The sequence below is a fragment of the Peribacillus sp. YIM B13482 genome, from assembly GCF_042787975.1.
Taxonomy (GTDB): domain Bacteria; phylum Bacillota; class Bacilli; order Bacillales; family DSM-1321; genus Peribacillus; species Peribacillus simplex_A.
The window spans coordinates 114600-172270 of the sequence record NZ_JBHZPF010000001.1; the positions used below are offsets into that span (position 1 = coordinate 114600).

At 39.4% G+C, this 57671-nt stretch carries 49 protein-coding genes and 1 other RNA gene (2 of these 50 cut by a window edge); 9 read left to right on the forward strand and 41 right to left on the reverse strand.

Features of this window, described 5'->3' with window-relative positions; genetic code table 11:
• Positions 1 to 596: the 3' portion of an RraA family protein gene (locus ACFX4L_RS00615; RefSeq protein WP_377380746.1), read on the forward strand. 25 nt of this gene lie to the left of the window's left edge; only the last 596 of its 621 coding nucleotides appear in the window; the start codon falls outside the window, past its left edge; its stop codon occupies positions 594 to 596.
• A gap of 56 nt (positions 597 to 652) precedes the next feature.
• Here the strand turns inward: ACFX4L_RS00615 and ltaS are convergent, their stop codons facing one another.
• From ltaS to ACFX4L_RS00640, 5 genes are all read right to left on the reverse strand, one after another.
• The gene (gene ltaS / locus ACFX4L_RS00620; RefSeq protein ID WP_377380749.1) at positions 653 to 2620 is read right to left on the reverse strand and encodes a lipoteichoic acid synthase; all 1968 of its coding nucleotides are present in this window, start codon (positions 2618 to 2620) and stop codon (positions 653 to 655) included.
• Positions 2621 to 3799: 1179 nt separating this feature from the next.
• Entirely contained in the window at positions 3800 to 4744 is a 945-nt protein-coding gene (locus ACFX4L_RS00625; RefSeq protein ID WP_377403682.1) for a siderophore ABC transporter substrate-binding protein, read from the reverse strand.
• Positions 4745 to 4956: 212 nt separating this feature from the next.
• Positions 4957 to 5715: an iron ABC transporter ATP-binding protein gene (locus tag ACFX4L_RS00630; RefSeq protein ID WP_061465516.1), complete on the reverse strand. Its 759-nt coding sequence runs from the start codon at positions 5713 to 5715 to the stop codon at positions 4957 to 4959.
• Positions 5709 to 6656, reverse strand: a complete 948-nt coding sequence (locus tag ACFX4L_RS00635) for an iron chelate uptake ABC transporter family permease subunit (RefSeq protein WP_284469297.1) — start codon at positions 6654 to 6656, stop codon at positions 5709 to 5711. Before ACFX4L_RS00635 ends, ACFX4L_RS00630 begins: the two co-directional genes overlap by 7 nt.
• A complete protein-coding gene (locus ACFX4L_RS00640) occupies positions 6649 to 7599 on the reverse strand; it encodes an ABC transporter permease (RefSeq protein ID WP_061465518.1) in 951 nt (316 codons plus the stop codon). Before ACFX4L_RS00640 ends, ACFX4L_RS00635 begins: the two co-directional genes overlap by 8 nt.
• A 135-nt stretch (positions 7600 to 7734) precedes the next feature.
• On the opposite strand from ACFX4L_RS00640, the gene ACFX4L_RS00645 reads away from it, so the two are divergent.
• From ACFX4L_RS00645 to shc, 3 genes are all read left to right on the forward strand, one after another.
• Positions 7735 to 8193, forward strand: a complete 459-nt coding sequence (locus ACFX4L_RS00645) for a DUF1450 domain-containing protein (RefSeq protein ID WP_377403532.1) — start codon at positions 7735 to 7737, stop codon at positions 8191 to 8193.
• Positions 8194 to 8558: 365 nt separating this feature from the next.
• Positions 8559 to 10214: a M14 family metallopeptidase gene (locus ACFX4L_RS00650; RefSeq protein ID WP_377403535.1), complete on the forward strand. Its 1656-nt coding sequence runs from the start codon at positions 8559 to 8561 to the stop codon at positions 10212 to 10214.
• 174 nt (positions 10215 to 10388) lie between these two features.
• A complete protein-coding gene (shc, locus tag ACFX4L_RS00655) occupies positions 10389 to 12284 on the forward strand; it encodes a squalene--hopene cyclase (protein ID WP_377403538.1) in 1896 nt (631 codons plus the stop codon).
• Positions 12285 to 12532: 248 nt separating this feature from the next.
• Here shc and ACFX4L_RS00660 read toward each other — a convergent pair whose 3' ends face one another.
• The 4 genes from ACFX4L_RS00660 to ACFX4L_RS00675 all read right to left on the reverse strand — a co-directional run bounded on the left by ACFX4L_RS00660 (position 12533) and on the right by ACFX4L_RS00675 (position 15898).
• On the reverse strand, positions 12533 to 13021 hold the full coding sequence (locus ACFX4L_RS00660) for a tetratricopeptide repeat protein (protein ID WP_377380762.1): 489 nt from the start codon (positions 13019 to 13021) through the stop codon (positions 12533 to 12535).
• 216 nt (positions 13022 to 13237) lie between these two features.
• Complete coding sequence (locus ACFX4L_RS00665) at positions 13238 to 13786, reverse strand: PepSY domain-containing protein (RefSeq protein WP_377403541.1); 549 nt, start codon at positions 13784 to 13786, stop codon at positions 13238 to 13240.
• A gap of 64 nt (positions 13787 to 13850) precedes the next feature.
• Positions 13851 to 15206 carry a sensor histidine kinase gene (locus ACFX4L_RS00670; RefSeq protein ID WP_377380765.1) on the reverse strand — a complete coding sequence of 452 codons (1356 nt, stop codon included), beginning with the start codon at positions 15204 to 15206 and terminating at the stop codon, positions 13851 to 13853.
• The gene (locus tag ACFX4L_RS00675; RefSeq protein WP_377380768.1) at positions 15203 to 15898 is read right to left on the reverse strand and encodes a response regulator transcription factor; all 696 of its coding nucleotides are present in this window, start codon (positions 15896 to 15898) and stop codon (positions 15203 to 15205) included. Before ACFX4L_RS00675 ends, ACFX4L_RS00670 begins: the two co-directional genes overlap by 4 nt.
• A 235-nt stretch (positions 15899 to 16133) precedes the next feature.
• Here ACFX4L_RS00675 and ACFX4L_RS00680 point away from each other — a divergent pair, with 235 nt between their 5' ends.
• Complete coding sequence (locus tag ACFX4L_RS00680) at positions 16134 to 16361, forward strand: hypothetical protein (protein ID WP_377380771.1); 228 nt, start codon at positions 16134 to 16136, stop codon at positions 16359 to 16361.
• Here the strand turns inward: ACFX4L_RS00680 and msrA are convergent.
• The 13 genes from msrA to ACFX4L_RS00745 form a co-directional block, all read right to left on the reverse strand.
• Positions 16333 to 16854 (reverse strand): peptide-methionine (S)-S-oxide reductase MsrA, encoded by a 522-nt coding sequence (msrA, locus tag ACFX4L_RS00685; protein WP_125159752.1) that lies wholly within the window; start codon positions 16852 to 16854, stop codon positions 16333 to 16335. The two genes, ACFX4L_RS00680 and msrA, sit on opposite strands and share 29 nt — an antisense overlap.
• 124 nt (positions 16855 to 16978) lie before the next feature.
• The gene (locus tag ACFX4L_RS00690; RefSeq protein ID WP_061465526.1) at positions 16979 to 17587 is read right to left on the reverse strand and encodes a response regulator transcription factor; all 609 of its coding nucleotides are present in this window, start codon (positions 17585 to 17587) and stop codon (positions 16979 to 16981) included.
• Positions 17588 to 17599: 12 nt separating this feature from the next.
• Entirely contained in the window at positions 17600 to 18721 is a 1122-nt protein-coding gene (locus tag ACFX4L_RS00695) for a sensor histidine kinase (protein WP_377380775.1), read from the reverse strand.
• A 94-nt stretch (positions 18722 to 18815) separates the two neighbouring features.
• Positions 18816 to 19862, reverse strand: coding sequence for a Delta(5) desaturase DesA (gene desA / locus ACFX4L_RS00700; protein ID WP_377403544.1), 1047 nt, complete (start codon positions 19860 to 19862; stop codon positions 18816 to 18818).
• A 369-nt stretch (positions 19863 to 20231) separates the two neighbouring features.
• A complete protein-coding gene (locus ACFX4L_RS00705) occupies positions 20232 to 20936 on the reverse strand; it encodes a response regulator (protein ID WP_377380781.1) in 705 nt (234 codons plus the stop codon).
• Complete coding sequence (locus ACFX4L_RS00710) at positions 20933 to 22525, reverse strand: ATP-binding protein (RefSeq protein ID WP_377380783.1); 1593 nt, start codon at positions 22523 to 22525, stop codon at positions 20933 to 20935. Before ACFX4L_RS00710 ends, ACFX4L_RS00705 begins: the two co-directional genes overlap by 4 nt.
• Positions 22526 to 22602: 77 nt before the next feature.
• Positions 22603 to 24108, reverse strand: a complete 1506-nt coding sequence (locus tag ACFX4L_RS00715; RefSeq protein WP_375166270.1) for a tripartite tricarboxylate transporter permease — start codon at positions 24106 to 24108, stop codon at positions 22603 to 22605.
• Between the two features lie 39 nt (positions 24109 to 24147).
• Entirely contained in the window at positions 24148 to 24603 is a 456-nt protein-coding gene (locus ACFX4L_RS00720) for a tripartite tricarboxylate transporter TctB family protein (protein WP_284469289.1), read from the reverse strand.
• A 57-nt stretch (positions 24604 to 24660) separates the two neighbouring features.
• The gene (locus ACFX4L_RS00725; RefSeq protein WP_377403547.1) at positions 24661 to 25683 is read right to left on the reverse strand and encodes a Bug family tripartite tricarboxylate transporter substrate binding protein; all 1023 of its coding nucleotides are present in this window, start codon (positions 25681 to 25683) and stop codon (positions 24661 to 24663) included.
• Positions 25684 to 25842: 159 nt separating this feature from the next.
• Positions 25843 to 26769, reverse strand: coding sequence for an AEC family transporter (locus ACFX4L_RS00730; RefSeq protein ID WP_089361927.1), 927 nt, complete (start codon positions 26767 to 26769; stop codon positions 25843 to 25845).
• Positions 26770 to 26923: 154 nt separating this feature from the next.
• Positions 26924 to 27796, reverse strand: coding sequence for a LysR family transcriptional regulator (locus ACFX4L_RS00735; RefSeq protein WP_377403550.1), 873 nt, complete (start codon positions 27794 to 27796; stop codon positions 26924 to 26926).
• Between the two features lie 291 nt (positions 27797 to 28087).
• Positions 28088 to 28885 (reverse strand): formate dehydrogenase accessory sulfurtransferase FdhD, encoded by a 798-nt coding sequence (fdhD, locus tag ACFX4L_RS00740; protein WP_377403553.1) that lies wholly within the window; start codon positions 28883 to 28885, stop codon positions 28088 to 28090.
• A 55-nt stretch (positions 28886 to 28940) separates the two neighbouring features.
• On the reverse strand, positions 28941 to 29303 hold the full coding sequence (locus ACFX4L_RS00745; protein ID WP_096339376.1) for a Na-translocating system protein MpsC family protein: 363 nt from the start codon (positions 29301 to 29303) through the stop codon (positions 28941 to 28943).
• A 334-nt stretch (positions 29304 to 29637) separates the two neighbouring features.
• On the opposite strand from ACFX4L_RS00745, the gene fdhF reads away from it, so the two are divergent.
• Both fdhF and ACFX4L_RS00755 read left to right on the forward strand, forming a co-directional pair.
• Positions 29638 to 32577 carry a formate dehydrogenase subunit alpha gene (gene fdhF / locus ACFX4L_RS00750; RefSeq protein WP_377380791.1) on the forward strand — a complete coding sequence of 980 codons (2940 nt, stop codon included), beginning with the start codon at positions 29638 to 29640 and terminating at the stop codon, positions 32575 to 32577.
• Between the two features lie 18 nt (positions 32578 to 32595).
• Positions 32596 to 33072 (forward strand): helical membrane plugin domain-containing protein, encoded by a 477-nt coding sequence (locus tag ACFX4L_RS00755; protein WP_377403556.1) that lies wholly within the window; start codon positions 32596 to 32598, stop codon positions 33070 to 33072.
• A 131-nt stretch (positions 33073 to 33203) separates the two neighbouring features.
• On the opposite strand, the gene ACFX4L_RS00760 is transcribed toward ACFX4L_RS00755, so the two are convergent.
• From ACFX4L_RS00760 to secG, 13 genes are all read right to left on the reverse strand, one after another.
• Positions 33204 to 34178, reverse strand: a complete 975-nt coding sequence (locus ACFX4L_RS00760; RefSeq protein WP_377403559.1) for a nuclease-related domain-containing protein — start codon at positions 34176 to 34178, stop codon at positions 33204 to 33206.
• 344 nt (positions 34179 to 34522) lie between these two features.
• Complete coding sequence (locus ACFX4L_RS00765; protein WP_377403562.1) at positions 34523 to 36052, reverse strand: TniQ family protein; 1530 nt, start codon at positions 36050 to 36052, stop codon at positions 34523 to 34525.
• Positions 36053 to 37159, reverse strand: a complete 1107-nt coding sequence (locus ACFX4L_RS00770) for a TniB family NTP-binding protein (protein WP_377403565.1) — start codon at positions 37157 to 37159, stop codon at positions 36053 to 36055. It abuts the gene before it with no gap.
• 17 nt (positions 37160 to 37176) lie between these two features.
• Positions 37177 to 39819, reverse strand: a complete 2643-nt coding sequence (locus ACFX4L_RS00775; protein WP_377403568.1) for a Mu transposase C-terminal domain-containing protein — start codon at positions 39817 to 39819, stop codon at positions 37177 to 37179.
• Positions 39820 to 39826: 7 nt separating this feature from the next.
• A complete protein-coding gene (locus ACFX4L_RS00780) occupies positions 39827 to 41131 on the reverse strand; it encodes a TniQ family protein (protein WP_377403571.1) in 1305 nt (434 codons plus the stop codon).
• Between the two features lie 119 nt (positions 41132 to 41250).
• The gene (locus ACFX4L_RS00785; RefSeq protein ID WP_377403574.1) at positions 41251 to 42270 is read right to left on the reverse strand and encodes a hypothetical protein; all 1020 of its coding nucleotides are present in this window, start codon (positions 42268 to 42270) and stop codon (positions 41251 to 41253) included.
• Between the two features lie 13 nt (positions 42271 to 42283).
• Positions 42284 to 42841 carry a hypothetical protein gene (locus ACFX4L_RS00790; RefSeq protein WP_377403577.1) on the reverse strand — a complete coding sequence of 186 codons (558 nt, stop codon included), beginning with the start codon at positions 42839 to 42841 and terminating at the stop codon, positions 42284 to 42286.
• A gap of 15 nt (positions 42842 to 42856) precedes the next feature.
• On the reverse strand, positions 42857 to 44062 hold the full coding sequence (locus ACFX4L_RS00795; protein WP_377403580.1) for a hypothetical protein: 1206 nt from the start codon (positions 44060 to 44062) through the stop codon (positions 42857 to 42859).
• Between the two features lie 240 nt (positions 44063 to 44302).
• Positions 44303 to 44664, reverse strand: a transfer-messenger RNA (tmRNA) gene (gene ssrA, locus ACFX4L_RS00800).
• Positions 44665 to 44787: 123 nt separating this feature from the next.
• Positions 44788 to 45255 (reverse strand): SsrA-binding protein SmpB, encoded by a 468-nt coding sequence (gene smpB, locus ACFX4L_RS00805; protein WP_057912049.1) that lies wholly within the window; start codon positions 45253 to 45255, stop codon positions 44788 to 44790.
• Between the two features lie 68 nt (positions 45256 to 45323).
• Positions 45324 to 47693, reverse strand: a complete 2370-nt coding sequence (gene rnr, locus ACFX4L_RS00810) for a ribonuclease R (protein ID WP_061465543.1) — start codon at positions 47691 to 47693, stop codon at positions 45324 to 45326.
• Between the two features lie 33 nt (positions 47694 to 47726).
• Positions 47727 to 48473, reverse strand: coding sequence for an alpha/beta hydrolase (locus ACFX4L_RS00815; RefSeq protein ID WP_377403581.1), 747 nt, complete (start codon positions 48471 to 48473; stop codon positions 47727 to 47729).
• Positions 48474 to 48605: 132 nt separating this feature from the next.
• Positions 48606 to 48839, reverse strand: a complete 234-nt coding sequence (gene secG / locus ACFX4L_RS00820; protein ID WP_061465545.1) for a preprotein translocase subunit SecG — start codon at positions 48837 to 48839, stop codon at positions 48606 to 48608.
• 173 nt (positions 48840 to 49012) lie between these two features.
• On the opposite strand from secG, the gene ACFX4L_RS00825 reads away from it, so the two are divergent.
• Together ACFX4L_RS00825 and ACFX4L_RS00830 are read left to right on the forward strand one after the other, a co-directional pair.
• Positions 49013 to 49555 carry a hypothetical protein gene (locus ACFX4L_RS00825; protein ID WP_377380801.1) on the forward strand — a complete coding sequence of 181 codons (543 nt, stop codon included), beginning with the start codon at positions 49013 to 49015 and terminating at the stop codon, positions 49553 to 49555.
• A gap of 55 nt (positions 49556 to 49610) precedes the next feature.
• Entirely contained in the window at positions 49611 to 50435 is an 825-nt protein-coding gene (locus tag ACFX4L_RS00830; RefSeq protein WP_377380804.1) for a M15 family metallopeptidase, read from the forward strand.
• Between the two features lie 367 nt (positions 50436 to 50802).
• On the opposite strand, the gene eno is transcribed toward ACFX4L_RS00830, so the two are convergent.
• From eno to ACFX4L_RS00860, 6 genes are all read right to left on the reverse strand, one after another.
• The gene (eno, locus tag ACFX4L_RS00835; RefSeq protein ID WP_089361936.1) at positions 50803 to 52098 is read right to left on the reverse strand and encodes a phosphopyruvate hydratase; all 1296 of its coding nucleotides are present in this window, start codon (positions 52096 to 52098) and stop codon (positions 50803 to 50805) included.
• A 31-nt stretch (positions 52099 to 52129) separates the two neighbouring features.
• On the reverse strand, positions 52130 to 53665 hold the full coding sequence (gene gpmI / locus ACFX4L_RS00840; protein ID WP_284469280.1) for a 2,3-bisphosphoglycerate-independent phosphoglycerate mutase: 1536 nt from the start codon (positions 53663 to 53665) through the stop codon (positions 52130 to 52132).
• Positions 53658 to 54419 carry a triose-phosphate isomerase gene (gene tpiA / locus ACFX4L_RS00845; protein WP_377380809.1) on the reverse strand — a complete coding sequence of 254 codons (762 nt, stop codon included), beginning with the start codon at positions 54417 to 54419 and terminating at the stop codon, positions 53658 to 53660. Before tpiA ends, gpmI begins: the two co-directional genes overlap by 8 nt.
• 45 nt (positions 54420 to 54464) lie before the next feature.
• Positions 54465 to 55649, reverse strand: coding sequence for a phosphoglycerate kinase (locus ACFX4L_RS00850; protein WP_284469279.1), 1185 nt, complete (start codon positions 55647 to 55649; stop codon positions 54465 to 54467).
• A gap of 248 nt (positions 55650 to 55897) precedes the next feature.
• Positions 55898 to 56905 carry a type I glyceraldehyde-3-phosphate dehydrogenase gene (gap, locus tag ACFX4L_RS00855; protein WP_061465552.1) on the reverse strand — a complete coding sequence of 336 codons (1008 nt, stop codon included), beginning with the start codon at positions 56903 to 56905 and terminating at the stop codon, positions 55898 to 55900.
• Between the two features lie 32 nt (positions 56906 to 56937).
• Positions 56938 to 57671 carry the 3' portion of a sugar-binding transcriptional regulator gene (locus ACFX4L_RS00860; protein WP_377403584.1) on the reverse strand. It continues 301 nt past the right edge of the window, so only the last 734 of its 1035 coding nucleotides appear in the window; the start codon falls outside the window, past its right edge — the gene reads right to left on this strand; it ends in the stop codon at positions 56938 to 56940.

The window sequence follows — 57671 nt, forward strand, 5'->3', positions numbered from 1 at the left end:
GGAATTTGCCCACCACGGCCATTTCAGATGCAATGGAAGGATTGAACAATCTGGAATCAGCGATTAAACCCTTAAAAGAAGAGTTTCATTTTGCCGGACGTGCTTTAACCGTACAGATGCCCGTCGGTGATAATTCAGCCGTCTTGAAAGTAATCGGCGAAGCAAGACCTGGAGATATAATAGTCGTTGACAGCAAAGGTGATACATACCGTGCAATAGCAGGTGACTTTGTTGTCGGCATGATGCAGACCATGGAAATTGGCGGTCTCGTAGTCGATGGAGTCATTCGTGATCTTGAAGCAATTAAAAAAATGAATTTCCCTGTTTTCAGTAAAGGGACAACGGTTGCCTCAAGTGGTAAGGCTGGTGCAGGGCAAACCAATATCCCCATTTCCTGTGGAGGTGTCACAGTGTTTCCAGGTGACATCATCATAGGGGACATAGATGGAGTCGTTGTCGTGCCACAATCCATGGGTGAAGAAATCCTGATCAAAGCAAAGGATAAAATCATGAAAGATAAACTGCGTTCAGAAAAACACGCGGGAAAGCCTGAAGAAATAAGAAAGTATATTGCCATGATGACCAATAAAGCATGATCTAACGCATATAAAAAAACAGGCAGGAAGCAATGGCTTCCTGCCTGTTTTTCAGCTTATTTATCGGAATCGGGTTCCTTTGAACCTTCTTCATTATATGTGTAATCATAATCAGCAGGGTTAATTGGCTTAAAACCCTTTGGAGTATAGAAACGGAGTAAGTCACCGTTTACCACTTGGTCGGATAAATTGAGCATCTTTTCAACTCTCTTTTTATAATTGAGGATGTCATCATTTTCCTTGACCATTTCTCCTGTTTTCGTATCGAAGTATTTTCCTTTAATGGAAGTAACATCTGGTGTTACAAAATCACCATTCCTGAAAGGTACAACTTCACTATGATCTTTAGACAATAAGTCAGAACCGAATTGTACATAATCTTTAGATTCAATTCCTAACAAATGCAATAAAGTCGGGAGAAGGTCAATCTGTCCTCCGTATTGGTGCATTTCCCCGCCTTTAACACCTGGAACATGAATCAATAATGGTACACGTTGCAATTGGGCGTTCTCAAATGCGCCAACATCCTTGCCAAGCACTTTTGACATAGCTTCCGTATGGTTTTCCGAAATACCATAGTGATCACCGTACATAACGATTACTGAGTTATCATACAGACCGGATTTCTTCAGATAAACGAAAAACTCCCTAAGCGCTTCGTCTGCATAGCGTGCAGTTTGGAAGTAATCATCAACGGAAGCATCACCTGTCGTTTGCTTACCGATTGTTGCCTTGTCCTGGTCCATGGCATATGGGAAATGATTAGATACCGTTATGAATTTTGTATAGAAAGGCTGTTTAAGCGTTTCTAACATTGGAATCGATTCTTTAAAGAAAGGTTTATCCATCAAACCATAACTTAGCACTTCTTCTTTATTCTCCATATTATAATGGCTTGCATCGAAAAATTGATTGAACCCAAGAGCCTTATACATCTGGTCTCGGTTCCAGAAAGATTTGTAATTACCATGGAAAACAGCAGATGTGTATCCTTTTTCTCCTAAAATCGCAGGTGCCGCTTGATACGTATTTTGGGCTCGGTTTGTGAATGCTGCCCCCTGTGGTAAACCGAACAGGGAATTTTCAAGCATGAATTCAGCATCTGCCGTTTTACCTTGGCCTACTTGATGGAAGAAGTTATCAAAGTACATGAAATCTGACTTCTCATGTGCAAGTGAGTTTAGAAATGGAGTTACTTCTTCCCCGTTCAACTTATAATCAATCATGAAATTCTGCATGGATTCCAAATGCAGGTATATGACATTTTTACCTTTTGCTGCACCAAAATACTTAGGGTTCGGTTCAGCGCTTGTTGCCTTCGTATAATTGACCACTTCCGCGATATCCGTGCTATTTGCAGTTGCACGCTGAGCGTACGTTTTAGTATTCTGAACGGCATCATATACCGTATAGTTGAACATACCCAAATATTTGACAATATAATTCCGGTCGAATGTTCTTGACAATAATTGCGGACGATCCTTTTCAGCAAGTCCTAAATTAATAGCAAAAATTGCAAGCCCTGCAAGATAAATCATTCCAACCGTACGGCGTTTGACTTTGAAGTTTTCCACTTTAAAGTCTTTGAATCTATACAACACAATCAAAAGTACCGTATCAAGGAAATAAAATACATCATGGGATTTAAATAATGCTAATGTACTCGGTCCCAAGTCACCTGCATTTTGCACTTGTGTCAAAGTTGACATAGTGATGAAATCTGTAAATGAACGGTAGTAAACAATATTGAAGAATAACCATAAGGACATCAATAAGTTCAATCCGATGATCCATTTAAACGATTTTTTGCCTTTCGCCAATAGTGCCAAGCCAAAGAATAAAATGGCTGAACTAATCGGGTTTATGAACAGTAGGAACTGTTGCAGGCCATTTTCAAGCCCTAAGTTAAATTCAACTCGGTATCCAATATACGTTTTTATCCAAAACAAGACTACCGCAATAAAGAAAAAGCCTAGTATGTTATCTGCAAATAAATGCCGGCTTTTTTTAAGAAAATTATTCATGCTCTCACCTCTATTAATCTAGTGGTTTATTTATATAAATTTTTACATACTTACAAAAGACGGAAAATCGGAAACCTTATGATAGCATTCTTTCAATCAGATAGTCAAGACTGTGCAAACCACCTTTTGTCACATCAATAACCCTTATGATCCAGAACACTTCTTTAGCTTATGAACAACTTTTGAAAAAGTAACAGAGTTTCGACCGTCTTGATTTTCTATAACAAATATATAGGAATTCCATGTCTTAATCCAATAAATATCACCGTAACTTTTTTGGGTTACTGTGGATCACCGTCACTATTTAATTTAACTTCCTTCAGGCTTTTATCATTATAAACGACTCTTTATAAAAACACCAGCACATTACAAAATATGTAAAGATGTAAAATCTTCAATTATTGAATGCTATTAGATATTTAGAGGATTTCTTTCCCGATAATTCGACATCTGAAATTTGATTGCCGATTACATTGATGCATCGCTCCCCCGCACTTTCTATTTATCTGTAAGAACCAAAAGCCTGCTTAAGTTCACCCGTTCATTTACTGCATCCTCTCAAGTTAAAATCCCATAAAATAACAAAAGGTTTTGTGGCCTGTTTCGTAAACTCATTTCGCGTTATATCGACATCATTCCCGTCTTGACTTCAGTTGATCTACTTTTATTGAATTAATTTCTCCTGATAGTAAATGACACCAAATTTGCCTATATTACTTGAAGTAATTAGTATGATGGGGATTCAAATATTCTTAGTTTTCATGAATGTTCATGTTTTAGTTTTTAAGATTATTTACCAAAGTTCACTTAAATTACAATTTAAAACCAGACCGGAACCAGAAACTGCATCAAGCATCAATGCAGTTGACATTATAATAGGAAGAAACTATTTTTTTTTACGTTGTTATTTGTTTGGCTGAGGAGTTATTTTCTTTCGGTAGCCGCCCATATAAGCCCTAACAGCTACAACAGGGTCTAATATGAACCTTGTCCTATTTATTTTCCCTTTATTGGGTGTGAAGACCTTACAAGCTGTTGTAACCGGCATTATTGGTTTCCTTTAAGTGATTTCTTTTCTTCCCTTTGTTATTATATATACTTTCATTCAGCTTTATTATAAAAAATAAAAAAAATCCTGTCCTCAATCGAGGGCAGGATTTGCTTTTAAACTATATTTAATTACTTAAGCCCTTTAGAAACTTCTTTAACCATTTCATCAACAGATTCTAAACCGCCGCCAGATAAGTACCAGTAGTTAGGATCAAGATAAATGATGTTTCCTTCTTTAAAAGCCTTTGTATTTTTTACAATGTCATTTTCAACAGTTTCTTTTGCTGCAGCTCCATCACCGGCAACCGCATCTCTATCTACAACGAATAGATAGTCTGGATTCTTTTCAGCAATGTATTCGAAAGAAATACTTTGACCATGTGTAGATACCTCCAATTTATCATCTACAGCAGGTACTCCGAATACATCATGGATAATTCCAAATCTCGAATTCGGTCCGTAAGCACTTACTTTTCCACCGCTAGCAAGAACGATTAAACCAGTTTTATCCTTCGGAGCTTTTTCTTTCAAAGCATTAATGTTTTCTTCAACACGTGCTAATTCTTTAGCTGCTTCGTCTTTTTTATCGAAGATTTTACCCAAAAGTGTTACATTTTCTTTAAAGGATTCCATATAATTTGCAGTATCTACACCTACATAAACAGTAGGGGCAATTTTACTTAATTCTTTATATGCTTCAGTTTGACGGCCAGAAATCAGGATTAAGTCAGGAGCCATCTCGTTGATTTTTTCGAAGTCAGGTTCTTTTAAACCGCCGGCATTTTCAGTTGTACCTTCATATTTAGAAAGGTATTTTGGAAGGCCATCATGAGGAACAGCTGCTACTTTCACACCCAATTTATCAAGAGTATCAAGAGCACCCATATCGAATACAACAACTTTTTTAGGGTTTGTTTTTACTTTCGTTTCGCCTAGTTGGTGCTTAACCGTAAATTCTTCGCTTTTAGCACTTCCTTTTTTCGTACCTGATTCTTCTTTTTCCTTAACTGATCCGCAAGCTACAGCCATTACAGCCAGCATTGCAACTAAAAGCAGTAAAGATAATTTCTTAATCATTATGGTCACCTCGAAAAGTTTTTTTTATTTAAAATTACAGATTGAATCCTCACCTTCACAGAATTCACCTGCATCGCTTTCCCTGGATATAAACAGGAGGCGGCTAAAAACCTTGGTCGCCCGCCAACTTTTAACAGCCTAATGAGCGTATGAAGTGAATCTGAGACGGCTACGAATACTGAAGTAATTTAAAACCAAATGGCATTTTCTTACGTGAAGTACACACAGATCTTATTGTCATTGATATTTTGGATTTCAATATCCATATCATAGATTTCCTTTAATACTTCGGAGTTGATCACTTGTTCGGTAGGTCCATTATGAACAACCTTGCCATCCTTCAATGCGACAATATAGTCGGAATAACAGGATGCAAAATTAATGTCATGAATGACGATTATGACCGTTTTCCCTAATTCATCGGCCAATCTCCTCAATACCTTCATGATTTGGACGGAATGCTTCATATCAAGATTGTTCAGAGGCTCATCAAGAAGTACATACTCCGTATTCTGAGCAATAACCATGGCAATGAATGCCCGCTGCTGTTGCCCGCCGCTAAGCTGGTCAAGAAATTTATCCTGCATTTCGCCAAGTTCCATATATTCAATCGCTTCATCGACATACTTCCAATCCTCTTTAGTCAGTTTACCTTGTGAATAAGGAAAACGGCCAAAGGCGACGAGTTCACGAATCGTTAAACGTATATTGATGTGGTTAGCCTGCTTTAAGATGGCAATCTTTTTAGCAAGTTCATTGCTATTGAATTTCCCCATATCCTTCCCCTCGATCAGGACTTCTCCTGAATCCCGGGTAATGAGCCGGCTGATCATTGAAAGGACTGTACTTTTCCCCGCTCCATTAGGACCGATGAAAGATGTGATTTTCCCTTTCGTTATTTCAATGGAAACATCCTCTACAACCGTTTTACTATTATATTTTTTGAATAAATTTTTCACTTCTACCATGATTTATTCTCCTTTAATAGAAGATAGATGAAATAGACACCGCCGACAAAGTTGATAATGACACTCAAGGTGGTAGAGAACGTAAAGATCCTCTCTACAATGAATTGGCCGCCGACCAAGGCAATCACACTGATCAGCATTGCACCCGGGATGATATGTTTATGCTGATAGGACTTAATGAATTGATAAGCCACATTTGCAACAAGTAATCCGAGGAACGTGATTGGACCGATCAGGGCAGTTGAAATGGAAATTAAAATCGTGACGACGATTAAAACCCGTTTCGTGACAAAATCGTAATCCACACCCAAGTTTATGGCTTGGTCCCTCCCTAGTGACATGACATCTAAATACTTCAAAAATCTCATAAAATATATCATTACCGCTATCATGAGGATAATCGCTAATGTTAACAGGTCAGTGTTGACATTATTGAAACTGGCAAACATTTTATTTTGTATCATTTGAAATTCATTCGGGTCAATCAATACCTGCATAAATGAAGACATGCTGCCGAATAAGGTCCCGAATATGATACCGATCAGCAATAGAAAGTAAATATTTCGGTTTTTCTTGAACATGAACTTGAACAGCAGGCTGGAAAAAATAAGCATGGCCGTAAGTGTAACCAGGAAATTGAGATTTTTATTCATGATCATGATATGCGTTGAACCGAAGAGGAAAATCACTCCAGTTTGGATCAGCATATACATAGAGTCCAGTCCCAAAATGCTTGGTGTCAGGATTTTATTATTCGTAACCGTTTGGAAAATCACTGTTGAAAAGGCTATCGCACAACCTACCACGATGATGGCAATGATTTTTATGACCCTTCTCGGCAGTGCGTAATCCCAATTCGGGCCAAGGTCCCAAAATATGTAACCTGCCGTTAAAGCTGCTGCCAGAACAGCTAATATAATGATCTTACTTTTATTATTCATATGCCTTTCTCCTCATTATCAGATAGATAAATACGGCGCTTCCTATCACACCAACCACGAGTCCAATCGGAATTTCAAATGGATATATGATGATCCTGCCCAGAATATCGCAGATCAATAGGAATACTGCCCCTAGCAACGCTGTATGAGAAAGACTCTTTTTCAAATTATCACCAAGGTAAAGGGATACAATATTTGGTACGATCAATCCTATGAAAGGAATCGTTCCCACCGTTAACAGGACAACAGTGGAGGATAATGCCACGATGATCAGCCCAAAATTGACTATAAGTTTATAATTTAGCCCTAGATTAATAGCAAACTCCTCACCCATCCCTGCCACAGTGAATTTATTGGCAAAGAAGTATGCGAGAATGACTAAAGGGATACTTACATATATTAGTTCGTACCTTCCCGACATGATCATCGAGAAATCACCATTCATCCATGTGTTGAGGCTTTGAATCAAATCATACTTATAAGCAAAGAATGTCGAGATGGAACCGACGATATTACCAAACATCAAACCAACCAATGGAATGAAAATCGTATCCTTATATTTCACTTGATCAAGAATTTTCATGAACAAGAATGTACCTGCCAAAGCGAATATGAAAGCGAATGCCATTTTCTCAATAAGTGCTGCCGATGGAAAAATGATAATGGCAAGAAGAAGTCCAAGCCTTGCAGAATCCATGGTACCGGCAGTCGTAGGGGATACAAATTTATTGCGGCTCAATTGCTGCATGATCAGACCGCTTATACTCATCACCACGCCGGCAATGATTATGGTCATCATTCTGGGGAAACGGCTTTGCAGCATGATTTGCACTTTATCATCACTTAGATCCAATAAATCCAGGGGGGTAATATCTTTTACACCAATGAATAATGAGGTAAATGATAAAACGATTAACGACATGACTAAATATCTTATCTTCATCTACATTTCCTACTCTTCCTATCTCAGTAAATACAGCGATAATATTTTTAATTAAAAATATATGAATAAAGACTATTGTACAATCCCCTATTGAAATGGGGTTCATGAGACAATAGTTACAGGGTTCTCACATTCATGATAATGAGATTCATTATCATTATCATTCATTATTTATTCTACCATTTCTTTGACATGTGTCAACAAATACAAGGGAATTACTTTGATAAACTCCGGATAATGGAAGAACCACTCATGCATTTCGCTACAGGAAGTGATAAAATCATAATAACAAATATTTACTCTTCTAATGAAAGAAGCGATGTGATGAAAAACTTCCTATCTAAAGTGTTCACAAAAAAAGGGAAAATCCAGATTGAATTTTGCCAAAATAATCTTGACCGCTTCCTTGATGAACAAACGGTTGCTGATTATGGTAAATTCTTAGCGAATCCAAGGATTCAATATAAGGAATATGAATGTTTAAGTGAGTGTAAACTTTGTAAGCAAACCCCATATGCGAAAGTAAACGGCCAGATAATGAACGCCAAGGATTCACGGAATCTTTTAAATCAGTTATATGATGAATTGAAATGATACGGGCCAAGCAAAATTGCTTGAACCGTATTTTATTATGGAAATTTCAACTATCTACCTCTAAGTATACAGAATCCAGGGGATGAATAACTATGAAAAGTAATTACTAACTTTTTTTCTGCCACCATTCCCCTTAGAAAGATAAGCCCTTGGGAAGGTTGTTATGCATCAGAGTCATTCCCTTATGTAATCGAAAAACATCCACACTCTTTTTTTGACAGAGAGAGTTTTACTGGGCTGCAAGCCATGGAATGCCTTTATTGATCTAGTAGATACTTCCTGTTTTTCTCTAGTTCCTACGGTTATACTGTATATAAAGCTGAATATATGATAATTTATGGAAAAAGATATATAGGAGGACGTCCGTGAAAAAAATCATTCCTACCATCGTTTCATTCGTAACCCTAGGTCTTGTCACTGGATTGCCTAGCCAGAACCCCATCGCAATGACAGAAGAATTCACCCCTTATTATGGAAATGGTCCAAGCTATATTCAACCTGATAACCTCTCCTACCTTTTCCCTGAACCTAATGTTTCTTTCAAGACCCCTGCCTTTATACAAGGCAAGATCGCTTTTACGAGCCAAGAAGAAATGATTGGTCATATCAAGTCCCTCTCCCATAAAAACAAGAACATCCAAGTCAAGACGATAGGTAAATCAATAGAAGGACGCGACATCCCAATGCTTCTTTTCAGCAAGGATTCAAAAAAACTCAATAAGGATTCCCGTAAACCATTGATTTGGATACAAGGTCAGATCCATGGCAATGAACCCGCTTCAGGTGAATCAACATTAGTCATTGCACAATGGCTTGCCGAAGGAAAACTTGGTGACGTCCTCGATAAAGTGAACATTGCCATCGTTCCACGCGTAAATCCAGATGGCTCCTATTACTTCAAACGATTTACCGCAAATGACATGGATGCGAATAGGGACTATTTAAAAGTGGAGTATCCTGAAGTACAGACTATTCATCAAACCATCAATGATTATGGGCCTGAAGTCATTCTTGATGTACATGAATATACAGTGAACCCCGCTCCCCTTAAAAAGCTAGGCGCAAATGGATCCATCGCTTCCTATGATCTGCTCATTTCATCAGCAAAGAATTTAAATATTCCGGAACAGCTTCGAAAAGCATCCGATGAACTGCTTTTACCTAATGTTTTCAAAGCATTGGAAAAAGAAAAGCTTTCCTATCATGATTACTATACACTCGATACTTCTGATACTGGAATTCTTACCGCTACTGAAGGAAGCACAGAAGCCCGCATCGGTCGCAACGCTCTCGGATTGAAAAATACAATGACCTATTTAATTGAAACAAGGGGTATCAATATCGGCCGTACTGACTTCAAACGTCGTGTTTATGCACAAGCTTCAGCTCAGGCTGCCTTCATTAAAACGACGGCTGATCAGGCCAATGAAGTAAAAAAGGTGGTCAAGCAGGCGGAAAATGAAGTGGTGAAAAAAGGGAGAAAAGTAAATGATAATGACAAAATTGTCATCACCAGCCAAAATAAATTAATGAAAAATCAAAGGTTAACAGTGGTCGATATAGCGAAAGCCAAAAAGGTCGATACCACCATCGATTGGCTGGATTCTACCGCTGCCTACCCTACGCTGGTTAGAGATCGTCCGACAGCCTATATCCTTCAATCCGAATATAAAGATATTGCCAAGAAACTTCAGCTATTGGGAGTAGAAGTCAAAAAATTAAAAAGACCTATGAAAGTAGCTGTTGAAAACTATAGGGTCAAGGATCTAAAAGTTTCCGCTGAACTGGAAAGCGGACATTCCACAAGGGAAGTCACGACCACCGTTACTTCAAAAACTCGGGTTTTCCCAAAAGGAAGCTATGTATTTAACATGGACCAACCTGACGCTAACTTCATTTCCCTGGCCCTCGAACCAGAAGGCATAGACAGCTACGTGACATTCAATTTCATTCCCGCTGTTAAGGGCGGAGAATTACCTATTTACCGCTACATGAAACAATCAGCATTACCAGTTAAATAATGCATTTCGATTACTTTCTAAAACGCTTTAGCAGCTTTCGTTGCTGAAGCGTTTTATTTTTGAACTCCTATTTAATTCACTTTTAAGCCTATTGGCGGACTTTATTTTTTGAATGTGTTGAGAGTTTTTGAATATATATATAAACGGACGATGTGTTTAAGAGGGGGAACGACTTTGAACCAGCATGTGCAATTGGAAATGAACCGCCTTATTCATCGCTTAAAACAAGACCAATCAGCAGATGGATCTTGGAATTATCCCTTTGACACTGGGATAACAGCTGATACCTATATGATTATTTTACTTAAAGTTTTAGAAATAGAAGATGCCTCTTTAATAGAGGCATTAGTAAAAAGGATTGAAAGCAGACAAACGGAAAACGGCTCTTGGAGACTTTTCCATGATGAAAAAGACGGTAATCTTTCAGTCACTATTGAAGCTTATTATGGTCTCCTTTATAGTGGACTGCGAAAAAAACAAGATCCTCATATGAGGAAAGCCAAACAATTCATTCTTTCCAAGGGTGGAATTAAACAGGCCAAAATGTTAACTAAAATGATGCTCACCATCACTGGACAATATAAATGGCCACTCCTATTCCCGATCCCGCTCGAAGCTATATTACTGCCGCCAACCTTCTTCTTCAGCATTTATGACCTATCCATATATGGCCGTGTCACCATGGTCCCTTTGCTTTTACTAGGACATAAAAGGTTCCAGATCATGTCCCCAAACACACCTAGTTTAAAAGATTTATATCAAACAAGGGAGGAACGGTCTGAAGAGCATGTGTGGAAGGAATATCGAACCGACGAATACCGCTCCTTCTTTTCCAAACTTCAAACAGGTGTCAAAACTTTAATTGGTTATCCAGATTATCTTCATTCCTTGGCCCTAGAAACCACAAAACGATTTATGCTCGACCGGCTAGAACCCGACGGAACGTTGTATAATTATTTTGGGCCTACCTTTTTCATGATTTTTGCCCTACTTTCAACCGGCTACTCGAAAAAAGATCCTGTAATCCTAAAAGCTGTTTCCGGTTTGAAGGGAATGTCCTGTTCCGTTGATGGTCACACACATATCCAACTTACAACAGCACATGTTTGGAATACATCCTTAATCAGTTATGCCCTGCAAGAAGCCGGACTGCCATCAAAAGATGAAACTGTAAAGTCCGCCAATCAGTATTTACTGTCACGCCAGCATTATATGTATGGAGATTGGTTAATTCATAATCCTGAAGCGGTCCCAGGTGGCTGGGGTTTCTCTGATTTGAATACAATGAATCCAGATGTAGATGATACGACGGCATCATTACGGGCGCTTGCAGGTCAAATGCAAACAAGACCTGATAATCTGGACAGCTGGCAGCGTGGTGTCGCCTTCACAATTTCCATGCAAAATGACGATGGAGGATTTCCCGCATTTGAACGAGAAAGCGATCCTAAATGGGTACATCTCATTCCTTTCGAAGGATCAAATTACCTCTTGACTGACCCGTCGACAGCTGATTTAACAGGCAGGACGCTTGAATTTCTAGGGAACTATACAAATTTGAAGAAACCTGGGAAAGTCAGCAAAAAGGCCGTAGATTGGCTCTTGAAAGATCAGGAGCAGGATGGCTCCTGGTACGGACGCTGGGGAATATGTTACCTATATGGCACATGGTCGGCACTGACTGGCATGAAGGCCGTAGGGCATTCCTCTGAACATCCTGCCATCAAAAAGGCCATCTCCTGGTTAAAGAAAATCCAAAATAAAGATGGTGGCTGGGGTGAATCTTGTTATAGTGACATCAAGCAGCATTATATGCCTCTCGGGACCAGCACCCTGACACATACGGCTTGGGCTGTGGATGCGTTGATTGCAACATCTGACAAACCCACACCTGAAATTGAAAAGGGCATCACCTATCTCACCCGCGGAGCTCAAAAAGAAGACTGGACCAATGACTATCCTGCAGGCCAGCTCATGGCAAGCGTTTTGTATACCCATTATCACAGCTATCGCTATATTTACCCGCTACTTGCCTTAAGTCACTACAGAAACAAATTCATGGATGCTTAATCGCTTTTTCAGTGATTTTTATCATATAAAGGTGAATATGTGGATTACCTGTGGAAAAGGGGTGAATAACAACGAAAAGTTATCCACAATCCGAGGTTATCCACATTATTTTGCCTGTAAAATGACTAAAAACAAGTCATCGATAAACATTTCCCTTCATTTTTGTTGAATTTTGTTGATTAATTCATTTCGAATATGTATTAATGACTTGTTTATGCACGCTTTGTGGATAGTTTGGGGATGAATGATTACGATTCCAAGAAAACTTTATCCAGTTTATCACTATAGAATTCTATGGCCTTTGCATAAGATTGTATTTCTCGATCCTTAGAGGTTTCCGCAATTATTTTCAATAAGGATTCCATCGCTAGATCATGTCGGCCCAAATTATAAAATGACATGGCCCTGAATACCAATAAAGCCCTATCCTCAGGAAACTTTGCCAGCCCCGCTTCCAATGTCCGTTTTGATTTTTCATATTCCCCAATGGTGCGATATGTGCTCCCCAGCCCTAGGTAGGCTCCTTTTGCGTCCTCATCCGGCAAACCTAGTTTGAGGGCAGCTTCATAATGGCGCACCGCCTTTACCTCTAGTCCAAGAATATCCAAACTCCAGGCACACTGATACTGTATGACTGCATCCTCTGGATTTTGCTTTGCCAAATCCATCAATAATTGATTGGATTTTTTGAATTCTTTCTTGCCCCTTAATATCAGTGCCCTTTCTAAACTCTCCATCGCCATTCCTCCATTGAATAAAATTCCTTATTGCCCCTATTCGCGAGTCCCCCATTTAATACCTTCTTAGATCGGCTGAGAAAGAGTAATTCAGAATTTACATGTAGGAAAATGGGAGTCTGGATCGGCCTCACTTTTCAATCGGATATGCCATTGTGAATAAAAAAGGATCTGCCACTTGGCAAATCCTTCACACATTTCAGTTCTAGATATTGATTAATCATCCAACTGGTTTTTCAATACTTTCCCCGTAGTGGCATCTATCACTACATCATATTCCTTTTGTCCCTGGTTTATCTCCAACTCGTACACAAGTATGCCATTCTCTGAATCAAGCTCTGCATCCGTCACTTGACCCTCCACCTCTTTCAAGGCAATCTTTTCAGCTTGATCCATGCTGATTTTTGCAATTTCCACTGCTTGTTGTGTGCTCATATCCTCATCGTCTTCGTCTTCCATCTCCCGAGAAAGAATCTCTCCTTTTTCAGCATCGACCTCTACATCTTGATAGACTTCATTCGTTTTAACGGTCATCTCATAGGTCATCGGCTGGTCCCAATCCTTTTCAAATTGAGTAACCTTACCGCCCAGTTTTTCTGAAATCATTTTGATAGCCTCATCCTCAGATAACGCACTCTTATTGACTGCATATACCGCAGTTCCAGCGGCACCGCCGAAAAGCAATACAGAAGCTATGGAAACCGTCAAGATTACCTTTTTCTTTTGAATGATACCTTCTTTTATCGTAGCCCACTGCTTTTTCATGAATAATTCCTCCTTTGAGTTGTTACCTTAATAATAAACATCATTCATGAAACGAACATGAGCGCTAGATTAGAATTTGATGAGAAAGAGTAATAGTCACCAACGTCCCCTCTCCCACTTCGCTTTGAATTTCCAGTTTACCGCCGAATGACTCGACAAGTGTTCGAGCGATGGAAAGCCCGAGTCCATTGCCTCCCGTTTTCCTTGCCCTTGATGAATCCACGCGATAAAAACGTTCAAATACATGCGGTAGATGTTCTGGTGATATCCCTGCCCCTTGATCTTTAACACCAATGAAAATTTCATTAGCCCTCTGTTTTATCAGGATTTGTATATCCGATTCACTATATTTCATGGCATTGTCCAATAGGATGACAAGCACCTGTTCAAGCTTGCTGGAAATGGCCATTGCATATATTTCCTTAAACTCGGATTGTATCTTTATTTCACGGTTTGCCGTCCTTCTAAATGTTTGGGCAATCTGTTCACAAAACGAAATAAGTTCGACTTTTCCTTCAATATCCTTTGAAGGTTCACTTTGGGAAGCGGACTGAAGTAGATGTTCCGTCAGCTGTTTCATCCGGATGGCTTCATGATGGATTGCCTCCACCGCCTCCTCCAGAATCGCCTCATCCTTCATTCCCCAGCGTTTCAATAGTGAAGAGTAGCTTTCTATGACCGTAATCGGTGTTTTCAATTCATGTGAAGCATCTGAAAGGAATTGCTGCTGTCGGTTATAATTCCGCTCAAGCCTTTCTATCATCCTGTTGAATGACACCCCCATTACCTGTAGCTCGTCCTTTGATTGATCCGAAAGCGGTATCCTTTTGAATTCTCCACTTTTCTCAATATCCATCATTGTCCCGCTCATGATCGATATGGGTTTGAGGATTAGATTGGCCAGCCATTTACCGGCAAAAATGGATAGAAGAATGACAAAAAGGGATGCACCACCTAATACGAGGGCAAGAGTCGATAAATTTTCAAGGAGGGTATCCTGCGGCTGTGTCACCTCGATCATTCCTAGCTTCTTCCCTTCTTCGGGATATGCGTAACGGTAGGTCAACACGTAATCCCCATCAGCTTTGCTAAAATCAAATCCTTTCTCATTAATGGATTTAACCGCTAGCCCCTCAAGGTCCTCTTCATCCGTAAACGATTTTATCAACCTTCCATCTGTGTCAAATATCCGCACCATTCCATCATCAGGGGTATACGGCTCCATTAAATCGGGATCACCGGAAATCAAATCTTTCGTCAGGATATTTTCTTCAATTAATGAAGCTTTATCTTCGAGCAGATCCCTTTCCCTCTCAAGAGATATCAAAAGAAAGGCGATTAAAACGATGATACTCAACAATATAAGCATGACGCTTAAAAAAAGACTGGAGTACGATTGGATTTTCGTCCGAATCTTCATACCGGCTCCTTCAAGCTATACCCTACCCCGCGGTAAGTATGTATGAGCTGCAAATCAAAGGGGTAATCTATTTTTTTTCGTAAATAACGGATATACACATCAACCACATTCGTATCCCCTGCAAAGTCATATCCCCATACATGTGTAAGTATTTGCTCCCTTGAGAGTACTTGATTTTTATTTTGCAATAGATATACCAGCAAATCGAACTCGCGGGAAGTCAGCTCGATCCTGTTGCCTTGCCTGAGAAGGTCCCTTGTACCAAGGCTCAATTGCAGATCATGGACCTTAAGTTCATCCTCTTTCCCTTCTGATTGGCTCTCACGTACATTTGTACGAAAACAAGCACGGATCCGGGCCAGCAGCTCTTCTATCTCAAACGGTTTCGTTACATAATCATTCGCACCATGGTCCAGGCCATTCACCTTGTCTGGTACAGCATCCCTTGCGGTTAGAAGAATGACTGGTGTAGATCCATTCTTTTTCCGGTAACGTCTAAGTACTTCTATGCCATTCAACTCGGGTAGCATCACATCCAATAAGATTAAATCCCACTCTTCGGATTCTGCCCTTTGCAGACCTGTCTTTCCGGTAAAAGCCGATTCAGTTAGATAACCCTCATGATTAAGTTCCAGCTGGAGGATCCTCGCGATTTTTTCTTCATCTTCTATTATTAAAATCCTTTTATTCATGATTACCACCACCCACCTCTTAGTGTACTGAATAAAAATGAAAATATCATGAGAAATTGAAGACCCTGCATAAAAATCCCATGAAATAATTACTTTAAAATTTTTGTGCATTTAAAAGGTCAAAAAAAAGAATCGGATGTAAAAAGTCCAAGAGGGTCTTTACAGACACCATACACAGATTCCTCACAATCATTAAAAATTTCCCCATAGCTAAATAATAAAAGCCTAAGTATCAATGGCTAACCATAATAAAAAGACTATGGAATATTTCCATAGTCACAGTTTGTCGACAAAATGGGGTTCGGAACGGCCTCATCCCGAAAAACTGGCTTGCCGAGACCACGCTGCCGCTTGCGGCGAGGAAGCTTGGCAGACAGTCGGCGGAAAGAGAGCCGATACCTGTAATCAACTGGATCGTTTAATAATGATCCAGTTCATTCACCGTTCCAATGCTGGTCAATGAATTCATCGCGTCCTGATTTCGCACGGTCCGCTTTATAATCATCTTTGTTTTTTTTATGAAAGCCTTGATGGTATTCTTCGGCAGGATAAAAGGTTTGGGCAGGAAGGATTTCCGTTACGATGGGTTTCTGGAATTTCCCGCTGGCTGCAACCTTTTCTTTCGCTTCAATGGCCAGCTTCTCTTGAGCTTCGTCATGATAAAAGATGGCCGTTCGATACTGGCTTCCCCTGTCATGGAATTGACCGCCATCGTCGGTTGGATCGATTTGCTGCCAATATAGTTCAAGCAGTCTTTCATAAGGAAATAACAGGGGATCGAAAGTGATCTCGACGACTTCATAATGTCCCGTAGTTCCCGTCTTCACTTCCTCGTAAGTAGGGTTTTCAACATGTCCCCCTGTATAACCGGATACGATTCCCCCAATCCCGGGTTGTTCTTCAAATGGTGTCACCATGCACCAAAAACAGCCTCCTGCAAATGTAGCTTTTTGCATAATGGTCAACACCTTCCTGTACATATGTAATAAAAACTAATATACCATATCCTAATCTTAACACTGTGTCTTTTGATTTACGAAGCCTCCAAGCCAATCGCTCCAAAAGGGATGTACCCTTTGATCAATCTTTTGACCAGCCCTTTTCCTTGAATCTTACAATAGCTTCAACGCGATTGCTTACATCCAATTTATCAAGAATGACCGAAATATAATTACGGACCGTTCCATTGGTCAGATAAAGCTGGCTGGCAATTTCCTTTGTATTCTTACCATCTGCAATTAATTGGAGCACTTGGCACTCTCTTTCAGTCAAAGGGTTTTCTTCTTCAAAAGCCATATCCACCAGCTCAGGAGCATATATGCGCCGACCGTCCATGATGACACGGATCGAGTTCGCCAGTTCCTCACTTGGACTATCCTTCAGCAGATATCCACCTACCTCGGCCTTTCTGGCTCTTTCAAAATAACCAGGGCGTGCAAACGTGGTTAAAATGATGACTTTGCATTGGTGGCCCTGATCCTTGATCTCTTCCGCTACATCAAGCCCGGTTTTAACTGGCATTTCAATATCCGTAATGCAGATATCTGGCTTTAAGCGATTAACGAGATTCATTGCTTCTTCCCCATTGCTCGCTTTTCCGACAACTTCCATATCCTCTTCCAGATCAAGGATAGAACCTAGAGCGCCAAGCAGCATCCTTTGGTCTTCAGCAATTACGATTCTAATCAATGTTAATCCCACCTATCCATTATTTTTTATAGCATTCGGAACCCTTATATAAAGTGCAGTTCCATCTATTGATTTAATATCCAGGCTGCCATTAACGAATTCAAGCCTTTCTTTCATTCCTTGAAGTCCATTGCCTTTAAAAAATTCTGATTTATGTGAAAGTCCCACTCCATTATCTTGGACTTTCATCGTCACTCCTGTCTGTAATTCTTCGATGACGATATTACATGAGTCGGCACAGCTATGTTTGACGATATTTGTCACAGCTTCTTTCAAGCACATGCTTAAAACCGTTTCAACAAACAATGGAGTATCTTGCAATTCCGTTGTGCCTTCCAAATTGAAGTCTATCTCTGCCGCTTTCAATATTTGCTTGACCCGGATGATTTCATCGCATAGCTTGGCCCCACGCATTTCCGACACCATTTCCCGTACTTCCTTGAGTGCCGTCCTCGCCGTTTGACGGATATCCTTGATTTCCTTCTTAGCCGACTCCGGTTTTAAATCAATCAATTTCCCTGCAAGGTCACTTTTCAAGCCAATCAAAGAAAGTTTTTGTCCAAGTGTATCATGTAGATCACGGGCAATCCGCTGGCGTTCTTCCATTTTGCCAAGCTCGGAAATTCTTTTATGTGCATCTTCCAATTGTTCTTCCAGCCTATCACGTTTATTCCGATTATAAGTGTTGAATGGGAGAAGGATCACGCCCACTACACAAATGAGCATAAAGGGAAATTGTGAAAAGAAGGTAGGGTCTTTCATGATGAATCCAATATTGACAGATACGATGGTGGCTAATAGCTGGATCGAATATAATACGAAAAAGCCAACCTTATTTTGAACATTCCCAATAAAGAATGCTAAAAAGAGTGAAAAGTAAATGTAGCTGAAAAATATGGTCATGGATATGGATATGACTATTTGTATAGCCGTCCATACGTATACGGGCCATCCCTTCGAAACGAATGAGAGACCATATGATATGAAAAACAAAATGATCATGACGATTCCAAAGACAGTCTCCAACATCGATGAAGATTTGAAAATGAAGTAAAAAGGAAGGATACAAAAAATGATCCAGACATAAGGGCTCAGCCCTGTGTTCTTAGGAAAGATATGATACCAACTTTGCATAGCGCCGCCTCTATTTCTTTTTCTCCTAGTATATACTAAGGTGTTTAATCAAAAAACCATCCAATGGAAATTGAATGGTTTTTTGATTAACTATTTATTTCTCTTGAAGACTTGGACGTTTATTATTGATTTCCAACTTTGATTTTTTCTCATTTAGACGATCCTTAATCTCTTTAAAACTTACAAACGTCTTGTTTTCCCCATCATAAAGGCGGAATCGAAGTGATTTTAAACTTGAACTAAGGGTGATTGTCGTTGCCTGCTGCAAAGGCAGGGTGGAATCATGGACTTTTTCCAGATTATAGTTCGGCACTCTTGGACTAAGATGATGCACGTGGTGAAAACCGATATTACCAGTTACCCATTGTAAAACCTTCGGAAGTTTATAATAAGAACTTCCATCAATGGCAGCCTTCACATAATCCCATTCCGATTCCTCTTCGAAATAAGAATCTTCGAACTGATGCTGCACATAAAACAGCCAGATGCCCAGGGATCCAGTTACAAAAAGAAGCGGTACCTGAATCATCAGGAATGCCTGCCATCCGATAGCCAAGCATAACAAACCATAAATCACCACGATTGCGGCATTTGTCAAATACGTATTCATGCGTTCCTTCTTTTTTGCGCCTTTTTTATTCAGACGATTCGAAACAAGGAATAGATAGAATGGACCTAATCCAAACATGACGATTGGATTTCTATATAAACGGTAAGCCAGACGTCCCCAGAATGAAGCAGCTACATATTCATCAACGGTCATGATCCAGATATCTCCTGTACCGCGTTTGTTTAAATTACTGCTTGTTGCATGATGTATGGAATGACTATGCTTCCATTGCTCATACGGAAATAATGTGACGATTCCGCTGATTGTACCCAGGATGTTATTCGCTTTTCTGCTTTTGAAGAACGATTGATGACAGCAATCATGGAAAATGATGAAAATCCTGACTACGAATCCTGCAGCCAAAACGGCCAATGCAAGGGTCAGCCAATATGAGATGGTTAAGCTTTGATAAGCTAAAAACCATAACAGGAAAAATGGCGGAAATGTATTTATAAGCTGCTTCACACTTGATTTAGTATTGGATTTTTCAAAAGGGGCAACATCTTTTCTTAATTGTTTTTGATTACTCATGATTTCCTCCTCATAAATATTATATAGAAACATGGAGTGTTTAAATGGATTGGTTCAGCTTACATATTTCGAATACCATAATTATGCCTTGTTGGTGTTTAACATCTTACTCTCTATTTAAGTATAGGAATAATCATTGATCTTCTATAGTCATAAACGTCAATTGGCTGGCATTACAAATGTCATATACTTGTCTACTTCATCACTTTTCACACGTATTTTTTCCTTAATTATCATTTTCACCCTTAAAAAAATGATAAATTCACTCAAAGTCCCATCAATCATTCCACACATAAATCCTGATTCCAAATAAATAAGCAGTAAAATATTCGATCAAAAAAAAGATCCGCCATCTGGCGAATCCATTTATTACTTTATTGCATAAACCCGTTCAGGCCGGCCTACCGTGCCATATGTTAGATCGGCTTCGATTTTTTCCTCAGTCATCAAGTGTTCAAGATAGCGCCTTGCCGTTGTCCTGCTCACCCCGATTTCCTTTGCCACTATTTCGGCAGTTAACCCCAGGGAGGCTTTCCCCAAAACAACCATCACCTTCTCCAAAGTCATCCTATCGATTCCTTTTGGCAGTGAAGTCTGGGCCCTACCCTTGTCATTCATTTCCTTTCGCAATAGCTTATCCACCTGTTGCTGCGTCACGGGAAAATTGCCCTTTTCCAATTCAGACAATTTAATGTAATACTCTTTATATCTGCGTAAGGACTGCTTGAAACGCTCAAATGCGACAGGCTTGATAATATAATCAAATATGCCAATCTTGATGGCCTCCTGGACCTTTTCGATCTCTTTTGCCGCCGTTATCATAATGACATCCATTTGTTTGCTTTGCTGCTTAATATCTTTCAAGATATCGAGCCCATTCATATCCGGAAAATACATATCGAGCAATAATAAATCCGGCTGCATGATTTCAATGAAGCTTTTAGCCTCAACATAACTTGACGCGATCCCGATTGCTTTAAACCCCTCAATCTTTTCGATGAATAGCCTCTGTATCTCGGCAATCCGTAAGTCATCTTCTACGATTAAAACTTCTATATCGCGAATGGCTTTCATTTAATCACCCCTCTGTTTTTTGGTATGGCTATAGTAAAGATCGTATATTCCCCTTCTCTCGTCGAAAAAGTGATATATCCCCCTAATCCATCAATCGCTTCCTGAACAAGGCCCAAACCTATACCTGAATTGGTTTGATGGCTTTTCGTCGTAAAACCGTCCTGGAAAATACGTTCTGTAACTTCTGAATTCATTCCTTTACCATTATCTTCAACTTCAATGATCAACTCTTTACCCAGATCCGTCACGAACAACGATACCCTTTTTTCCTCCCTTTGATTTTCGCGTACAGCTTCGAAGGCATTATTGATAAGGTTGCCGATGATCGTCACTAATAAATCCCGATCTATTTCGGGCGGAATATCTTTAAAACTGCTTTCTCTATCAATAGTAAAATCAATTTTCAGCTCGCTGGCTAAACTTACTTTCCCTAAAATGAACCCGGCAATAATCGGATCAGGCACTTCCTTCATCAGAAAGTGAATGAAGCCTTGAGTGACATCCACTTCCTTCGATATGAAATCAATCGCTTCTTTATAGGATCCCAGTTGGATCAGGCCTAATAGAGTATAGAGCCGATTAGAATATTCATGTGTCTGGGCCCTGAGCCCTTCTGCATACGCCTTTACATGTGATAGCTCTTGAAGGAGATTGGATAGTTCCGACTTATTCCGCAAACTTGCTACAGCACCGATGACTTCACCCTGTCCATTCAAAATGGGAATCCGGCTTGCCAAAAAAATTTCACCGTCAATCATGAATTCCTGGTCATACTCGGCCTGTGCCGTGCTGACCACATCCAGCAAATGTGTATGCCTGATGACTTCTTCAATTTTTTCCCCGCGAAGCATGACGTCTTTAGGGATATCCAGGATTTTATGTGCCGTTTCATTGACGACGGTGATTTTCCCATGAACATCAATGGCGATGATGCCTTCATGAATCGTTTCCAAAATGGCATGCTTTTCTTGAAACATCCAGGCAATCTCTTTCGGCTCAAGACCCAATATCGCCTTTTTTATATTTAATGAAATGAAAAAGGCTATTAATAAACCGCCGATTAAGATAAAAGAGATGGTCCATACTATCTTTCGTTGTATTCTGGACACTTCTTTTTCAATATCATCCTGAAGGTAGCCAACAGAGACTACACCAATGACTTTTCCATTTGCCATTATCGGGGATTTCCCCCTTATGGAAGGACCCAATGTCCCAGTCGACTCCGTGATGATGGATTTCCCATTCCAAACCTCGCCGTTATCCCCCCCTACCATTTTCTTCCCGATCAAGTTTGGATCCGGATGGGACAGCCGTGTTTCATTCTCATCTCCTATTACTATGAATTCCGCATCGATCTGCCTGCGAATCTTTTCCGCGATGGGCTGAATGATTACAGAAGGATTTTCCGTCCGAAAAGCTTGTTTAATCTCAGGCAGCAAAGAAATGGTCTGGGCAACCGACAATGCTTTTTCCCCTGTTTCCTGTTTCAGGTTATTTTCTAAGATATTTATAAAAATAACTTCAAAGATTCCCCCCATTAAGATGATTAACGTACAGATGCCCAGCATCAACTTGGTGTGTAAACGCATTCAATCACCTCTTCATACATCATATAAAAAAAAACCCCTTTAAAAAAGGGGTTTTCATAACATTCAGAAAATATCAGTTAACCTTCAATATTAATGACAACATCCTTCCCCCTCTTCTTAAGTAAAACCGGAATGAGCAGCCATAACGCCGTTACAATCAGGAAGGTTAGGGAAAGCGGCCGAGTGAAAAACAAACTGTAATCCCCATCGGATATCGTCAAGGCCCTGCGCATATTATTTTCTATCATCGGTCCTAAGACCAGCCCTAATACCAATGGGGCGATAGGATAATCATTTTTACTTAAGAAATATCCCAAGACCCCGCATCCTAATAATAGCAATAAATCATAAGTCGATACTTGTACCGCATAAACGCCAAAAATGGAAATTGCGATAATGATCGGAATCAAATATTTCTTTGGCGTTTCAATGATTTTTGCAAAAACCTTAACGAGCGGGAGATTAAGGATGAGGAGCATCAGATTCCCAATGAACATACTTGCGATAAGTCCCCAAGCCACCTGAGGATGATCTTCGAATAATAATGGACCAGGCTGGACATTGTACATCATGAGTGCACCCATTAAAATGGCCGTTGTACCAGAACCTGGAATTCCCAGCGTCAATAATGGAATCATCGCTCCCCCAGACGCGGCGTTATTGGCCGTTTCAGGTCCAGCCACTCCAGCAATCGCCCCCGTGCCAAATTTCTCGGGTTTTTTTGAAATCCGTTTTTCCATAAGGTATGAGAAGAAAGAAGCAAGAGTGGCCCCTGCACCCGGCAGGATTCCTACAAAGAAACCCAAGAGCGATCCACGGGCAATGGGACCCGCAGATTCCTTGAACTCTTCTCTGGAAGGAATCAAATTACTAATCTTCGCGATTTCCCCGTCATCCTCTTCTTTTTCTAAGATCGTCTTGAACACTTCTCCAAGGGCGAATAAACCTACTGCAATTGTCAGGAATTCAATCCCCTGATATAACCAGGGAACATCGAAAGTAAAACGAGCTATTCCTGATACATTATCAATGCCTATCGTCCCAATCAGCAAGCCGCAAACAGTCATAATTAACGCCTTTGTTACGGATTTTCCCGCGAGACCACTGACAGCCGCCAAACCTAGAATCATGAGCGAAAAATACTCAGCCGGACCGAATTTAATGGCAATCGTCGATAATGGCTGAGCTAAGGCAATCATGGCAATAAGTGTGACTATCCCTCCAACAAAGGAACCGATGGCCGAAATGGATAACGCACTCCCGGCTCTGCCCTTCTTCGCCATTTGGTAGCCATCCAATGTGGTGACGACAGAGGAAGATTCGCCCGGTGTATTCAATAGGATGGAGGTCGTCGACCCTCCATACATCGCTCCATAATAAACACCTGCAAGTAAAATGATGGCACTTGTCGCCGCCTGCTCTGGTGGAAGTCCACCTGTAATCGAGGCGGTTACCGGAATTAAAAGAGCCACACCGCTCATCGGTCCGATCCCAGGCAAAACGCCGACAGCGGTTCCGATCAATACCCCGACAAATGCAAAAAGTATGTTATACCAAATAAGTGCCGTTTCAAATCCCTGCATTAAATAAACAAAAGTGTCCACTTCCCATCCTCCTTTCTTTTATGAAAACCAGATTGGCCAACCCGGCAATGTTCCCTTTAAAACGTTCACGAATAAAAAATAGACGATTCCGGAAAATCCTGCGGAAATGATGAGCGATGTCACCCACTTATTCTGTTCCATCGTTTGAAAGCAAACAAATAAAAAGAGAAAGGTCGTAATGACATATCCTATCGTTTCCAGTGTCAAAATATAAATCAAGGTTGAAATAAAAATAATGATAAAGGGCTTATACTCCAGCTTTTCCTTACTCGACTCTTGTCTCCTGCTACGATACGCCTCATAGAACAGGCGAATGCTTAAAGCGGCAAGGACCAATCCCAATACAAAAGGGAAAATGTCCGGTCCTACCGAACTTCCATAAGAAGAACTGGATAGCTTCCTGCTACCTATCATAAACAGCACTCCGACAGCCAGAAAAGCTACGGATGCAAAGCGATCGAATTTCACGTCCATCCTTATCCCTCCATTTCAGAAAATAAGAAGAAGGTGAAAGCACCTCCTTCTTCTCCATTATTTTTCCATGCCTAAAGCTTCTAATAATTTCTGCACCTGTTTCTCCTGCTCTTCTAAAAACTTACTGAATTCTTCACTATTTTTATATTCTTGTTCCCATCCTTGAACTTCCACTTCCTTTTTCCATTCAGAGGTTTCAACTAACTTTGCAATGGATCCGTCCCAAAAGGTTTTCGCTTCCTCAGACATATTCTGAGGTCCAAAAACGCCTCTCCAAATCGTGAATTCCGCATCGACACCCTGTTCCTTTGCCGTCGGTATGTCTTTAAGATCTCCACCTAAGCGTTCAGTCGAGGTTACGGCCAACACTCTAATCTTTCCTGCTTTTAAAAATTCCCTGACACTGGATGCATCCGTTCCGATCACATCCACATTTCCACCAAGCAACGCCGTAATCGCTTCCCCGCCACCGTCGTACGAGACGTATTTAAGTTCAGTTGGATTCAAGCCATATTCATAGGCTGGAAGAATGGAAATCAAATGATCCATGGATCCCGGAGCCGATCCCCCCGCAAAGGTTAACTTACGAGGATCTTTCTTCACCACTTCCAGCATTGATTTCAAATCCTTGAATTCAGAATCCGCCTTTACCACTATCGCTCCATAATCTTTTGTCAGCTGCGCCAATGGAGTCGTATTTTTATATCCATAAGGACTGTTTCCCTCTTTTTTAAGGTTATTGATGATGACAGGCGGTGAATTTACGAAAAGCATGTCATTATTATCTGCTTGCTGTGTCGCATAATCCGCCATGAAGACAGCACCCCCGCCACCAGGTTTGTTTTCGACGGTTAATGGCTGGTTCACCAGTTTTGTCTCCCCCAAGACCTTTGTAAATGAACGGGCCGTCAAATCCCATCCCCCACCTGCACCCGAAGGAGCAACGATCGTAATGGCCTTTTTCGGATAACCTGTACTTTCTTTCTTCTCTCCTGATGTATCCGAACTGCTGCATGCACCTAAACTTAAAGCTAGAGAACCTGCCAATATGACCGCATAAATCTTTTTACGAGAAAACATATGAATCCTCCTTTTGAAAGCGTTTTCTTAATTCTACAAAATTATCTTCCTTTTCTTTAATTATTCACCTAAAATACATAAATTTCATAATCTCCATATTGTTCATAAAGTTTTATGGGTGGACATGTGGAAAAAGACTGCCCATTGCGAGCAGCCCTGCTAGAATAGTATTTTTGATAGATATACGACCATTGTTACCGTTATACTGCTGAATAAAGTCGACATCAAGACCGCCTGTGCCGCATATTCCGGATGGTTGTCATATTCCAAAGCGAATAATGCGCTGTTTCTAGATGTTGGAAATGAACTTGCGATAAATAACCCCTGAGCGACAGTCCCTTCCAAGCCCAGCATGAGAATGATCAGGAATGCGATGGATGGCGAGAGTATTAAACGTCCAATCAAGCTAAGGATAAGCGGCAGAGGGAAATGAGTCATTTTCAAGTAGGCACTCTGTGCACCCAATGTAATCAAGGCTATGGCTATGAAAGCACTCGCGATATTATTAATCGGGGTCCATAGGAACAGAGGAATTTCAAAAGAAGTGGCCTGTAATAGTAGACCGAGTAAAAGAGCATAAATGACGGGGTTCTTCAGGAACTCGCGAATGGCACCCTTGGCACTTTTTGTATGGACGGAAACGGAATTCATCAATCCATAGGTATAGGTCAACAGGTTTTGAAAAATGATCACGATGACTTGGATCGACAGGCCAAGAGGATTTGCATGAAAAACCATCTGACTGACGGGTAACCCGAAATTGGCTGAGTTATTCAAGACCACACTATTTTTAAACGTGGCAGAGAGACTTTGATCGAACCTGGCAAGTTTAGCAATCACTGAGCTCACGATGATGAGGCTTACTGCTTGAAGAGCAAGGAAGCTGAATATCTGTACAATCATACCCCCGCCCATATTGCTTTGATATATATTGACAAAGCTAATGGCCGGCATGAGCAGGAAGTTATTCAATTTAGACAGTGTATTCAGATCCAGCTTGAATTTACGATGCATAATGGCCCCCGCCCCTATAAGGAAAAAGACCGGCACAATGACATTCAATACGATTAGAAACAGGACACTCACTTGACTTCCTCTCCATTCCTTAGGCTAATTCCTGTTGATTTACATCTCCCATCTATCATAATGCCGGGAAAGCCATAATTAAAATACCAATAAATTATCGTTAACCATTCAAAAACGGAATGGCAAAAAAGCACAGAGGTTTCTGCGCTTCTATTTAAATATCACTCATGAAATCGACATCTTTGACAAATTCGACAAACGCTTTGACCAGTTTTAATTCCAGCGACTTTTCATGATATAACATCCATGTATTCCTGATAAGTGGATTTCCTTGCTTATCCTTAAGGTCCATTTGATGGAGGCTTTGGTCTTTCTCCAATAAAACACTAGGAAGGATCCCATATCCCAGTCCATTCCTGACCATTTCTTTGCATGTATCCCCTTTATCCACTTCCATACCCACCAAAGGAGGTCCTGAAAAATTGTCCCTCCACCAATTTTCGATCATTGTTTTTAAAAGGGCATCGGTCCTATAATCGATCCTCGGCAATAGGGGCAGGTCCCGAACTTCGATTTTTTCCTTAGAAGCAATACAAATCGTTTCCTCAAAAAGATGATGCCTTGATCCTGACCATTGATAGTCCCCCCGTACAATCCCGACATGCACTTCTTCCTTGTAAATGAGATTCAGTACTTCTTTACTCCAACCAGTAGTCACATGGAAATCCACTTTAGGATATCGTTCACGAAATAATCTCAACAGGCCAGGCAATTTATGCAGCGTAATATAGTTGGAAACACCCAGCCGTAATGTTCCACTGATCTCCTGACCCATATTGAATGCTGTCTCTTTTATCTGCCGGAGCCTGATCAGCATCTCATCTGCACAGATGGCCAAATATTCACCTTGAGGGGTGAACTGCACTCCCCTAGTTCCCCGCTCCACAATCTTCAGATTGAATTCCTTCTCTATTTGTTGAATCCGTTTCGTTAAAGAAGGTTGCGAGATATATAAACTTTGCGCCGTTTTAGTAATATTCCTATGTTCATGCAACACCTTTAAAATATGCCAATCCCTTTCGTTCATAACCCTTCCTCCGATACGCTTTTCCTTGAATGTTTTATTAAAAATGTACCATAAATGGCCTTTTGGAGATATCATTTAACAAGGCTGTTTTCACATACTTTGTTGCTATTTACCAGGTAGTGAGTTGTGGTTGATTTCCCCTCCAGATGCTCGCTTTCCGCTCCAATCAACCTTAAATAGTTTCGTTTTAAAAACAACAATCTTTACGAAAAGAGCCTTTATCAAAGACAAAAAAAGCCCAAGCCATGCCGGCAAGGACTTTCCCGTAAGCATCTTTCAAGCGGAAGATGCTCAGTCATTCAATTGAATTCTTTCAGGGCATGTATAGATATTCAATGAATCATTACGAATGAACCCGACCGTCGTGAGTCCCAACCCTTCAGCCAACTCCAAAGCCAATTCAGTTGGAGCGGACTTCGAGAGTATCAGTTCACAGCCGATTTTCGCCACCTTCAAGAGAATTTCCGATGATATCCGGCCGCTGAACACGATAGCCTTCCCTCCCATCGAAATACCATTTTTCAAGCAATGGCCATATATTTTGTCCAAGGCATTATGCCGTCCGATGTCCATCCTGCTTAATACGAGGCCATCGACATCGCACAAAGCAGCATTGTGGACCCCGCCTGTATTCTGGAAGGTGACAGCAGAATTTTGTAAATCCTTCATCAAACGGAAGCAGTCATCAGGAGTCAGCCTCACCGAAACATCATCCATTTTCTTGGCAGTCAATGCATCATTCACAAAGACGAAACCTTGTCTGCTCATTCCGCAGCATGATGTAATATACCGCTTATTTTGAAATTCCTGGAAGTAGGGATTCACTTTATCTGTCTTCACATGAACAAAGCCTTCTTTTTCCTGGACCCAGATTTCTTTTATCTCATCATATTTTTTGATGATGCCTTCCGAAGCCAAATAACCAATCACCATATCCTCGATGTATTCAGGTGTACAAACCATCGTGACGAATTCCTGGCCATTTATTTTGACAGTAACGGGATGCTCCGTTACGATCGTATCTTCCGTCCGCTCGATTTTGCCTTTGGTTATCCGGATGATGTCCCTCTTGCTTTCAATCGCCTTCATGTTCCCACTCCTTTTACTATCCAGGAGCCAATTGACCAATATGTAAGGAACATGGTCAATGCCCGTTGAGTTTGTCCGCTATATGCTTATCAAATACGAATACGGAAATCGCTATGTTCTCTTTAATTTTGATGTCTGAAAACAAATGGACCAGTTTAGCTCCAACCAGTTCTTCCATTCCATCTGGAGGACTCTCCGAATACACATCCTGAACCATTTTGGTTCGTGCTGAATGGACCATGTCCCTTCCTTCCTCCGATCTTGATATGAACATTTCCGTAGGAGTCAAATTCCCATATAACGTAGAAACGGCCATATTTTCCACGAAAACCGTGTGTATCCGTTCTGGTCCTTTACCGAATAGTTCCTTGCGCAGCTTACGAATCATATCATTGAATTCATGGATAACTTTTGACACCGTTACGTCACTCCAATTTAAGAAAATTAAGTTCTCAATTTTCTTATCATAAATCAACGCGAAGAAAAACGAAAGGAATTTGGGAATGATACCCTCCTTCCAGGATTGTTTCTTTTTATAATTAAAGGTATAATATCAATGATGAAAGTTGGGAGCATAATAGTGTACTGTTGTGTCCCTATCTTTTTTAAAATTATCCAATATGGTATGGATTGGTATATTGGCAAGCTTTGCTATTAAACTATTCCACCATGACCTACACCACTGTTTTAGAGCCGAAGGTGTAATCATGGTGGTTTTTTGCGTCTTTTTGGCTATAAAAGGGGGAAATATAATGAGCGATTCAAACATTTCCATCAAAATCAATGGGAAGGATTATACCGCTAATGAAGGAACGACAATACTGGAGGTCATCAATCAAAATGAGATAGCTCATCCACAGATTTGTTATGTTCCCGAAGTGGCTCCGATCCAAACATGCGACACATGCATCGTCGAGGTCAATGGGAAACTCGTCAGATCATGTTCGACAAAAGCAATGAGAGGCATGGATATAGCCTTGGACTCAAGCAAGGCAAAAGAAGCCCAAACCGAGGCCATGGACCGGATCCTGGAAAACCATTCTTTATACTGTACTGTATGTGATAATAATAACGGAAATTGCAAACTACATAACACAGCAGAATTAATGGAAATTGAACACCAAAAATATCCTTACACACCGAAAGTGGAATTGGGTGCCGTCGATATGTCCCATCCATTTTACCGTTATGATGCCAATCAATGCATCGCATGCGGGCAATGTGTCGAAGTTTGCCAAAACCTTCAGGTCAATGAGACGCTCTCCATCGACTGGGAAGCAGAACGCCCTCGGGTAATTTGGGATGAAGGAACGGAAATCAATAACTCATCTTGTGTAGGTTGCGGACAGTGTGTAACCATTTGTCCATGTAATGCATTAATGGAAAAATCGATGCTGGGTGAGGCGGGTTTCATGTCTGGTTTAAAAAGCGATATGCTTGAACCAATGATTGACCTTGTCAAAGAAGTGGAACCTGGATACAGCGGGATTTTTGCCATTTCGGAGATTGAAGCGGCAATGCGTGATACACGGACGAAGAAGACAAAAACAGTCTGTACGTTCTGTGGGGTAGGATGCACTTTCGAAGTCTGGACAAAAGGCCGTAAAATCCTTAAAGTCCAACCTACTCATGAAGCACCCGTCAATGCGATATCCACATGTGTCAAAGGGAAATTCGGCTGGGACTTCGTAAACTCGGAAGAACGTTTGACAAAGCCCCTGATTCGGAAAAACGGAAGATTCGTTGAATCAAGCTGGGATGAAGCACTTGATTTGGTTGCATCCAGACTGGGTTCGATCAAACAGCAATACGGCGAAAATTCTGTAGGCTTCATTTCCTCATCCAAGATCACGAATGAAGAAAACTATGTCATTCAAAAACTGGCACGGCAAATGTTCGAAACGAACAATGTCGACAATTGCTCTCGTTACTGTCAATCCCCAGCAACTGACGGACTGTTCCGTACAGTCGGCATGGGCGGTGATGCTGGTACGATTAAAGATATCGCCGCAGCAGGTCTTGTCATCATCGTTGGGGCTAACCCGGCAGAAGGCCATCCCGTACTGGCGACACGCGTTAAACGGGCACACAAGCTTCACGGACAAAAACTGATCGTAGCTGACATCCGCAAAAATGAAATGGCCGAGCGTTCCGACATCCATATCAGTCCAAAACAAGGAACAGACCAGGTTTGGTTGATGGCGGTTACAAAATATATGATCGATCAAGGCTGGCATGATCAAGAATTCATCAATGAAAATGTTAACTTCTTCGACGATTATAAAGAAGTACTTGAAAAATATACCCTGGAATACGCAGAAACACACACAGGTATTTTAAAAGAAACATTGATCCAAATAGCCGAGACAATTCGCGATGCAGACGGAACATGCATTCTCTGGGGAATGGGTGTTACACAAAACACTGGTGCTTCCGACACTTCGGCTGCAATTTCCAACCTGCTATTAGCTACAGGCAACTACCGTCGCCCAGGAGCGGGAGCTTATCCGCTTCGCGGCCATAACAATGTACAGGGCGCTTGCGATATGGGCACTCTTCCAACATGGCTTCCAGGATATCAGCATGTTACCGATGACGTGGCACGTGCTAAATTCGAAAAAGCTTATGGAGTGAAAATTGATGGCAAACCAGGCATGAACAATATTGAAATGCTTAAAGCGATAGAAAAAGGCGATATGAAGGCCATGTATCTTGTAGGTGAAGATATGGCACTTGTCGATGCGGATGCAAACCATGTTGATAAAGTGTTATCCGGGTTGGATTTCTTTGTTGTCCAGGATATTTTCCTTTCAAGGACAGCCCAATATGCTGACGTGGTATTACCCGGAGCTCCATCTCTTGAAAAAGACGGAACGTTCACCAATACAGAGCGCCGTGTACAGCGTTTATATAAAGCCCTTCCCACTATGGGAGATTCTAAAGCGGACTGGGAGATCACTCAAGAGATCGCCAACCGCTTAGGAGCGAATTGGAACTACACCCATCCTAGTGAAATCTATGATGAAATGGCCAGCCTGTCACCGATATTCAGCCAAGCGAATTACGATGTGCTGGAAGGCTGGAACAGCTTCCTATGGGGAAGCCATGATGGATCAAACACGCCGCTTCTTTATGTGGATGGCTTCAACTTCCCTGATAAGAAAGCACGCTTTGCACTGGCTGACTGGGTAGAACCTCATAAATTCCCAGCAGAATATGACCTTCATATCAATAATGGACGCATCCTGGAGCATTTCCATGAAGGAAATATGACGAACAAATCCAATGGAATCCAATCAAAGGTACCTGATATTTTCGTTGAGGTTTCACCAGAACTTGCAAAAGAACGTAAAGTCAGTGATGGCGGACTCGTTCGCTTAGTGTCACCATTCGGGGCCGTTAAATTAAAAGTCCTGATCACAGACCGAGTAAAAAATAATGAGCTATTTTTACCGATGAACTCAGTCGATAAAGATTCAGCCATTAACTTCCTGACTGGTCCTATCTATGATCAACGCACAAGCACACCCGCTTACAAACAAACGATGGTCCGCATGGAAGTATTAAATGCAAGCGGAGACATCCCATTACCGGGCACCAATCCGCGAAATAAAAAACGTCACCCTCAAAATGGTGTCGAGGTTGAACGTAAGTGGGCCCGTCCAGGCTATGTTCACTTAACGGATAAATAAACAAGGAGGGCGATGATCATGGCAGCTCCAATTACGGAAATCCATAATCCCATTACTGAGGAAGAAAAAAAGCTACAAAAATTAGAAGAACTGAAAACGCTGATCACCGATAATGAAGATGCGTTAATCAATATGTTTAAAATTGTCAATGAACTGAATGACTCGGGCGTATTCGAAGCTGCGACTTCCATGCTTCAAGGAAAAGAACAAATTGCGAAAATCGCTCTTCAACAAATCACAAGGCAACCTGTCACTAACCTGATCAATACCCTTATGGGGGCAACAGGAGCCTTGATGAACGCCGATGCCGCACAATCCACGAAACTGCTGAACAGTACACTTTCAGGAATTGATGAAGGAAACAAATTCCTTCAGACCGAAAAGAAAATCGGCGTGATAGATTTAATGAAAACGTTGAATGATCCAGACATAAACCGGGCAATTGGTTTTGGCGTCCACTTCCTAAAGGGAATGGGCAAGGAATTGAAGGAATAAGATCGGAACAAAGACTTAAGAGAAGTTCATGCTTCTTTTGAGTCTTTTTTTATCATGTTTTACGATATGAATAATGCAAAATCAAGTATAGTTTAGACAATTAGCCTCCTGAGGGCCTGATCACCTAGATATCACTCATCAAAAAAAAGGCTGTACACCTTCCCCTTATTCGCACCACGGCTTGTCAGATTCAATGATTGCAAAATCCGTGTTGCACTGGATGAAGAGGAAATATTTAAAAAGTCCCTCAACTGCCGATTCGTTATCGTCGAGCCTACTAGATAAAAATAATCTCGTAAAGCCGGAATATGTGCTTTTTTACTGGATAATTGGCATTGAGGGCAAATCCACATGCCATGCCTTCTAAATACCTGATTGCCCTTGCAACTCTCACATATCACTCCTTTTATAAGGTCCTTTTCGGTAAGGGTGTATCGTTCCAGAATGGCAAAGTCCGCATCGATATGGTGTTTATTCATTACGCGAACTGCTTTTTTCAAATCTTTTTCACTAAAACAGGAGTCTGTTATGGAATGGTCCATTTGATCAATTTTAGCGGGAAGTGCATCGCGATGGATAACTTTATAGTGGAGTTTATGGTTTCCAGGAGCTGTACGGATGATTGTTTGGGGATTACTGATGACAATTAATGAAAGGATGGGAAGTGAGGGAAAACCATTTTTCAAGAACCAATTGGTTAACTGTGATTCTTGACGGCTGACTTGTATGATGGGATCTGGAAATGCCGTCTCTTTGCCTTCTATCGTTCGAATGAGCTGGTTGAAATGCGGATCAAAATAGATTGCCCCTGAAATGTTCTTCACTTCAATAATAAGCGCATATTTCTTGGAGATTAATAAGGTATCAAGTTGAAAAAATCGGGATTGATCCTGCAGCCTTAAATCGTGGAAGATGTAATAGCTTTTCGGTTCAAGAAAGCCTAATGAAAAATCAATGGAACATTCTCCTTTATGGCCCGCTTCCCTTTTTTTGAGATCGTTCATTATTATAGGGAGTTTAGGGTGATTCGGAGGAAGCCTGTACGCTAATGCACGTAATTTGCGGATGGCAAGAGGAACTTTTCGCTTTTTTACAATCAATTTCATCACTCCAATCTTGGTTTCTCCCAAAGGATTCTATAGAAGTAGGAAATATTCCTTTAAATGATAGCGATTGTACAAATTATCTGCGAAATCGGGAATATATCTTCGAAAATGGAGATATATCTGCGAAAACTCCTGATTTATCTGCGAATTATACGATTTATCGATTTTTCGACAAAAACAACTAAAAAGAAGACTGTCAGTTAAAAGATAATATGTCCTGATAATTAACCATAACTTGTCCAAAATATGCTAGAATTTTATACAATATAATCTTTTTAAACACAAAATTATAAACCATTAACTGTCTCAAACATTAAAAATTAACCATATAGTGTCTCCTATTATTAATATCCTAAGTCCTTTAGTGTTCTTTTTCTACTCTCTCTATAATACTTAGTTCTAAATAGGGATTTATTTGAATGGTAGTCCGTGATGATTAACTCATTTGGATATAGCCCTTGTTTATGTAATTTATACATAATTTCTTTTAGTTCTTCATCTTGATTTTTCTTATTTTCCTTATTCTTTTTGTAAAGAAATTCTTTGTATGTATGTTTAATCTCTTCGCATAAATCCGGCATATATTTTTTACCTGTAGGTTCTGTTGTTCCGAATTTCCCCATCATCTTCTTTAAACTTATTGGTTCTTGGTTAGGATCATCTAAGATTAAGCGTATCTTAGATGTTAAATTTAAATAGTATTGTTTTTTTTCCTGATCTTTAAAATCTCTGTACCTATGAATTATTTGATTATATAAATCAGGATAATGCTGTCTCATTTTTCGTTGGTCAAATTTATGTGCTACTGCTAATGAATGCATGTTAATTGATAAATCACCTACTTCTAAATGATTAATCATACACATTTTCATTTTCAGTTTCTCATCCTCGCTAATAAAATTTCTTTTTAAATTATTCGATTCCAACTCTTTTAAATATCTCACGACATTATTATCAAACTCAGGTTTTAATAACTCGTGTAGCGGCATTTCTAAATATCTGCTTATTTCTGTCCAAAACCTCATATTGGGTCTCTTTGTCCCAATAAAAAATTCATTGAGCATTTCTTTCTTTATAGATAAAACTCTAGACAGGTGAGTTAATGAGAGGGAAGGATTAATTTCTTTTATTTTGACAAAAAAATTTCTGACAAATAGAAAAGTTGGTATAACAGAGGGATTATTGTTTTTTAATAAATCTGAGTAACCAGCAAGAAGTTTTTCTTCATCTCTAGGAATAATCCTTAGCCATCTTCTATGTTGTAAATCAACATTATTCCCTAAAAACAAATTACAAAATGGACAATAACCTATTTTCATCCTAGTTCTTATATGTGGTATTTCTTTTTTGCATTTTAAACAAGCTTTTTGAAGGGGAACTAAGTGCTTTAAACAGTAATTAATATCTTTTAATTGCCAGATAAGAGGTTCATAAAATTCTTCCATCCGTTCATTCATTTCATTAAAACACTCTGAACACCACTTTTTCATATTATTTATTAATGCCACTCTAACAATTGGCTTCCAATTTAGGAAGGTCAATTGTATAAGATCATTTCGGTGGGTCAGAATCTCTAAAGCAGAAACTACATTATTTGCTGTTTTGCCTATTCCTAAAAAAAGATGCGCCTTTACTATAGAGTGACGATTTTTTAATACTGAATACTCCGGTAGTGAGGGTATAACTAATTGAAAGAGTAACGTCGTGACATCAACATTATGCTCATAAGCTAACCTACATATATAACTACTTATACTCTCAACAAAAGGTGTTCCTTTACCTATTGGTTCTAATCCATATAAAGTGCTTCTTTCGGAGTATGATTCTTTTTCTTTAAGTTCATTTAATATATCTAAATTGTTTTCATTGGCCATTCAATCTCTCCCAACTTTATCCCGAGTCGGATTTCTTATTCCTACTCTTCTTTTTTTAGAATCCTTTTTAGTTGGTGATGAAGATACTGATAAGCCTAATTTCCCTCTTACTGAATTCACAGTTTCCTCCTTATCAATAAATAGGGCTTCACCAATTTCAATTTCATCAAGTAACTTTGATATTTTATTTATTGAAAGGGCTGTACTCCGCATATGATCAATCGTGAATTCATCGCTATCTTCCTCAAGAGCAACTTTTAGTGATCGAACCAACCAATCCTTTAATATACCTACACAACCTAATGTTCTTTCATATAAAAATTCATGTTGACCAATTATTTCTTCTGATAATACATTAATCGGTATTTTCCCTAGAAGACCTTGTATAATACCGATATAATTTCTAAAATCATCATTAATATTACAATCATATCTTGGAAATTGTATATCCATTGTTCTTCTTGCAAGCTGTCCATTTAGATTTACGAAATCCTTTAATTCATAGGTACCTACTAATAATTGAGGTATTTTAGTTAGATTAGATAATGATTTTAAAGTATCCAATTGATCCGTATATCTCTTTCCAGAGGCCATCTTAGTAAAATGTTGTGCTTCATCAATAATTAATACTTTCGGCTCTCTATAATAGAATGCATTCTCAACAGATCTCCGTAACTCTGGTGCTGTTCTTGGATTGTGATTTGTAAATACCTTTTTTCTCCCCTCCTTTTCTACATTTGTCTCATACAAAATCTTTTTATGGATTAAAGGCTCGTTTGTCGCCTCTAAAATGCGTATATAAAAATCTTTCCAATTAAACAAACCACTATCCGGGGAAACAAGTTCAACTTTAACTAAGGGTAACTTTGATTTATTTTCTTCCAATTCAACAATATTTGCCTTTATTATTTCCTTACAAAGTTCCTCAATTAATGTTGACTTACCAACACCCGATGGACCCATAAGTATAATAATTTCATTACCTCCCGGTAGTTCAATTAATGCTTTTAGTTGCTTAAGTAATTGATTCATCTTAGGATGTAATATTCTGATTTTCCTGAATGATTCAAGTTTTTTTTCTATGGGTATCCCTTTATTTTTTGCCAATTTTAACACCACCTACATCATGATTCTTCATATATAACGAATTTAGGAAGGCTACTAATGTCAATTTCATTTGGTATCAAGGTATTTGATTCAATATCTCCATCTTGAACTTTAGTATCTTTTTTAATTCTCTGATTTTCCTCATCCTTCAATGATTGTTTTATAACCTTTTCATTTTCTTCTATACTATTCATAAACGATACTATATCTCTAATGGTAACTCTTTTTTTATTTTTGTTCTTATACCTTATTTCTTCAGTTATCACTTGTAATTCTTTATGTGACTTTCCTTTTAATAAATAGTGAAAATCCGAAAGACATTTTATCCATCTTTTATTAACAAAAGCATATAGTACACCAACATCAAACGGATCATATTTCAGGTCAACCTTCTGTCTCTCATATGCACGAAGGTCATTATGCCAATAGTTTATATTATTAAATACTACACCCTTGCCTATTTGTATCAATCCTCTTCCGCTAGGAGTCGGAGGTAATGTAGCCAATATAAAACTTTCATCATAATTAATAAAACTTAACTCTCTACTCCCACCAAGCTGCATACCATACTCAAATTGTTCCTTTGGCGTTGTCCCCAATCTTGAATGCGGCTGTGATTGATAATAGTCAATCCATTTATAGAACATTTCGTCTAACCTTGGTAATGTCCAAATAGCATTATTTTTTGGATTTACGCTCTTCGTTACTTTCCTAACCTCTTTAGTTAACTGTGTGTTTCCTTGAAGATTGTGAATAAATTTTGTATTTGTTGTTCCAAACAAGCGCTCAATTACAGAACCAAACCTTGGTTGAGCAGGAGGCCTAGTCTTTTTGACTATCTCAAATTGAGCGCATAATGAATCAAAATAGATACTATGAAATTCTTTCCCTCCATCAACCACTATAGTTCGAGGTAGCTGATTATATTTCCTTACACATTCTCTTAACACCATCATATTTGACCGAGAACTTGGTGGATCAAATGTAAGATAATGTGCAAGAATTACTCGAGAATACGCATCAATTAACAATGTTAAATATGGTCTATGTGTGTATTTTTTATTTACATTACTAAAAACCAATTCAATGTCTAGTTCAGTATGATCAATGTGAGCTATCTCAAATGGCAAATCACCATGTTTCGGAGTATGTTGCTCAAGGTGCCAATGTTGCAACTGATACGCAGCTCTTCTACCTTTTCTTTCTTTCTCTTTTATAAAACTCGATTCTTTATCAATATACTTAATGAAAGTAACATAACTAGGACATGATAATTCTTGCTTTCTACATTCATCTTCTAAAAGTTCATAAGCAGCCTTCATGTTAATTTGTTTTTTTGTAAGATAATACTTAGAGATAACCTCCCTAATCACTTTCACTACCCTCGTATCAATCTTGACCTTTCGATTACCCCGATTTTTCGTTTTAGGTATCAAACCTAAAAAACCATTACCATAAAGTTTTTTTGCTTCCTCATAAGCTTTTTTCCACCGGCTTATTGTCTTGGTACTATATCCTTGATTATTACAATCAACATTATTAATTATTTCATATCGTTTATGCGCCTCTTCTATATCTAATCGTGAAGCACCTTCCAAAATTATCCTTTTATATTCGCTCTCCTTATTATCGATGGCTAATTTGTCCATATTCATAAGCTTGATAACCTTTTGTTCGAGAAGAACTCTCAAATTTTGCTCTGAAAGAGTAACTAGCCTATCTTTCTCATCAACTGCAGTAATACTTGATCTTCCAAAATTAAGGATTGTATATTTCTGATTATCCCATAAAAATTTACTACCTTGAGTCAACCCTGTTGGCCTACTGGTAGTATGGGAAATTTGCAATGTAGCCTCAGAAAAAACTTCATTATGTATATCAGCCATATCTTTATCAGCAAAAATCTGCACCTTATCATGTTCAATTAAGGCATACCTTCTGATATTGGCATATAAAATGTCTTCTGCTATCATGATGTATATATCTTCTGTATTAAATAAGCTATTGCACTCTAATAATTCCTTTAAGGTGATACCAAAATGCTGAGATACAGTTACTTTAGCAGCTTTTATTTTTTCTTCTGTCAATCCTTCTAAGTATGAATTTTTTATATATTCTTCTACTAATTTGATATTTCTCTGAAAGGTCCAGTTGGTTTCTTTGGAACTTCTAAGAAAGTATCTCAATCCAAACTTCTCTGCAAACCTTTCCCCCGGCGGGCATCTCCAATTACCAACCTCATCTTTCATAAACCTATTCGGTGATTTTAAAGATAGTTTCAATAAATCTTCTTCCGTTTTCCACTCTTCCCAACCTGCTTCATCCTCTTTTATTACAAAAAAATCAGGAGTTGAATTTACGCTAATTTTCCTTCCGGATTCCGATAAGTACTCCATATAAACCGGTTTTGGTTGGTCATAGTATTCTATCACCGATGAGTTATACTCCATTTCATAGATAGCAGGTAATTCAACAGTATGACTTTCAAATTGAATAGTTACACCCATTTTCCTACTTGGATAAGTACCTGAAACATTTCCACGGCCACTTTGTACTTTTCTGTAGGGTTCTGAAAGCCTTATCTCATTTATTAACTCTTTTGTATGCATCGGTATATCATTTTTAATAAACCAATCTTCTAATTCTATTTCAGTCATCATTTAGGCTTCATTCCTTCCCTAATAGAGACCCATGATTTAAACATAGTTCGAAATAGTAATCCTTAATGGTTCTGTTCATAAAAATACATGGCATCTGTAATTCTTGCTCAATTTTTTTTCTAGTAGGTATCTGTCCATTTTCAGTTTCTTTTATAAATTGCTCTTTTATAAGTAAACTAATATTGTTCATGCGTTCTTTTTCTTTATTCTTTATAATTCTCCTATTATTAGCCGAAATCCTTTTGCAATAATCAGAAAAATTAGTATAAAGGTACTTAGTACTGCAGCTTTGTTCCCTAGCGATATCTCTTATCGATACTACTACTTCTTTGTTTTCTTCTATTTCTTTAAAAAATAAAGTGATTTTTTCTTTACTAAAATTTTTCTTCTCTCTATTCATAATTTTTCTTTGATTTGTATTTTTATCATACTTATAAGTTAGGTTGTTAAAATCAACTTGAGTATAGAGTTCTAAAGAACTAACATCTAATTTATAAGCAATATGCACAACCTTATTAAAAGGTGGATTCACTTTACCGTTACACCACTCCCACATTGTCGTTTTAGCAATTTTTAGATACCTGGAAAAATCCTCAATTTTTCCGTTAAATTTATTTTCAACTATCCCTAATAAGTTTCGTTGCAAAGCATTATCATTCAATCTCAAGTTACTGGCATATAAAAAAAAATTTTCTATGTCCTTTGATATATAAGTATTTTTCTCTAATGGCTTTTTATAGCTTTTAGTGGAATCAAAATGTTTTTCACAACAGTAAGGGCAAATCCCAACCCGACTTTTCCTATGTAAATGCGGAATTTTTTTTGTACAGTTGTTGCAATTTTCTTGCAAAGGTATGTTATGAATCGTACATGTAGTATAAGCCGCAATACACCAAATAACGGGATAATAAAGTCCCTTTTCCAAACATCTAGGACACCATGCAATCTCTTTTTTCAATAAATTTCTAGTCCCAATAATATCTGAATACCTATTCAATGTGGTGTCTTCCAAATTATCCTGCCCCGTTAGAATTTTTAAGCAATTAATCATATTTATTGAGTTATTACCAAAGCCATTTAAAGAATGAGCACCATCATAAAAGCGATTTCCACCTCTATCTGAACTGTATAATAGATAGTCTTTTTCTAATATTGGTGCGACCTCATAAGCTATTAAATCGACAGTCTTAATCAAATGTACCTCTGCCAACCTTATTAAATAACTGGTTAAAGATTCAATAAATATGGAGCCTCTTCCTTTTGGATCAATGCCATATAATTTTGTCCTGTTTGAAAATTTGATATTCCCCAAACCCTTCAGTATTGTTTTCCTTTTAGTTTTGACTTAAAAATATATATTTAAAACTTAGTTGACTCTAAAAGGAAAACACCGTTCAATTTGAACGGTGTTTAAAAGGAGATGTTTATTAGTTACTTTTTTTGGACTAATTTATATTTATTTGGTCTCTCTTCTGAAAAGATATGCATCCATTTATTCGAAGAAAGAATGTCAATTATTTGAATATCTGGCGTAGTTTTAAACTTTTTATTTATTTTTATAACCAGCTCATTATCTGAGTTAATTGAAAAATCCATTGTAAAGGAAGCTACTAATTCTTTTTTATCCATTTTATACACATATAAGTATTGATGAGTACTTTCTCGGATTAAATCAAATAACCCTTCAAAATTATTTTCGTTTTTATTTAAAGGTTTAATCATATATTCATTATATTTTTCAGCTGAATTATTAGTTATCTTTATTATTTGTTTTATATTATTCGCACTAACAAATTCTAAAATATAAGAAATCTTAGAAATAGGAATTTCTTGTTTCAATGAAATTCCACAGGCACCTGAGTAGCTTAATTTTATATTTATAGTTGGCTGTATATATTCTTTGATAATGTTTTCGATAGACACTCTAGTTATAGAATTAAAGTATTTAATTATGTCAGAAAACTTTAATCTACTCTTGTTATCCACTTTTAAAATTGAATTTTTATTAAATTTAATTAAAATAATTGGTAAAACAAAAAAAGCAGTGGAAATACCAAAAGTTGAAAAACTAATTATTATTATGTCCCCCAAACTTCCATCTGGTTGGTCAATAATATATCCAATTCCTGAAGCTGTCCATAATAAACCTGATAAGTACGATATCAAAAAAAAGAAGAATAAGGTTAATTTATAAACGGCTTGATTTGATAGTAAATAAATAATTTCATTTATCTTTTGATTTATTATTTGACGATCATGATTTACATCAGATATATATACTTCAATTTCCTTAGTTAAATCGCTTATTTTTTGAATTAATCTTTCATTAAATTGGCTAAAAATAATTGTAGTTAGAGCCAATAAAGCGGCTATAATAGCAGAAGTCCAAGTCAAAAAGTTTACAGAGTTTATTGACATGTTTTCAAAAAAAGAATAAATATTTTTTCTCATTTTAATAAATATTTCAAATTGGTCCATATTCATTTAAAATTTGTAAAGAAGTACTTATAATCACTTCAATTAACTCCTTATTATTTGTGAACGGAAACGTAATTAAACCGTTATTATACATTTTTATTAAATATGGATCGTTATTAAATATTAAAGTCCCAATAATACCAGATACACTATCCGTTTGAATAAAAGAAAAATTCTTAACCTCTGAAAAATCCATTATTTCCTCAGTTATTGGGATTTTAAGGATATCAAAACTAATTTTTTTTTCTTTTACCATCGTAGTAATAATTTTTTTAAAAAATTTGGTATGCTGCACACTTGATGTAAATAGAAAAAACAGGTTAGATTTTCTAATGAAATTTATAACATTCATCTTTCCATATTCAAAAGAATTAGTGTAATGTATTTCTCCCATATCATTTTTATCATTATAAAAATTTATAGAGTAAAATTTCCGAGAATAGTTACTCGAACCGTTATTTTCAAAAAAGGAAAAATTTTTAAGATTTTTTTCCACATCTATATTATTAATTCGTACTATGATCGTACTATTGGAAAAGAACATAAAAATTCTCCTTTTTTAATCTATATTAAAAATTAATGATGCTGGGTATTTATCCATAAAGTATTTTTCAACTTCAATCTTTTCATTTTTATCAGTTATTATTTCCAACATTTTTTTTCTAATATCTGACACCGTGTAATGGAGTGATTCTGGCTTTGGTAATTCCTTATGAATAATTTTTTCTCCTCTTTCAATTGTTTGTTCATCATATATAAGATCCCACAAGCTACTTTGTAATTTAATACATATTTCTCTTCTTCTACTTTCTCGAATTTCATCGTCATCAAATATAAAAGCAATCTTCCCTTGAAGATCAATAGTGAAATTTGTACTAAAGTATTCTTGTTTTTCATTATTCCTACTTATCTTATCTAAGGACAGTTTAAGGTTATGTACTTCATCACCATCATGTATTCTTTGTAGAATTTCCATAGACTGTAACAAATCTGTACCCTTCATTTTAATCCCTTGAACATTTTTAGCATCTAAATTAGTAAAACTTATTGCATCTAACGTAATATCATAACCCATCTCTGGAATTTTCTCATACAGTAAATTTATAATTAACAACGTTGTTGGCGAGAACTCCGTATGATTTCTATTCTTGATAGTCAATGCTCTTTTTAAAATATAAATAGGTGAAATTGAAAACCCCTTTGAACCCAAAAACTCAACAATATTGTTATGACTTTTGTAACTTGAAGACTTTGATGAAATGAACTTTTTATTTTTCAAATCAAAGGTAATAATTATTAAACCTGAATCCTTTCTATACGGTTCCCCACTAGCTATATCATCCCCCATTTCCTTGTATTCTAGAATGCATTCTATAACTTCATTAAACCTGTCATATTTGATTTTTTCTGTTAATTTATATTCAAAATCTCCATAACTAATTGTTTTTTTGAATGTTGTATCAATCAACTTAAAGAAATCTGAATGAACTTTATTTGTTTTAAGGTCATATACATAATTAGGATTCTGTGTTGAATAAGAATATTCCAGCATGTTATAAATCTCATTCAGAATTTCTTCAGCTTCATCCTCTTTAGATATTACGTACTTAACTATATATTTATAACACTCTGTTTCATCTGCAAATGAAACTTGTTCCTTTAATGTCTTTTGAAAATACTCACTAATAGTCTGTAAACGCTTTTTCTTAGTAAGATTACTTTTCATTTTATTATTATAGTAATTCGTAAAACGATTTATATCCATTAAAAATTGCCTCCGTTATAAGTCACTTATTGTATAACCTATTTTATCAAATAAATACCAATAGTAGTATTTATTTCTTCCGAAGTATTCAGTAAATTTACTATTTTTACCAATACAGAGGATTTTTATAAATAGATTTAACCATAAAATGTCCAAATAACAAATAAAGCATAAACTGTCCTTATGGACAATTTATGCTTAAACTTACAAAGACAAATAAAAAACCACCAATATATGTATTGGTGGAGACGGTGGGAGTCGAACCCACGTCCAGACATAACGGCACTTAAGCTTCTACGAGTGTAGTCGATATATTCGCATTTCGCGAACTCATTAGCCTATCGACAGGCGGCAGAGCAGCTAGTCTGATTGGTCTCTTCCTTCATCCTCAGACGGTGGATTCCGGCGTATCCCACTTAGAGTGAGTCCCTTACCCTACCACGTGGGCCATGGAGGGAGGAACAGCTATCGACTGTTATTAAGCAGCGAAAGCTAGGTTGTTGTTTTGTTTGCCAGTTATAGGCGTTGACGTTTTAACGAGGCCGATCCCCTCGACTCGCAACTTAAGCTCGAACTATCCCTGTCGAATCCGTAACGTCCCCATGATAGAAATGGAGCGTACGAGAGAAGAATAGTCAGCAAGTTGGCTGATATTCAATTGTCATCGGTACAGGATTAATTATAACAGATTGGTTCAAAAAAGCAATTGTAAGGTCTTGGCAGTTCTACATCTTCTGCCGATCACGGAAAGCACGTTCAATATCGCGTTTCGCTTCCTTCTTCTTCAGGTCATCACGCTTGTCATATTGCTTCTTCCCTTTTCCAAGTCCGATTAAAACTTTGGCAAAGCCATTCTTTAAATACATTTTCAACGGGACGATGGTGTAACCTGTTTCCTTTGTTTCACCGATCAGTTTACTGATTTCTTTCTTATGCAAAAGAAGCTTTCGTGTCCGCAACGGGTCATGGTTAAACTGGTTTCCCTGCTCATATGGACTGACATGCATATTATGAAGATAGATTTCACCATTTTCTATTTTAGCAAAGGCATCCTTCAAATTCACTCGGGCCGCACGGATTGCCTTGATTTCCGTCCCTTTCAAAACGATACCTGCTTCAAACGTTTGTTCAATAAAGAAATCATGATAAGCTTTTTTATTTTGTGCTAGTTGTTTACCTGAGCCTTTTGGCATCTAACTCTCCCCTTTTTTACATCCAATCGCGGCGAGAGGATGAAATGATCATCCCCCCGCCTCAATCTTTATCTCTTTTTTGGTTTTCTCTTGCGCTTGGCAGCTGGCGCATTTTCAAAGAACTTTTTCTTCTTTTTCGGTTTTCTCTCAGAGGAAGGCGAATCTCCATTACGGCTGCCTCCGCGGCCGCCGCCTTTACCTTCGTTACGTCCCCCATTGCCACCGCGGCCCCGTTTGCGTTCACCTGAATTGGCTTTGAATATTTTCTTCTCGCCAGATGGACGCGGGCGGCTTACCTTCATGCCGATAATTTCAAAATCGATGGCGCGTTCCTCTTTATTGACGTTGGAAACACGTACGTCGATCTCATCGCCAATCCGGAACACATTACCGGTACGCTCCCCGATCATTGCAAGCTGACGCTCATCGAAGCGGTAATAATCATCCGTCATAAAGCTGACATGGACAAGTCCTTCAATGGTGTTCGGCAACTCGACGAACATCCCGAAATTCGTAACCGAACCAATGATACCGGTATATTCTTCGCCGATTTTATCAAGCATATATTCTGCTTTCTTCAAATCATCCGTTTCCCGTTCAGCATCGACTGAGCGACGTTCACGTTTCGATGTATGATCGGCAATTTCAGGTAAAATGGCATTCCATTTCTCCTTCGTAGCTTCATCGAGTTTACCTTCCACCAAGTAGGTCCTGATCAACCTGTGCACGATCAAATCCGGGTAACGGCGAATCGGTGATGTGAAATGTGTATAAAACTCAGCTGATAAACCAAAGTGACCTAAGCTCTCGGGGTCATATTTGGCTTGTTGCATGGAACGAAGCATGACTGTGGATATGACCGTTTCTTCCGGTTTACCTGCAACCGCCTCAATGATTTCCTGTAACGCTTTAGGATGAACGTCATTGGCCGACCCCCGTACAATATATCCGAAGTTCGTAATGAATTCAAAGAAACGCTGCAGTTTTTCCGGCTTGGGATCTTCATGAATACGGTAAATGAACGGAACGTCAAGACGGTTGAAATGCTCAGCAACGGTTTCGTTGGCCGCAAGCATGAACTCTTCAATCAGCTTTTCCGCAACCGACCTTTCACGTAAAACCACATCAGTCGGATGTCCCTCTTCATCAACGATAACTCTCGCTTCATTGAAATCAAAGTCGATTGCACCGCGGTTCATCCGATTTTTACGAAGGATGGCCGCCAACTTCTCCATGTCCTGGAACATCGGAACCAAAGCTTCATAGCGTTCGAGTTGTTCTTCATCCTTATCCACAAGGATTTTGTTCACATTGCCATATGTCATACGTTCAGTCGTCTTAATGACACTTTCGAAAATCTCATGGTTGACAACTTCACCATTTGGTGTGATTTCCATTTCACAAGAAAGTGTAAAACGGTCGACTTGTGGGTTCAAGGAACAAATGCCATTCGATAAACGATGCGGGATCATCGGGATGACCCTATCAACCAAATAAACGCTCGTCCCTCTTTCTAAGGCTTCCTTATCAATTGGCGAACCTTCCGTCACATAATGGCTGACATCAGCAATATGGACACCAAGCTTATAATTGCCATTTTCAAGTTTAGAAACAGTGACGGCATCATCCAGGTCCTTGGCATCCGCTCCATCAATCGTGACCAAAACATCATTCCGCAAATCCCTGCGACTGCCAATTTCACTTTCTTGAATGGTATCCGAAACGGCATTGGCTTGCTCCATGACGTCATCCGGGAACTCCATCGGCAAACCATATTTATGGATCACTGAAAGAATATCTACACCAGGGTCATTCTTATGCCCAAGAATTTCAATGACTTCGCCTTCTGCACTTACACGTCCTTCAGGATAAGAAGTCAGCTTGACGACAACCTTATGTCCCTCTACCGCTCCATGGGAAGCATGCTGTGGAATGAAGATATCGTTTGCAATCTTTTTATCATCAGGGATGACGAAACCAAAACTTTTACTTTCCGAGTATGTACCGACCACTTGTGTAATGCCGCGTTCAAGTATTCTGATGACCGTGCCTTCTTGTCTTGAGCCGGATGTTTCCGAAGATACTCGTACCATGACGACATCTCCATGCATCGCTGTACCCGTTTCATTTGGCGGAATGAAAATATCATCCATACCTGGGTTATCTTCAGGTGTCACAAAAGCGAATCCCTTTGCATGGCCCGTTAATTTACCGCGGAACAAATTCATTTTTTGCGGCAGGCCGTAACGATTGCTTCTCGTTCTGACCACCAATCCCTTTTCTTCCATCTTAACTAAAGCCTTAACGAAATTCTTGAAATCTGCCGAGTCTTCGATTTTCAAAGCCTCTTCCAGTTCTTGTACGGTTAACGGCTTATATGCTTCATCCGTCATGTACGTCAGCAGCTTATTAATATGTTCTTGAATGTTATCTTCCATGAAAACCCTCCTATTCAGGGTATGATAATTTTGTTATTCGGACCAATCCAGACTTTCTAAAAATTCAAATACATCTTCATGCAATTGGTTTCGTTCTTTATCAAGAGTTATGACATGACCGGATTCTTCATACCACTTGATTTGTTTGACAGGTGATTCAATGGCATCAATAATAATATCGGCACTTTTGGGATTGATAACATCATCATGCCGGCCCTGCACGACAAATGTCGGCGCGTAAATAAGGTCGACGTGCTCTCGTACATCCGTTATCAATTCCTGAAGGGCTTTCAATGTATTCATGGGCTTATCGGCAAGAAGGTCCATTTCAAGCTCTATTTGCTCTTGAGTTTTCCCTTCGTACTTCTTAAATTCTCTAGCGTACTCCAATACTCCTTTATACATCATTTCTTCACTTTTGATATACATAGGCGCACACATTGTTACGATACCCTTTATAGGTACAGTGTAACCTAATTTCAGAGAAAATACGCCTCCTAATGAGAGTCCGGCAACAGCAATTTCTTCATGGCCTTCGCTTTTAAGAAAATCGTAGGCCATCATGACATCTTTCCACCAATCTGTTGGCCCCGTTTTCACTAACTCCTCTGGCGGAACGCCATGTCCTTTATAATGCGGGGCATGGCAGGTGTATCCCTGTTTCTCCAAGTAACGGCCAAGTATCCGCACATCTGCGGAATTCCCCGTAAATCCATGTAAAAGTAAAACAGCTCTTTTTCCGCCTTTAAAAGTAAAGGGCTGCTGCAGCTTGATTTTCATGATTTTAAACTCCTTTATCGGTAAATAGAATTCCCTATCCTATAATTAAGTACTAAAATCACTATATCTATTCATGCGACTATTGTGCAAAGAAAAAAGCCTAGCTATTTAGCTAGACTCATTTTTGATCCATTACACATCAAAGAATGCAACAAGTAAAGTTAAAGCAAAGAATAAAATGGCCAATACTACCGTTGCCCGATGTAAAACTAGGTCCAAACCGCGTGCCTTTTGCTTTCCGAATAGCTGCTCGGCACCGCCGGCAATCGCACCTGATAAACCTGCACTTTTACCTGATTGAAGCAATACCGTCACAATGAGGGCGATACTGACAATCACTAAAAGCGTTATGAGAAATGCATGCATGCAATTACACCTCCTGAAGAACCAATAAACAATTACTTTAACTTTACCACACCCACTAAATATCCACAATCTTTGTTATACTATAATGGTAAGAATTCCTAAATCCATGGTCGTTTATTTTCTTTTTGAAACAAAGTTTGAGATAATTTGCATAAAGAGAAAGAGGTGTCACCATGTTTAAGTCCATACTTCGGATTCTTGATCTCCTGACCATCCTATTCTCGGCGTTTGCCGGTTATTCTTTATGGACAGGCGGAAGCAATCTTATAAGTGTCCTATTAATCATCCTATCACCGCTTCTATTGCTGCTGGCAAAGTATCACGGAAATCGATACTTATTATTTGCTGCATATATCACGACAACCGTTTATTTTACTGCTATTATTTATAATGGACTTTCCAATAGCAGTATCGACTTTTTCCAATCAAGCTTCCATGTCCTCCTGATCGGGGCAGCAGCCGTCTTGCTGAGCATCATAGCAGCATTGATCGGGTTTGGGACCAATACCCTTACGATCCTTTGGTTATCGCTGCACGGCCTTGTCACATTCGAGACAATCAGGATGTCATCTGGTTTCCTTTCGCACTTTTGGTCTGATCCCGTCGTGCAAACCGCAATCCGTAATGATTATCCTTTTTTGTTGATGGTGGTCTGGATTGGCTTATTTCTTGATAAATATCAAAGTGAATTAACAAGGGATTACTTATCACGATAATCTTTCAAAACTATTTCTATTGGAAATCTTATATTAAAAGCAAGGGGCCTTTCATATGTTAAAACCTATATTTGCAGCAACCGCTCTATCATCTTTCATTCTGATGGCTGGCTGTTCATTCGACCTGACCAGCGATGATAAAAAAGAGCCAAAAGAAGAACAACCGAGCTCCCAGGATAAGGAGACAGAAACTGATAAGAATAATGATTCAAATGAATCGGCCCAACGCCAGGTGGAAGTTGATGAAACGGTTAAACCCGCACAGGCTGGCCTTCAGACATTAGCCAACCCGGAAAGCATACCTGTACTTGTCAATAAACAATACAGCCTGCCGGAAGATTACAAACCTGAGGACCTTATCTACCCAAAAGTGGATTTCATCTTTCAAGATAAAATTGAAAAAAGAATGATGCGCAAAGAAGCGGGAAAGGCTCTTGAAAAATTGTTCCAGGCTGCCGAAAAAGAAAACATGCACTTTGCCGGTGTTTCCGCATACCGTTCACATCAAACACAAATCGCGGTCTTTAATAACTATGTGGCTAAGGACGGGGAAGAAAAAGCTAGGACCTACAGTGCAATGCCTGGGACAAGCGAGCATGAAACGGGTCTCGCGATTGATGTTACGACCCACGACGGCGCATGTGCTGCCCAAGACTGCTTCGGTGACACGAATGAAGCGACCTGGCTTGCCGAGCATGCCCATGAATACGGATTTATCATCCGCTATCCAGAAGGCAAGGAAAACATCACAGGCTATAAATACGAACCATGGCACATCCGCTATGTTGGTGTCGAAGCCGCAACTGAAATTTTCGAAACGAAGAGTACATTGGAAGAATACTATAATGCCGTGCCAGTGAAAGCTGTATCGAATAAATAAGAAAAGGTGCCCATATGCGGCACCTTTTTTTGTCTTGGATTTTATTAATCAAACGTTTGATTAAATGGGCTTGAATCCAGCTGGAATCATGCCTAAGCTGTAACAAGCCCATCTTAATGAAGCATTGACTTTAAGGTTTGATAACCGTTCGAAATGAACCGGAGGCGACTGTACTTTCATAGTCACTTTCGCTGACTTCATAAGGTTTTGGTAACAAATAGGACTGTCCCATATTGAATGCACACTCCCCCCCATAAACATAAAAAAACCTCCTATTCAAATGCGGATTGCCACATTGAATAGGAGGTTAAAAGAAATTATTATAATGAATCCATCCGCTTCTCGTCAGAAGCGGAATTCAAGATAATTACTTCTTCAAGTTATAGAAAGATTTCAAGCCGCCATATACAGCCAAGTCACCAAGCTGGTCTTCGATGCGAAGAAGTTGGTTGTATTTAGCGATACGGTCTGTACGGGACATGGAACCCGTTTTGATTTGGCCTGCGTTTGTTGCAACGGCGATGTCAGCGATTGTTGCATCTTCCGTTTCACCTGAACGGTGGGAAACGACTGCAGTGTAGCCTGCGCGCTTCGCCATTTCGATTGCATCAAACGTTTCAGTAAGTGTACCAATTTGGTTCACTTTGATTAGGATCGAGTTACCGATGCCTTTTTCGATGCCTTCAGCCAATTTTTTCGTGTTCGTTACGAATAAATCGTCACCCACTAATTGAACTTTAGAACCAATGCGTTCAGTTAGAAGTTTGTGGCCATCCCAGTCATTTTCATCCAAGCCGTCTTCGATGGAAAGAATCGGGAACTCATTCACTAGCTCTTCATAGAAAGCAACCATTTCTTCGGATGTAACGCCATTGCGGCCTTCGCCTGCAAGATCATATTTGCCTGTTTCTTTGTTATAGAATTCAGATGAAGCTACGTCCATACCAAGGTAGATATCTTCGCCTGCTTTATAGCCTGCTTTTTCAATTGCCTCGATGATGACTTGTAGCGCTTCACGGTTTGATCCAAGGTTTGGAGCAAAGCCGCCTTCATCGCCAACAGCCGTATTCAAGCCTTTAGCAGAAAGGACTGATTTCAATGCATGAAATACTTCAGCACCCATACGAACGGCTTCTTTGAAGCTAGGGGCACCTACAGGAAGGATCATGAATTCCTGGAAGTCAACATTGTTATCGGCATGTGATCCGCCGTTAATGATGTTCATCATTGGAGTCGGAAGTTGTTTCGCATTGAATCCTCCAAGATAACGATACAATGGTAAACCTGAAAATTCAGCAGCGGCATGGGCAGCAGCCATTGATACACCAAGAATTGCATTAGCTCCCAAGTTTCCTTTGTTTTCAGTACCATCCAATTCAATCATAGTAAGGTCAAGGCCTGCTTGGTTCGTTACATCCAAACCAATGACAGCGTCAGCAATGATTTCATTTACATTATCAACTGCTTTTTGTACCCCTTTACCCAGGTAACGAGATTTATCTCCGTCACGAAGCTCAACCGCTTCGTGTTCTCCTGTGGAAGCACCTGATGGTACGATTGCACGTCCGAAATATCCGGACTCTGTTTGGATTTCTACTTCTACTGTTGGATTACCACGGGAATCAAGCACTTCGCGTGCATATACATGTTCGATGTACGGCATTATAAATCTCTCCTTTTCCAATTCACAATTTTTATTTAGATAATAGGGATTTCCCTGTCATTTCAACAGGTTTTTCGACTCCAAGCAAATCAAGCATCGTTGGAGCTAAATCACCTAGGATACCACCTGTTCTTAATGTTACCTGATTTTTAGTGATAATGACAGGCACGGGATTCGTTGTATGGGCTGTCATGGGGTCGCCTTCAAGCGTTACGACTTCATCAGCATTGCCATGATCAGCTGTAATGATTGCTGTACCGCCTTTTGAGACGATTAAATCGACGATCCTGCCTAGGCATTCATCCACGGTTTCAATCGCTTTAATGGTAGGCTCAAGCATCCCTGAATGACCAACCATGTCCGGGTTGGCGAAATTCAGAAGGATCGCATCGAAACGGTCAGCCTCAATTTGTTCCACTAATGCATCCGTCACTTCATAAGCACTCATTTCCGGTTGTAAATCATATGTAGCGACTTTCGGAGAATTAATTAAAATCCTCTCTTCACCAGGAAACTTCTCTTCACGTCCGCCGCTCATGAAAAACGTCACATGCGGGTATTTTTCAGTTTCAGCGATACGAAGCTGGGTAAGCTGGTTTTGGGAAAGTACTTCCCCTAATGTATTATCAAGATTTGTCGGCTTAAAAGCAACATATCCGTCAACTGTTTCTGAAAAATGTGTCAAGCATACAAAATGGAGGTGCAACGGATGTCCAGGACCGCGGTCAAATGAGCGAAAGTCCTCATTCGTGAACGTATTGGAAATCTGGATCGCCCGGTCTGGACGGAAGTTATAAAAGATAACGGCATCATCATCTTTAATCGTTGCCACCGGTTTACCGTCTTCCGCCGTTATGACTGAAGGTATCACGAACTCGTCAAAAATGCCATGTTCGTAGGAGTCCTCGACACATTCCATAGCTGAAGAGTAAGCAGGTCCATCACCATACACCATCGAACGGTAGGATTTCTCCACACGTTCCCACCGTTTATCACGGTCCATCGAATAATATCTTCCGGAAATGGTCGCAAACTGACCGACACCGATTTCCTTCATTTTCGCTTCCGCTTCCTTAATATAACCTTGCGCCGTTTTCGGTCCGACATCACGTCCATCTAAAAATGCATGTACATATACATTTTTAACTCCTTCTTTTGCGGCCAATTTCAGCAGGGCATACATATGTTCAATATGACTGTGTACGCCGCCATCTGAAAGAAGGCCGAAAAGGTGAAGGTCCGTGCCTTTTTTCTTGGTATGGCTCATGGCATCGACCAAAGTTGGATTTTCTGCAAACTCACCTTCACGGATTGCCAGGTTCACACGGGTAAGACTTTGATAAACGATCCGTCCTGCCCCAATATTCAAATGCCCCACTTCGGAGTTCCCCATTTGACCGGCAGGCAAACCGACAGCTTCCCCGCTTGCAGTTAAATGGGAATGCGGATACTGTTCCCAATAACGGTCAAAGTTCGGTTTTTTCGCATGAAAAACAGCATTTCCTTTTTCTTCACCACGGCAGCCAAAACCGTCTAAGATGATAAGTGCCACAGGCGACTTACTCATAGTGACCAGCCTCCAGCAATTGTAAAAAGGAATCGGTTTTCAAGCTTGCCCCGCCTACCAACGCACCGTCAATATCAGGCTGTGCCATGTACTCTTTAATATTCTCAGGTTTTACACTGCCACCGTACTGAATGCGGATGGCTGCAGCCGCTTCATTTGAAAACTTGTCAGCCACAACTGAGCGAATATGTGCACAAACTTCATTTGCATCTTGAGCAGAAGACGATTTCCCTGTTCCAATCGCCCAAATAGGCTCATAGGCAATGACGGTTTGTTTTAATTGATCTTCAGATAATCCCGCCAAGCCATTTTCAATCTGGCTTCCAACGAAATCATTCGTTTCGCCCGCTTCCCTTTGCTCAAGTGTTTCACCGCAACAAACGATAGGGGTTAACTGATGGGCAAAAGCGGCATGCGCTTTTTTATTAACGCCTTCATCCGTTTCGTTGAACATTTCCCGGCGTTCGGAATGGCCAAGAATTACATAGGTTACACCCAGATCAGCTAAAGCGATTGGACTGATTTCTCCTGTGAAAGCACCACTTTCTTCAAAGTGCATGTTCTGCGCCCCAATTTTCACATCGGTTCCTTTTGCTGTTTTAACCAGTTGATCCAGAAACAAAGCTGGAGCACATACAACCGTATCGATTAAATCTTGCTTCGGAATCAGATTGTTCACTTCTTCTAAAAAGGCAGTCGCTTCAGATAGTGTTTTATTCATTTTCCAGTTTCCTGCAATAATCGGTTTACGCATTGGTTTCTCATCCCTTCTAAAGTTGAAATATGTAACGGTTAACGCTTATTTATCGTTCAAGGCCACAACGCCAGGCAATTCTTTGCCTTCCATGAACTCAAGAGATGCACCGCCGCCAGTTGAAATATGGGACATCTTTTCAGCCAATCCAAACTTTTCAGCAGCTGCAGCAGAATCCCCTCCGCCTACAATACTGTACGTATCTTTTGCTTCCGCCAATGCTTCAGCAACCGTTCTCGTTCCATTCGCAAACTTATCGAACTCGAATACACCCATCGGTCCATTCCATATGACAAGCTTGGAACCTTTAATTACATCCGCAAATAATTCACTAGTTTTTGGACCGATATCCAAAGCCATTTTATCATTTGGAATAGCATCGATATCAACATTCTCTGATTCTGCATCAGGTGAGAATTCAGCTGCTACAACTGCATCAATAGGCAAATGCAATTTTACGCCTTTTTCCTTTGCACTTTCGATGAAAGATTTGGCCAATTCTATTTTGTCTTCTTCCAATAAAGAATTACCGATTTCGTGACCTTGTGCTTTAATAAATGTATAACCTAGTCCACCACCAATAATCAAGTGATCGACATTTTCCAAAAGGTTTTCGATAACGCCTATCTTATCCTTTACTTTTGCTCCGCCAATTATAGCTGTGAAAGGGCGTTCTGGGTTGGATAGGGCTTTTCCCAGCACAGAAAGTTCCTTTTCCATCAGTAATCCGGCAACAGCTGGAAGATGGTGTGCTATCCCTTCAGTTGACGCATGTGCACGGTGTGCAGCTCCGAATGCATCATTTACATAAACATCCGCCAGTGCAGCAAATGACTTCGCCAATTCTTGATCGTTCTTCTCTTCCCCCGGGTAGAAACGAACGTTCTCCAACAGCAAGATCTCACCATTTCCCATGTTATCAATGATTGATTGAACGGACTCACCATAAGCTTCTTGAGCATTTTGCACATCTTTGCCACTAAGTTCACTTAGTCTTTCCGCAACAGGAGCTAAACGTAATTCTTCAACGACTTGTCCTTTAGGACGGCCAAGGTGGCTGGCTAAAATGACTTTAGCGCCTTGTTCCGTCAGATAGGAAATCGTCGGCAGTGCAGCTTTGATTCTCGTATCATCCGAAATCTTTCCGCCCTGCATCGGCACGTTGAAATCAACACGGCAAAATACGCGTTTCCCCTTTAACTCAATATCTCTAATCGACTTTTTATTCATAATCCAAGAACCTCCTTAGATATTGTTTTCATATTTTTGATTCTTTTAATCAAAAAGGGAGAGGGTAAATATCCCAACTCCCCTTTTCTCTTTTTCATTATAGTCGGTTTAAAGGAAATTATCCAAAAACAAGAAATGTAAACGCTTGACTGATTAATGACTAACTTATAATATCATCTTCTGCCAAGTTTTTTTAGAGGTGTGATAAAAAAAACCTCACTTTGGTGAGGTTTTTTTTATTATTCTAATTACAATCCTTTTTTAGCCAAATAGTTGATTAAATCAACAACACGGCTAGAATATCCTGTTTCATTATCATACCAAGATAATACTTTAACCATGTTTCCTTCCATTACCATTGTGGAAAGGGCATCAATTGTAGATGATGCTGGGTTACCGTTATAGTCACCTGATACTAGCGGAAGTTCGCTGTACTCAAGAATTCCTTTAAGTTCGCCTTCTGAAGCCTTTTTAAATGCTGCATTCACTTCTTCAGCCGTTACGTCTTTTTCAAGCTCTGCAACAAGGTCGACAACAGATACGTTTGGAGTAGGTACACGCATTGCCATACCATTCAATTTCCCTTTAAGTTCAGGAAGGACAAGTGCAACAGCTTTTGCTGCCCCAGTAGTTGTAGGAATGATATTCTCAGCCGCTGCCCGAGCACGGCGATAATCTTTATGAGGCAAATCAAGGATTTGCTGATCATTTGTATATGAGTGAACAGTCGTCATCATACCGCGTTTAATTCCGAATTGTTCTTGAAGCACTTTAGCAAATGGTGCTAAGCAGTTCGTTGTACAAGAAGCATTAGAGATTACATGGTGGTTTGCTGCATCATATTTTTCTTCGTTTACACCCATGACGATTGTGATGTCTTCATCTGATGCAGGAGCCGAAATGATTACTTTTTTCGCGCCAGCTTCTAAATGTTTTGCAGCATCCGCACGTTTTGTGAAACGTCCTGTAGATTCAACTACTACTTCTACTCCCAGTTCACCCCATGCTAATTGTGCAGGATCACGTTCAGCCAATACTTTGACTTTATGCCCATCAACAACAAGGTAATCCCCATCAACCGTTACTTTTTCATTAAGAGATCCATGAATTGAATCATATTGAAGAAGGTGCGCTAACATATTAGCATCCGTTAAGTCGTTAATAGCAACAATCTCTACCTCAGGATTACTCAATGCTGCACGAAATACATTACGTCCAATACGTCCAAAACCATTAATTCCAACTTTTACTGCCATGAAAAATTCCTCCTTTTAAGTTCACAAATATATTAAGGGGTGTAATTCCCCTGAATTAACTCTTGGGCTGCCGCTTCATCCGTTATCAAAACGGTCGATGAAGGTGCGCCTTTCATGTAAGAACGGATAGCCTTAGCTTTAGTTTTTCCACCTGCCACAGTTATCACTCGCTTTTCAGGGCTAAGATCATCTAACTGGATTCCGACTGTCAAAACCTTATGAACAACTTTTCCGTTTTCATCGTAGTAATAACCGAATGCTTCTCCTACAGCATTTCCATCTAACAGCTTCTTTAACATTTCTGGCGAAGAATTTCTTCTCTCTGCCATCGCCATGGCATCACCAATTCCATGAATGATCATATCGGCAGATTTGATTTGGGAAATCACTTCTTTAATTGCAGGTTCCTTCATGAAGGAAGCATAAACCTCACCGCTTAATTGATCGGGTACATATAACACTCTGTAAGAGGCCTGCGCCTTCTGTGCCATTCTTTCGACAATCGTATTAGCCTGGTTCTGCACTGCTTCACCAATTCCCCCGCGGGCTGGGACAAATGTCAATTTCTTGGAAGCCTCATCAGGTGACAACGAATTAGCCACTTCGGCCATTGTCGATCCACCAGTAACCGCAATGATATTTTTTGAGTTCCATTCTCGTTTCATACGGTTTGCACAAGCTTTACCCAATTCTTTTTTCACCCATGGGGTTTCGTCACAATTTCCTGAGACAATAATGACCTCATCCACTTGTAACAAATCCTGCA

Coding starts and splice junctions, on each gene's coding strand:
- ACFX4L_RS00635 (WP_284469297.1), bottom strand. CDS start 6,656: ATGAATAATAAAAGTAAGATCATTATATTAGCTGTTCTGGCAGCAGCT.
- fdhF (WP_377380791.1), top strand. CDS start 29,638: ATGAGCGATTCAAACATTTCCATCAAAATCAATGGGAAGGATTATACC.
- secG (WP_061465545.1), bottom strand. CDS start 48,839: ATGCATGCATTTCTCATAACGCTTTTAGTGATTGTCAGTATCGCCCTC.
- ACFX4L_RS00695 (WP_377380775.1), bottom strand. CDS start 18,721: ATGCAAAGTTGGTATCATATCTTTCCTAAGAACACAGGGCTGAGCCCT.
- ACFX4L_RS00815 (WP_377403581.1), bottom strand. CDS start 48,473: ATGAAAATCAAGCTGCAGCAGCCCTTTACTTTTAAAGGCGGAAAAAGA.
- ACFX4L_RS00720 (WP_284469289.1), bottom strand. CDS start 24,603: ATGGACGTGAAATTCGATCGCTTTGCATCCGTAGCTTTTCTGGCTGTC.
- ACFX4L_RS00715 (WP_375166270.1), bottom strand. CDS start 24,108: ATGCAGGGATTTGAAACGGCACTTATTTGGTATAACATACTTTTTGCA.
- msrA (WP_125159752.1), bottom strand. CDS start 16,854: ATGCAAAAAGCTACATTTGCAGGAGGCTGTTTTTGGTGCATGGTGACA.
- eno (WP_089361936.1), bottom strand. CDS start 52,098: ATGCCGTACATCGAACATGTATATGCACGCGAAGTGCTTGATTCCCGT.
- ACFX4L_RS00725 (WP_377403547.1), bottom strand. CDS start 25,683: ATGTTTTCTCGTAAAAAGATTTATGCGGTCATATTGGCAGGTTCTCTA.
- ACFX4L_RS00775 (WP_377403568.1), bottom strand. CDS start 39,819: ATGATGACTGAAATAGAATTAGAAGATTGGTTTATTAAAAATGATATA.
- smpB (WP_057912049.1), bottom strand. CDS start 45,255: ATGCCAAAAGGCTCAGGTAAACAACTAGCACAAAATAAAAAAGCTTAT.
- ACFX4L_RS00675 (WP_377380768.1), bottom strand. CDS start 15,898: ATGAATAAAAGGATTTTAATAATAGAAGATGAAGAAAAAATCGCGAGG.
- tpiA (WP_377380809.1), bottom strand. CDS start 54,419: ATGCGTAAACCGATTATTGCAGGAAACTGGAAAATGAATAAAACACTA.
- ACFX4L_RS00665 (WP_377403541.1), bottom strand. CDS start 13,786: ATGAAAAAGCAGTGGGCTACGATAAAAGAAGGTATCATTCAAAAGAAA.
- ACFX4L_RS00825 (WP_377380801.1), top strand. CDS start 49,013: ATGTTTAAGTCCATACTTCGGATTCTTGATCTCCTGACCATCCTATTC.
- ACFX4L_RS00630 (WP_061465516.1), bottom strand. CDS start 5,715: ATGGTAGAAGTGAAAAATTTATTCAAAAAATATAATAGTAAAACGGTT.
- ACFX4L_RS00785 (WP_377403574.1), bottom strand. CDS start 42,270: ATGAGAAAAAATATTTATTCTTTTTTTGAAAACATGTCAATAAACTCT.
- ACFX4L_RS00755 (WP_377403556.1), top strand. CDS start 32,596: ATGGCAGCTCCAATTACGGAAATCCATAATCCCATTACTGAGGAAGAA.
- rnr (WP_061465543.1), bottom strand. CDS start 47,693: ATGGAAGATAACATTCAAGAACATATTAATAAGCTGCTGACGTACATG.
- ACFX4L_RS00645 (WP_377403532.1), top strand. CDS start 7,735: ATGATAATGAGATTCATTATCATTATCATTCATTATTTATTCTACCAT.
- ACFX4L_RS00850 (WP_284469279.1), bottom strand. CDS start 55,649: ATGAATAAAAAGTCGATTAGAGATATTGAGTTAAAGGGGAAACGCGTA.
- ACFX4L_RS00670 (WP_377380765.1), bottom strand. CDS start 15,206: ATGAAGATTCGGACGAAAATCCAATCGTACTCCAGTCTTTTTTTAAGC.
- ACFX4L_RS00735 (WP_377403550.1), bottom strand. CDS start 27,796: ATGAACGAAAGGGATTGGCATATTTTAAAGGTGTTGCATGAACATAGG.
- ACFX4L_RS00795 (WP_377403580.1), bottom strand. CDS start 44,062: ATGGATATAAATCGTTTTACGAATTACTATAATAATAAAATGAAAAGT.
- ltaS (WP_377380749.1), bottom strand. CDS start 2,620: ATGAATAATTTTCTTAAAAAAAGCCGGCATTTATTTGCAGATAACATA.
- ACFX4L_RS00660 (WP_377380762.1), bottom strand. CDS start 13,021: ATGGAGAGTTTAGAAAGGGCACTGATATTAAGGGGCAAGAAAGAATTC.
- ACFX4L_RS00760 (WP_377403559.1), bottom strand. CDS start 34,178: ATGAAATTGATTGTAAAAAAGCGAAAAGTTCCTCTTGCCATCCGCAAA.
- gap (WP_061465552.1), bottom strand. CDS start 56,905: ATGGCAGTAAAAGTTGGAATTAATGGTTTTGGACGTATTGGACGTAAT.
- ACFX4L_RS00680 (WP_377380771.1), top strand. CDS start 16,134: ATGGCTAACCATAATAAAAAGACTATGGAATATTTCCATAGTCACAGT.
- ACFX4L_RS00710 (WP_377380783.1), bottom strand. CDS start 22,525: ATGCGTTTACACACCAAGTTGATGCTGGGCATCTGTACGTTAATCATC.
- ACFX4L_RS00705 (WP_377380781.1), bottom strand. CDS start 20,936: ATGAAAGCCATTCGCGATATAGAAGTTTTAATCGTAGAAGATGACTTA.
- ACFX4L_RS00830 (WP_377380804.1), top strand. CDS start 49,611: ATGTTAAAACCTATATTTGCAGCAACCGCTCTATCATCTTTCATTCTG.
- ACFX4L_RS00640 (WP_061465518.1), bottom strand. CDS start 7,599: ATGAAGATAAGATATTTAGTCATGTCGTTAATCGTTTTATCATTTACC.
- ACFX4L_RS00765 (WP_377403562.1), bottom strand. CDS start 36,052: ATGGCCAATGAAAACAATTTAGATATATTAAATGAACTTAAAGAAAAA.
- desA (WP_377403544.1), bottom strand. CDS start 19,862: ATGAGTAATCAAAAACAATTAAGAAAAGATGTTGCCCCTTTTGAAAAA.
- gpmI (WP_284469280.1), bottom strand. CDS start 53,665: ATGAGTAAGTCGCCTGTGGCACTTATCATCTTAGACGGTTTTGGCTGC.
- ACFX4L_RS00790 (WP_377403577.1), bottom strand. CDS start 42,841: ATGTTCTTTTCCAATAGTACGATCATAGTACGAATTAATAATATAGAT.
- fdhD (WP_377403553.1), bottom strand. CDS start 28,885: ATGAAGGCGATTGAAAGCAAGAGGGACATCATCCGGATAACCAAAGGC.